Origin of the sequence: Burkholderia anthina (genome assembly GCF_902498995.1) — a bacterium.
Taxonomy (GTDB): Bacteria; Pseudomonadota; Gammaproteobacteria; order Burkholderiales; family Burkholderiaceae; genus Burkholderia; species Burkholderia anthina.
Map to the genome: position 1 here is coordinate 1 of NZ_CABVLY010000015.1, position 57,671 is coordinate 57,671.

Consider the following 57,671-nt stretch of genomic DNA (forward strand, 5'->3'; position numbering starts at 1 on the left):
GGCGTCGCCGCTTCGGGACCCGCCCGCCGCCTTCGATGCGTCCGCGCCCGTGTCCGCGCCGGCCGCACCGGCCGCGCCGCCGGTGCGCGGCGCGCGGCTCGCGCTGCTGACGTTCGCGCTGTCGCTCGCGACCTTCATCGAAGTGCTCGACTCGACCGTGACGAACGTCGCGGTGCCGGCGATCTCCGGCAGCCTCGGCGTCTCGAACAGCCAGGGCACATGGGTGATCAGCTCGTATTCGGTCGCGGCCGCGATCGCGGTGCCGCTCACCGGCTGGCTGGCGCGCCGCGTCGGCGAGCTGCGGCTGTTCGTCGGCGCGGTGCTGCTGTTCACGCTGACGTCGCTGCTGTGCGGGTTGGCGCGCGACCTGCACGTGCTAGTGGTCTGCCGCGCGCTGCAGGGGTTGTGCTCGGGGCCGATGGTGCCGCTGTCGCAGACGATCCTGCTGCGCACGTTCCCGCCGGACAAGCGCACCGTCGCGCTCGCGCTATGGGCGATGACTGTTCTGCTCGCGCCGATCTTCGGGCCGGTGGTCGGCGGCTGGATCGTCGACAGCTTCTCGTGGCCGTGGATCTTCCTGATCAATTTGCCGATCGGGCTGTTCTCGTTCGCGGTCTGCACGACGATGCTGCGCCCCGACGCGCAGCGCGGCGCGGCCGGCCCGATCGACGTGCCGGGCATCGTGCTGCTGGTGATCGGCGTCGGTTCGCTGCAGGCGATGCTCGACCTCGGCCACGACAAGGGCTGGTTCGGCTCGCCGCTGATCGTCACGCTCGCGGTGGTCGCGGGGCTCGCGATCGTGTCGCTGCTGATCTGGGAGGCGGGCGAGGCGCATCCCGTGGTCGACCTGAGCCTGTTTCGCGACCGAACGTTCTCGTTCTGCGTGTTGATCATCTCGCTCGGGATGATGAGCTTCTCGGTGGTCGGCGTCGTGTTTCCGCTGTGGATGCAGGCGGTGATGGGCTACAACGCGTTCCATGCGGGCCTGGCCACCGCGTCACTCGGCGTGCTCGCGCTCGTGTTCTCGATTCTGGTCGGGCTGCACGCGCACCGCTTCGACGCACGCGTGCTCGCGACGTTCGGCTTCCTGGTGTTCGCGGCCGTGCTCGCGTGGGACGCGCATTTCACGCTGAAGATGACGTTCGCGCAGATCGCCGCGCCGGGGCTGATCCAGGGGATCGGGCTGCCGTGCTTCTTCATTCCGCTGACCGCCGCGACGCTGTCGCGCATTCCCGACGACCGGCTCGCGGCCGCGTCGAGCCTGTCGAACTTCCTGCGCACGCTGTCGGCCGCGTTCGGCACCGCGATGAGCGTGACGTTGTGGGACAACCGCGCGACTTACCACTACGACGTCGTGTCGCAATCGGTCACGCACGCATCGGCGAACACGCAGCGCTTCGTGCACACGCTGAACGGGATGGGCGTGGACGGCGTGCGCGAGCTGACGACGCTGCATCAGGTGGTGATGCAGCAGGCCTACATGATGGCGACGGGCGACATGTTCTGGATGGCGAGCATGACCTGCCTCGTGCTCGCCGCGATGATGTGGCTGACGCGGCCCAGGCGCGGCGCGGCCGCTTCGTTCGGACATTGAGGAAACCCGCATGACGACACTCGGCGCACTCGTGATCCTGTATCACCCGACCGACGCGCAACTCGCGGCGCTCGGCGCATGGCGGCATGCGTGCGACGCGCTGCTCGTCGTCGACAACACGCCGCAGCCCGATGCCCGCGCAAGCGCGCTGTGCGCGCGCGACGGCATCGCGCTGCTGCATCACGGCAACCGCGGCGGGATCGCCGGCGCGTACAACGCGGGGCTTGCCGCGCTGTTTCGCGGGAACGTCGATGCGGTCGCGCTGTTCGATCAGGATTCGTCGGTGCCGGCCGGCTACTTCTCGACGATGCGCGACGTCTGCGCGGGGCGCGCGGGCCGTGCGTTCCTGGCCGGCCCGCGCATCTTCGACGAGAACGCGCGCAGCTTCCTGCCCGAGCTCGCGACCGACGGGATCGCGTTGCGCCGGCTGCGGGTCGAAGCCGACGGGCCGCTGCAGCGCTGCGCGTTCCTGATCTCGTCCGGCTGCGTCGTGTCGCGTGCCGGGTTCGACGCGCTCGGCCGCTTCGACGAGACGCTGTTCATCGATCACGTCGACACCGAGTACAGCTTCCGCGCGCTCGCGCGCAACGTGCCGCTCTATGTCGTGCCGTCGCTGGTGCTGTCGCACCGGATCGGCGCGAAGCAGCGCCACGCGTTCGGCCCTTTCGAAATGACGTCGATGAATCACTCGTGGCAACGGCGCTACTACAGCGCACGCAATGCGGTGCAGCTCGGGATGCAGTACGGGCTGCGCTTTCCGGTGGCGATCGTGCCGAACCTGCTGACCGTGTGGCAGGTCGTGCAGATCGCGCTCGTCGAGCGCGACAAGCGCGACAAGCTCGCCGGCATCCTGTTGGGCATCGCGGACGGCCTGTTCGGCCGGCTCGGCCCGCTCGAGCGGACGCGGCCGCGTCTGGCCGCGCGCGCGCAGCGCATCCAGCAGGGGTGAGGCGCGCGATGGAACGCATCACGAAAGCGGCCGCGCCCGCACGCGGCGGGCAGGGCGGCTGGACGATGCTGGCGGCGGCCGCGCTGCTCGCACTCGGCGGCTGCGTGCCGTCGGGATTCCTGCCGTCGCTGTCGCTGCGCGCGCCGGCCGCCGATGCGCTGGCACACACGGCGGGCCCCGGCGCGAACGGCGCATGGCCCGCGCCCGACTGGGTGACGCAACTGCAGGATCCGCAGCTCGACGATCTGGTGGCGGAAGCGTCGCAGAACAATCCCGATCTGCAGGTTGCGCAGGCACGGCTGCGCGTGGCGCAGGCACAGCTGCGGCAGTTCGATTCGCTGACCGGGCTGACGGGCACCGCGGGCGCGACGGTCAGCCGCGCGCGGATGCCCAAGCCGGGCGACATCGCCGACGTGACGGCGGGCGGCTATCGCGTGCCGGTGGAGATCTTCGGCGATCCGGTCGTGTCGCCGGCGTCGGTGTTCGTCGGGTTGAACTACCAGCTCGACCTGTGGGGCAGGAACCGCGCGGCGACGAAGAGCCTGATGTCGCTGCGCGACGCGGCGGGCGTCGAGGCCGAGCAGGTGCGGCTCACGCTCGCGGTCGCGATCGTCACCGTGTATTGCCAGCTCGACCAGGCGTACGCGGTGCGCGACCTGCTGCAGCAGAAGCTGAAGATCAGCCAGCGCGTGACGGCCGTGCTGCGCGAGCGCACCGCGCGCGGTCTCGACAACGCGTACGACGCGAGCGACGCATCGATCAAGCGCAGCCGCCTGCTCGAACAGATCGCGATGAACGACGAGCAGATCAAGCTCGCGCAACTGCAGCTCGGCGTGCTGTCGGGCCGCGGCCCCGAGCGCGGGCTCGCGCTGCAGCGGCCGCGCGTCGGCGCGTTTCCGGGCGGCGCGCTGCCCGCGCGGCTGCCGGCCGATCTGCTCGGCCGCCGGCCGGACATCGTCGCCGCGCGGCTGCGTGTGGAGGCCGCGTTCGCGAATGCCGATTCGACGCGCGCGCAGTTCTATCCGGACGTGAACCTCGTCGCGCTCGGCGGCGTGTTCGCGCTGACGCCCGCGTCGATGTTCTCGCGCGACGCGCTCGCGGGTTCCGTCGGCCCCGCGATCTCGCTGCCGGTGTTCGATCGCGGCCGGCTGAAGGCGAAGCTCGGCGCGGACGTCGCGCAGGCCGACGTCGCGATCGGGCTGTACAACAAGACCGTCGACGACGCGCTCGGGCAAGTCGCGCAGATCGTCACGTCGCTGCAGACGTCGCGTACGCTCGTCGCGCAGCAGCAGGATGCGGTCGCGGCCGCGCTGAAGATCGTGCAGATCGCGGCCGACCGGCATCGGCGCGGCGTGTTGATGCAGAAGGACGTCGATGTCGCCGATCTGACGCTGATCGACGAGCGCGCGCAGCTGATCGCGTTGCAGGGGCGGCAGCGGACGTTGCACGTCGGCCTCGTCGGCGCGCTCGGCGGCGGGTTCGATGCGCGCGCAACGATGGCGGATGCAGCGGCGGTGGCGCTTGCGCCTGCGGCGCGTGCCGCGCACGGTGCGCGGATCAAGCGCGCCGTGGCGGCGAATGCCGCTGCGCGCAACGCGCCGGGTACGGCGGCGGAACCGGTGCGCACGGCGGCTATCGGTAACAGCACCGCACTGCCTGTTGCACGGCTCGACCCGCCGCCAGTCGTTCGAACGCCGCGCGCTGCGGTTGCCGAGACCGCGCGTGCGAATTCCGCGGCGCGCGGTACGTTCCCCGCCGTTTCCACCGACGCACCCGCGATCCCCCTGTTCCAGCATGACCGCCTGATCGTTACGCAAAGCGACTGATGCACCACGACAACCTTCATACCGCCGTACCGCCGGCGGCCAAGAACGATCCGGCACTCGACGCGCGCCGCGCGACACGCCGCAAGCGTTTCACGTTGTTCTTCGCGGTGGTGCTGCTGGCCGCGCTCGTCTGGATCGCGTTCTGGCTGTTGCGCGACCGCTATGACGAGGACACCGACGACGCGTACGTCGCCGGCAGCATCGTGCAGGTCGCCGCGCAGACGCCCGGCGCCGTGACCGACGTGCTGGTCGCCGATACGCAGGCCGTGCGCGCCGGGCAGACGCTCGTGCGGCTCGACGACACGGAAGCCGCCGTCGCGTTCGCGCAGGCGAAGGCGCAGCTCGTGCAGGCCGTGCGGCAGGTCGCGAACGCGAAGATCTCGAACACGATGTACGTGGAGGCCGTGAACGCGCGCCAGGCCGATCTGTCGCTCGCGCAGCGCGCGCTGGCCGCGCGCTCGGGCGCATCGGTCGAGATCGTCGCGCCGGAGGAACTGGCGCGCGCCCGCGCGGCGGTCGCCGGTGCGCAGGCGAACCTCGCGGCCGCGCAGGCGCAGCTCGAAGCCGCGCGCGCGCTCGGCAGCAAGCTGCCCGTCGACGAGAGCCCGGCCGTCGTGCAGGCGGCCGCGCAGTTCAGGCTCGCGTACCGGAACCTGAAGCGCACGACGATCGTCGCGCCGGTCGACGGCACGATCGGCCAGCGTTCGGTGCAGGTCGGCCAGCAGGTCGGGCCCGGCGTGCCGCTGATGTCGATCGTGCAGTTGAACCGGCTGTGGGTCGAGGCGAACTTCAAGGAAGGGCAGATCCGGCACATGCGCGTCGGCCAGCCGGTCGACGTGGTGTCCGACCTGTACGGGTCGCGCATCGTCTATCGCGGCCGCGTACAGGGCTTCTCGGCCGGCACCGGCAGCGCGTTCTCGATGCTGCCGTCGCAGAACGCGGCCGGCAACTGGATCAAGGTCGTGCAGCGCGTGCCGGTCGTGATCGCGCTCGATCCCCGCGATCTGGCCGCGCATCCGCTGCGCGTCGGGCTGTCGATGCGCGCGACGGTCGACACGCGCAACCGCGACGGGCACGCGCTCGACAGCGAGCCGCCGACGCCGGCCGTCAGCACGCGGGTGCACGACGGCGTCGCGAGCGACGCGGACGCGGCGGCGGCCGTCATCATCCGCGAAAATCAGGGCGGGTAACGCGGGCCGAACCTGCGGGCCGAACCCGCGCGGCGGGCCGATCGCGTCGATCGGCCGGGCGGCGGGCGGGGCGTGCCGCGTTGCGGGCCTTCGTCCGTTTCCCGACCCGACTTTCGTCTTTCCGCCATCGATGTCGGCGCCGATCAAACGCATGTCGCGTTTGAGACATCGACGCCCCTGCCTCCGGGACTACTCTCGAACAGCACGTTGCGTGCGCGCCGCATCGGCGCGCAGCGGCGCCATCCAACGAGACATGGAGACAATACGATGAGCAGCAATCGAGGTGTCGTCTATCTTGGGCCGGGCAAGGTCGAAGTCCAGAAAATCGACTATCCGAAGATGGTCGATCCGACCGGCCGCGCGATCGGTCACGGCGTGATCCTGAAGGTCGTCAGCACGAACATCTGCGGTTCCGACCAGCACATGGTGCGCGGCCGCACGACCGCACCGGTCGGTCTCGTGCTCGGTCACGAGATCACGGGCGAAGTGGTCGAGGTGGGCCCCGACGTCGAGACGCTGAGGATCGGCGATCTGGTGTCGGTGCCGTTCAACGTCGCGTGCGGCCGCTGCGCGATGTGCAAGGACACGCATACGGGCGTGTGCCTGAACGTGAACCCGTCGCGTGCCGGTGGCGCTTACGGCTACGTCGACATGGGCGGCTGGATCGGCGGCCAGGCCGAGTACGTGCTCGTGCCGTACGCCGACTTCAACCTGCTGAAATTCCCGGACCGCGACCAGGCGATGGCGAAGATTCGCGATCTGACCTGCCTGTCCGACATTCTGCCGACCGGTTATCACGGCGCGGTGAGCGCGGGCGTGAAGCCGGGCTCGACGGTCTACATCGCGGGCGCGGGCCCGGTCGGGATGGCGGCGGCCGCGTCGGCACGCCTGCTCGGCGCGGCGGTGACGATCGTCGGCGACATGAACGAGGAGCGCCTCGCGCATGCACGTGCGATGGGCTTCGAGACGGTCGACCTGTCGAAGGACGCGTCGCTCGGCGAGCAGATCGAGCAGATCCTCGGCGTGCCGGAGATCGACTGCGCGGTCGACTGCGTCGGCTTCGAGGCGCACGGCCACGGTTCGTCGGGCCACTCGGAGGAAGCGCCCGCGACGGTGCTGAACTCGCTGATGGAAATCACGCGTCCGGCCGGCGCGATCGGCATCCCGGGCCTGTACGTGACGGACGATCCGGGCGCGAAGGACAAGGCCGCGCAGCACGGCAGCCTCAGCATCCGCTTCGGCCTCGGCTGGGCGAAGTCGCACTCGTTCTTCACGGGTCAGACGCCGGTGCTGAAGTACAACCGCAACCTGATGCAGGCCATCCTGTTCGACCGTCTGCCGATTGCGAAGATCGTCAACGTCGAAGTGATCTCGCTCGATCAGGCGCCGGAAGGCTACAAGAAGTTCGACGGCGGCGCGCCGCGCAAATTCGTGATCGATCCGCACGGTTTGCTGGCAGCCTGACGTACGGGCAGGGGGCGTGAAGCGGGCGGTGCCGGAGACGGCGCCGCCCGTTTTTTGCTGTGGGGCGACGCGCATCGTCATCGCAGCAGCCGTGGACGACGGCGGCGAACACCGTTCGCTGCGGCCGGGCGTTTGCTGCGATAATCATCGCCCGATCCCGACCCTCTGTCGCCGTCCGGCGGCGACCATACGGATGGCCAAGTCACTCCCTCTCGCCGCGCTGCACACGTTCGTCGAAGTGGCGCGATGCGGCAGCATGAAGCAGGCGGCCGACCTGCTGTGCCTTTCGCCGGGCGCGGTCAGCCAGCACGTTCGCAATCTCGAGGACCGGCTCGCGGTACGGCTGTTCGAGCGCACCGGCCGCGAGCTCGAGCTGACCGGCACGGGCCGCGCGCTGTTCGACCAGTTGGCCGGCGGGTTCAACGAGATCGAAGCCGCGTGGGCGAACGTTCATGGCGCGAACCGGCGCGTCGTGCGGCTCGCCGTGACGACCACCGCGTCGTTCGCGAACACGTGGCTCGTGCAGCGCCTCGGCTCGTTCAACGCCGAATACCCCGAAATCGAAATCACCGTCGAGACCCGCGCGCAACTGGTCGACCTGCGGCGCGACTACGTCGACGTCGCGATCCGCCACGGGCTGGGCCGTTATCCGGGGCACGCGGCGTTTCGCATCTGGACGCCCGAGATGTGGCCCGTCTGCAGCCCGCACCTGCTCGATGCGGGCCGCCCGATCCACACGCCGGCCGATTGCCTGGCGTATCCGCTGCTGCAGGATGCCGATCGCGCCGACTGGTCGCTGTGGCTGCGCACGCAGGGGATCGAGGATGCGCGGACGCCGCGCGGCGCGAGCTTCAGCGAGGACGCGTTACTGATCAAGGCGGCCGTTGCCGGGCAGGGCATCGCGCTGGTCCGCGACATCTATGCACGCGACGAAGTCGCGGCGGGGCGGCTGGTGCGCGTGCTGGCGCAGCCCTGGCCGACCGAGCTGTCCTATTACGTCGTCTGCAGCGAAGCGCGTCGGCACGAGTGGAAGATCGCCGCGTTCCGCGACTGGCTCGTGCGCGAGATCGGCGAGCCCGACGACGAGTCGCGCGGCCTGTTGGCGTGATCTATTGACGTGACCCGCGCACGACGCCTGTCGTGAGCCCCTTGATCTTGCCGGTCGCGAGCGCCGTGCCGAGCAGGATGATCGCGCAGCCGACGATCGTCTGCACGGTAATCGTCTCGTGCAGGAAGATCGCGCCCCACACGACGCCGAAGATCGGGATCAGGAACGTGACCGACGCCGCGTATTGCGCGCCGGCGTTGCGGATCAACCCGAAATACAGCAGGTAGGCGACGGCCGTGCAGATCGCGCCGAGCAGCACCACGGCGATCCATGCGGATGCGGGAACCGGCGCGTGCGGCCAGATCGGCACCGCCAGCGGCACGAGCACGATCGCCGCGAACAGCTGGCTGCCGAACGCCGACACGAACGGCCTGACGTTCGCCAGTTTGCGCTTCGAGTAATGCGCGGCGAAGCCGTACGACAGCGTCGCGAGCATCGCGGCCGCGATCGCGCGCGGGGCGCCGGGCGTGCCGGCGCCGATCGCGGAGCCGGCCAGCACGACGACGCCGGCGAAGCCGACCGCGAGGCCGATCGCCTGCGGCTTCGTCAGCGGCGCGCGCAGCCACGCGTACGCGACGAGCGCGGTCCACAACGGGGTCGTGGCGTTCAGGATCGAATCGGTGCCGGCGGAGACGAACAGTGCCGCATAGGTCAGCAGGCAGAACGGCAGCGCCGAGTTGGCGATGCCGACGACGAACAGCGCCGCTGCGTGCGCGCGGAATTCGCGTCGTGCATCCGCGCTGCGCAGCACCGGCAGCAGCAGTACGGCGGCGATCGCCACACGCAGTGCGATCAGCGGGACGGCGCCGAACGACGGCGCGCCCATGCGCATGAACAGAAACGACGCGCCCCAGATGGCAGCCAGGGTCACGAGCTGTAGTGCATTCATCGACGAACTCCGTTCAATGGGTCGGGCAAACCCATTGAACGTCACGCGTGCGTCGCGATGCAAACCCGGTTTTGTGAGGGCCGGTTTAGAAAAATGAATCGGCTCGGATGGGCGCCGCGGCGCGCCGTCGACGACGCGTATGCGCACTCGCGCGGCGTGCGGTCACGTGACGCTGCCGAACCTGAACGCGCCGGGGCGTTACGTGCGGGATGCCCGGCGCGAAGCGCGCGACGCAGCGGGGGATTCGTTCGACGAAATGCAGGTGTGGGGATCGTAAGCACAATTGAAAAGCGGCCTTCATGAAGGCCGCTTTCCGTTATCGCACCACCGACACTTCACGCATGAATCACATGCGCCGGAAACGCCGCCCCCGTGCCGGACGCACCCGATGCGAGCGGGGCGACCTGCTTGCGACGTTCGCGCGTCGGCGCAACGCCGAACGCATCGCGATAGCTCTTGCTGAAGTGGCACGCCGACTGGAACCCGCATGCCATCGTGATGTGCATGATCGACATGTCGGTCTGCAGCAGCAGTTCGCGCGCGCGGCGCAGCCGCAGCGTCAGGTAATAGTGCGTGGGCGTCATCCCGAGATGCTCGCGGAACAGCCGCTGCAACTGACGTTGCGACATGTTCGCCAGCCGCGCGAGTTCCTCGCGCGACAGCGGCTCCTCGATGTTGTTCTCCATCAGCGAGATCACTTCGAACAGCGACTTGTTCGCCGAGCCCAGACGCGCGACGAGCGGCATCCGTTGTTGCGCGCTCGTGTCGCGCACGTGTTCGACGATGAACTGCTCGGCGATCTGCGTGACGCGCGCGGTGCCCACGCGCGCGGCGATCAGGTTCAGCATCATGTCGAGCGGCGCGACGCCGCCCGTGCACGTGATGCGGTCGCGATCGACCACGAACAACTCCTTCAGGAAGCGCGTGTCCGGAAACTCTTCCTTCAGCGCCGACATGTTTTCCCAGTGGATCGCGCACGCGTAGCCCGCGAGCAGCCCCGACTTCGCAAGCGCGTAGGTGCCCGTGCACAGGCTGCCGAGCGGCAGGCCCTGGCGCGCGAAACGGCGCAGGGTCGACAGATGGGCGGGCGTCGTCGCGCGCTGCACGTCCACGCCGCCGCACACGAAGACGATATCAGGCTGCCCCGCGCATTCGGCTGGTCCCGTGTCGACCGTGAGACCGTTGCTCGCCGTCACCGGGCCGCCGTCCGGGCTGATCACGGACCAGCGGTAGAGCGGCTGTCCGCTCAGGTAGTTCGCCATCCGAAGCACTTCGATCGCATTGGTGAACGCGATCATCGTGAAGTTCGGTAAGGGCATGAACGCGAAGTGAGACAGCGACGCTGTGCGGTCGGGGGACATGGGGAGCGTTCCTTGAATCTCTAATAGCTTTTGGCCCGAGGCACGGATCGGGCTGCCGTATTGTGTGAGCGAGCGCAACAAGCGTGCCATACGGCTAAACCCTAGCTCCATACGTTGTATGGGCGTAAGCCCGATGCTGCGCTGCACCGTAACCGGGCTGCACTGCACCCGGGACGAGCGGGGCAGGCACCGACGAAGTGCCTGTCCATAGGTGAACCGCGAGGGTCGGTTCACCGGGTCATCCGGAAAAGCACGAGCGGTCACTTGTACAAAACGGACGTGCATGGCGGAAAAGGCAAAGAACGCGTCTAAATTCATCAATCCGCCGAAAATCCGAACGACAAGAATAGAGCCGTCGGCAGCCTTGCTCTGGAAGCGCTGGAAACCCAGGTACGGCGGGCCTCGAGCTTCGGTTTTCCGCCCTTTATTCTTGTCACGGACGCACTATGTCGAACACCCAGCCTTTCTTCTCGCAGCCCCTTGCCGAGCGTGACGCGCCGGTGCGCAGCGCCATCCTCAAGGAGCTCGAGCGCCAGCAGTCGCAAGTCGAGCTGATCGCGTCGGAAAACATCGTGTCGCGCGCGGTGCTGGAAGCGCAGGGTTCGGTGCTGACCAACAAGTATGCGGAAGGCTATCCGGGCAAGCGTTACTACGGCGGCTGCGAATTCGCGGACGAAGTCGAGGCGCTGGCGATCGAGCGCGTGAAGCAGATCTTCAACGCCGGCTACGCGAACGTGCAGCCGCACTCGGGCGCGCAGGCGAACGGCTCGGTGATGCTCGCGCTGGCCAAGCCGGGCGACACGGTGCTGGGCATGTCGCTGGACGCCGGCGGCCACCTGACGCACGGCGCGAAGCCGGCGCTGTCGGGCAAGTGGTTCAACGCGGTTCAGTACGGCGTGAACCGCGACACGATGCGCATCGACTACGACCAGGTTGAAGCGCTGGCGCACGAGCACAAGCCGAATCTGATCATTGCCGGTTTCTCGGCGTATCCGCGCGCACTGGACTTCGCTCGCTTTCGCGCGATCGCCGACAGCGTCGGCGCGAAGCTGATGGTCGACATGGCGCACATCGCGGGCGTGATCGCCGCCGGCCGCCATGCGAACCCGGTCGAGCACGCGCACGTCGTCACGTCCACCACGCACAAGACGCTGCGCGGCCCGCGCGGCGGCTTCGTGCTGACCAACGACGAAGAGATCGCGAAGAAGATCAACTCGGCCGTGTTCCCCGGCCTGCAGGGCGGCCCGCTGATGCACGTGATCGCCGGCAAGGCCGTCGCGTTCGGCGAAGTGCTGCATGCGGACTTCAAGACCTACATCGACAGCGTGCTCGCGAACGCGCAGGCGCTCGGCGAAGTGCTGAAGGCGGGCGGCGTGGATCTCGTCACCGGCGGCACCGACAACCACCTGCTGCTGGTCGACCTGCGCCCGAAGGGCCTGAAGGGCGCGCCGGTCGAGCAGGCGCTGGAGCGTGCGGGCATCACCTGCAACAAGAACGGCATTCCGTTCGACACCGAGAAGCCGACCGTCACGTCGGGCATCCGCCTCGGCACGCCGGCCGGTACGACGCGCGGCTTCGGCGTCGCGGAGTTCCGCGAGATCGGCCGCCTGATTCTCGACGTGTTCGACGCGCTGCGCGCGAACCCGGAAGGCGACCACGCGACCGAACAGCGCGTGCGCCGAGAGATTTTCGCGCTTTGCGAGCGCTTCCCGATTTACTGATCGACGACCCCCACAAATACAGCGACTGGAGCGAGAGGCAGATATGAGCACGCTGCATCAGGACAGCATCATCATCGACGGACTGAACATTTCGAAGTTCGAGAAGCCGGTGTTCGAAGACATGCGCAAGGGTGGCATCACGGCCGCGAACTGCACGGTGTCGGTGTGGGAGAACTTCACCAAGACCGTCGACAACATCGGCGTGATGAAGAAGAAGATCCGCGACAACGGCGAACTGCTGACGCTGGTGCGCACGACGGACGACATCTTCCGCGCGAAGAAGGAAGGCAAGACCGGCGTCATCCTCGGCTTCCAGAACGCGCATGCGTTCGAGGACAACCTCGGCTACATCGAGGCGTTCGCCGACATGGGCGTGCGCGTCGTGCAGCTTTGCTACAACACGCAGAACCTGGTCGGCACGGGCTGCTACGAGCGCGACGGCGGCCTGTCGGATTTCGGCCGCGAAGTGATCACCGAGATGAACCGCGTCGGCATCATGGTCGACCTGTCGCACGTGGGCGGCAACACGTCGTCGGAGGCGATCGCGTTCTCGAAGAAGCCGGTGTGCTACTCGCACTGTTTGCCGTCGGGCCTGAAGGAACATCCGCGCAACAAGAGCGACGCCCAGCTGAAGGAAATCGCCGACGCCGGCGGCTTCGTCGGCGTGACGATGTTCGCGCCGTTCCTGAAGCGCGGGATCGAAGCGAACATCGACGACTACATCGAGGCGATCGACTACGTCGTGAACCTGATCGGCGAAGACGCGGTCGGCATCGGCACGGACTTCACGCAGGATTTCGCGAAGGAATTCTTCGACATGCTGACGCATGACAAGGGCCGCTATCGCCAGCTGACGAACTTCGGCAAGGTGATCAACCCGGAAGGCATCCGCACGATCGGCGATTTTCCGAACCTGACCGCGGCGATGGAACGCCACGGCTGGAAGGCGTCGCGTATCCGCAAGATCATGGGCGATAACTGGGTGCGCGTGTTCAAGGACGTGTGGGGCGCCTAAGCGCCCGCCGAGCCGAACCGCCGCCCGCATTCAACACGAGAAAAATCGGGACGTGCCCGCGCTTGCCGCGCGGGCACGCGGACGATGTCGCGCCTGCGCCCGAGCCGCGCGGCCACTTTCCTCACGGAGCTACAACGATGCAACCGCAACTGCCGATCAACGTCGATCCCGATACCGGCGTCTGGACCACCGACGCGCTGCCGATGCTGTACGTGCCGCGTCACTTCTTCACGAACAACCACGTGGCCGTCGAGGAAGCGCTCGGCGTCGAAGCGTATGCCGAGATCCTCTACAAGGCCGGCTACAAGTCCGCGTATCACTGGTGCGACAAGGAAGCGAAGCAGCACGGCCTGACCGGCATGGCCGTGTTCGAGCACTACCTGAAGCGCCTGTCGCAACGCGGCTGGGGCCTGTTCTCGATCATCGAAGCCGATCCGGCCAGCGCGCATGCCCGGATCGAGCTGCGCCACTCGTCGTTCGTGCTCCAGCAGCCGGGCAAGGAAGGCAAGCTCTGCTACATGTTCGCGGGCTGGTTCGCCGGCGCGATGGACTGGGTCAACGACACGACGCCGGAAGGCAAGGGCGCGCCGCGCTCGCAATCGAAGGAAGTGCAGTGTGCGGCCGAGCACCACGATCACTGCGTCTTCGAAGTGTCGCCGATCGCGCACTGATGCGCTGACGCCACGACACAGCAACACAACAACACCCGCAACACGAGACATTCGAACGCCAGAGGTCGCCTGCGATGCGTTATCCCCACCTGTTCAAACCCATGCAGCTGAACCAGTTGACGCTGCGCAACCGGATCGTCAGCACCGCGCACGCGGAGGTGTATGCCGAGCCGGGCGGCCTGCCGGGCGACCGCTATATCCGCTACTACGAAGAGAAGGCGAAGGGTGGCGTCGGCCTGGCGATCTGCGGCGGCTCGAGCCCCGTGTCGATCGACAGCCCGCAGGGCTGGTGGAAATCGGTGAACCTGTCGAACGACAAGATCATCGATCCGCTCACGCGCCTGGCCGATGCGATGCACAAGCACGGCGCGAAGATCATGATCCAGGCCACGCACATGGGCCGCCGCTCGTCGTTCCACGGCGAGCACTGGCCGCACCTGATGTCGCCGTCGGGCGTGCGCGAGCCGGTGCACCGCGGCAACGCGAAGATCATCGAGATCGAGGAAATCCGCCGCATCATCGGCGACTTCGCGGCCGCCGCGAAGCGCGTGAAGGCGGCCGGCATGGACGGCATCGAAATCTCCGCCGCGCACCAGCACCTGATCGACCAGTTCTGGAGCAAGCGTTCGAACCACCGCACCGACGAATGGGGCGGCAGCCTCGAGAACCGTCTGCGCTTCGGCATCGAGGTGCTGACGGCCGTGCGCGAGGCAGTCGGCAAGGACTTCTGCGTCGGCCTGCGCATGTGCGGCGACGAATTCCACGAAGACGGCCTCGACCACGAAGCGCTGAAGGAAATCGCGCAGGCGATGTCGGAAACGGGCCTGATCGACTACCTGAGCGTGGTCGGCTCGGGCGGCGACACCCACAACACGATCGCCAACTGCATGCCGCCGATGGCGCTGCCGCCGGAGCCGTTCGTGCACCTCGCGGCCGGCATCAAGTCGGTGGTGAAGATTCCGGTGATGCACGCGCAGAGCATCCGCGATGCGGGCCAGGCCGAGCGTCTGCTCGCGAACGGCATGATCGACCTGGTCGGCATGACGCGCGCGCAGATCGCCGATCCGCACATGGTGATCAAGATCCGCGATGGCCGCGAAGACGAAATCAAGCAGTGCGTCGGCGCGAACTACTGCATCGACCGCCAGTACAACGGCCTCGACGTGCTGTGCATCCAGAACGCGGCCACGTCGCGCGAAGCGACGATGCCGCACATCATCGAGAAGTCGCGCGGTCCGAAGCGCAAGGTGGTGGTGGTCGGCGCGGGCCCCGCGGGGCTCGAGGCCGCACGCGTCGCGAAGCTGCGCGGCCACGACGTGGTGCTGTTCGAAAAGAACACCGAAGTGGGCGGCCAGGTGATGATCGCGGCGAAGGCGCCGCAGCGCGAACAGATGTCGGGGATCATCCGCTGGTTCGACATGGAAACCAAGCGCCTGGGCGTCGATCGCCGCCTCGGCGTCGCCGCCGACGAGAAGATGATCATGGCCGAGAAGCCGGACATCGTCGTGCTTGCCACCGGCGGGTCGAGCTTCACGTGGCAGGTGCCCGCCTGGGGCGTGGCCGAAGGGCTCGCCGTCAGCTCGTGGGACATCCTGACCGGCAAGGTCGAGCCGAAGCAGAACGTGCTGCTGTTCGACGGCGTGAGCACGCACGCGGGCGCCGGCGTGGCCGACTTCATGGCGAGCCGCGGCTCGAAGGTCGAGGTCGTGACGCCCGACGTGAAGGTGGCCGACGATTGCGGCGGCACGACGTTCCCGATCTTCTATCGCCGCCTGTACGCGCTCGGCGTGATCCCGACGCCGAACTATATGCTCGACCGCGTGTACGAAGAGGACGGCAAGAAGATCGCCGTGCTGCGCAACGAGTACACCGAAGAACTGGAAGAGCGCGCGGTCGACCAGGTGGTGATCGAGAACGGTTCGTCGCCGAACGACGAACTGTACTGGAAGCTCAAGCCCGAATCGGTGAACCGCGGCCAGATCGATCCGCACACGCTGTTCGCGGCGGAGCCGCAGCCGTGCCTGTCGGAAGAACTCGGCAACGGCCGCTTCCTGCTGTTCCGTGTCGGCGACTGCATCTCGATGCACAACGTCCACGGCGCGATCTACGACTCGCTGCGTCTCGTGAAGGATTTCTAAAGATGAATCCGGCTTTCCTCATTACCGCACTGCTGTGGCTGTCGGTGGCGGGGCTCGCGTTCGCGGTCGCGAAGCGCTCGTCCTACTGGCGTCTCGGGCGCGCCACCGCACCCGGCTCGTTCGGCGTCGCGAACCTGTTCGCGATTCCGAAACGCTACTTCGTCGACCTGCACCACGTGGTGGCCCGCGATCCGTACATCGCGAAGACCCACGTGGCGACCGCGGGCGGCGCGATCGCCGCGCTCGCGCTGGTGTTCGTCAACTACGGCCTCGCGATCTATTCGCCGTGGCTCGACAAGCTGATCTTCCTCGCGGCGCTCGCGATGCTCGTCGGCGCGGTGTTCGTGTGGCGCCGTCGTGCGGCGAAGGACGTGCCCGCACGCTTGTCGCGCGGCCCGTGGAATACGCTGCCGTGGATGCTCGGCTCGTTCGCGCTCGGCCTCGTGCTGTTCATGGTGGTGCCGACCGGCGCGATGTCCGGCGCGTTTGCGGTGCTCTGCGCGCTGCTGATCGGCGCCGGCGCCTTCACGATGACCGTCGGCGCCGCGAAGGGCGGCCCGATGAAGCACGCGATCGCCGGCCTGCTGCACCTCGCGTTCCACCCGCGCCAGGAGCGTTTCGCGGCCACCCGTGAATCGTTCACGGGCAACGGCACGGCCACGCCGCCGACGGCGCTCAAGCTGCCGGACATCGCGCACGAAGAGTACGGCGTCGCGAAGCCCGTCGAATTCCGCTGGAACCAGCTGCTGAGCTTCGACGCCTGCGTGCAGTGCGGCAAGTGCGAAGCCGCGTGCCCCGCGTTCGCGTCGGGCCAGCCGCTGAACCCGAAGAAACTGATCCAGGATCTTGTCGTCGGGATGGCGGGCGGCACCGATGCCGCGTACGCCGGCAGCCCGACGCCGGGCCTCGCGGTCGGCCAGCATCGCGGCGAGCCGAACGGCCCGATCGTGTCCGGCCTGATCGAAGAGCAGACGCTGTGGTCGTGCACGACCTGCCGTGCCTGCGTGCAGGAATGCCCGATGCTGATCGAGCACGTCGACGCGATCGTCGACATGCGCCGCAACCGCACGCTGGTGCACGGCACGGTGCCGGGCAAGGGCCAGGAAGTGCTGGCGAACCTGCGCGAGACCGGCACGATGGGCGGCTACGACACGGCCGCGCGCTACGACTGGTCGGTCGACCTGAACGCGCCCGTCGCGCAAGCCGGCAAGCCGGTCGACGTGCTGTTCGTCGCAGGCGAAGGCGCGTTCGACATGCGCTACCAGCGCACGCTGCGTGCGTTCGTCAAGGTGCTGAACAAGGCCGGCGTCGACTACGCGGTGCTCGGCGGGACCGAGACCGATACCGGCGACGTCGCGCGCCGCCTCGGCGACGAAGCGACGTTCCAGCAGATGGCGAAGCGCCTGATCGCGACGCTCGGCCCGCTGTCGTACAAGCAGATCGTGACGGCCGACCCGCACGTGATGCACAGCCTGCGCAACGAATACCGCGCGCTCGGGCTGCGCGTGACGGTCAAGCATCACACGACCTACCTCGCGGAGCTGGCCGATACCGGCAAGATCGCGCCGAAAGCCGTCGAAGCGCTGCGCGAAAAGCGCACCACGTATCACGACCCGTGCTACCTCGGCCGCTACAACGGCGAAACGGAATCGCCGCGCAAGCTGCTGAAGACGATCGGCATCCAGGTCGTCGAGATGGAGCGCAACGGCATGCGCGGCCGCTGCTGCGGCGGTGGCGGCGGTGCGCCGCTGACCGACATCCCGGGCAAGCAGCGTATTCCCGACATTCGTATCGCCGACGCGCGCGCGATCGGTGCGGACGTGGTCGCGGTCGGGTGCCCGAACTGCACGGCGATGCTCGAAGGCGTCGTGGGCTCGCGCCCCGACGTGCTCGACGTGGCCGAACTCGTTGCCGCTTCGCTGGAGTGAATCGATGAACACGATCAAACGAATCGATCCGCGCCGGCCGTTCATCATCACGGCCGAGGGCCTGAGGCGCATCACGCTCGGCGAGGAAGGCAGCGCCGATGCGAACGCGCAATGGTCCGCGCACGGTCACGGCGCGGCGGCTGCGAAGCCGCGCCGCGCGGTGCAGGACCCGAAGCACGTGATGCTGGTGGTGGCGCACACCGAACGCGGCGCGCTCGACGATCACACGCGGCAGGCGATCGCCGCCGCCGCAGTGCTCGCCGATGCGCAGACGGAAGTCGCGCTGCTGGCATTCGGCGAACTGAAGGACGACGCCGCGGAACTCGGCGTCGACAAGCTGATCGAGCTGGCCGACTTCGACCGTCGCGCGTTTGCGCCTGAAAGCGAATTGCAAGCGTTGCTGGCGTGCGCGGCGGCGCTCGCACCGAAGCACGTGTTCGTGCCCGACAACGCGACCGGCGACGGCGATCTCGGCCGGCGTTACGCGGCAGCCGCCGGCGCGAGCGTCGCGACCCACGTGGTCGAGATCGACGCGAAGCATGTCGGCGCGTATGCGCAGGCCGGGCGGGCGTTCGCGACGCGCGGATTGCCCGACGTGATCCTGCTCGCGCAGAACGCGGTCGAAGCGAAACTGCCGTTCGTCGGCGCGGGCGAGCGCCTGGCCGCCGACTTCATCCGCCCGGCCGGCGACGCGGCGCAGACGTACCGCGATCTCGGCCTCGAGGAAATCGATGCGGCGCAGGTCGCGCTGGAGGAAGCCGATTTCATCGTGTCGGCCGGCAACGGCGTGTCCGACATCGGCGCGTTCGAGCGGCTGGCCGGCGCGTTCGGCGCGGCGATTGGCGCGAGCCGCGTCGCGGTCGACAACGGTCATTTCACGCGGGACAAGCAGGTGGGGGCGACCGGCAAGACGGTCGAGGCGAGCGTGTACATCGCGTTCGGCATCTCCGGCGCGGTGCAGCATCTGCAGGGGATCAAGGACTGCCGCCACGTGATTGCCGTGAACCTCGACGGCAGCGCGCCGATCGCGAAGCGCGCGAACCTGACGGTGGTGGGCGACGCGCAGGCGACCATCGCCGCGCTGATCGAACAGGTGCAGGCCGCGCGCGCGTCGCGCGGACAATCGCCGGCCGCAGTCGGTAGCCGTGAAACGGAAGGAGTCGCAGCATGAACGCCCCCCGCCAGTTGCAACGCATCGCGGTGCTCGTGTCTGTGGGCCGGCACCCCGTCAGCGGCGCCGCGCGCTACAGCCGCAACGACGCGGCCGCGCTCGAAGCGGGCCGCCAGCTCGCGGAGAAGCATCGCGCGCAGCTCGACGTGATCCACGCGGGCGATCCCGCGAATGAAGCGCTTGCCGAATACCTCGCGCTCGGTGCGCGGCAGGTCGAAGTGCTGGCCTGCCGCGACAGCGACGATGCCGCGCAGGCGCTCGCCGCGCGCGTCGAAGGCTATGACCTCGTGCTGACCGGCACCCGCGCCGAGGGCGCGTACGACACCGGGATGCTGCCGTATCGCGTCGCCGCGACGCTCGGCTATCCGCTCGTCGGCTCGGCCGTGGACGTGACGGTCGAAGGCGGTCGCGCGACCGTGCGGCAATTCTTGCCGAAAGGGCTGCGGCGGCGCGTCGACGCGGCGCTGCCGGCCGTCGTCGCGGTTCATCCGCTCGCCAACGCGCAGCCGCGCTATGCGTATGCGCGGCTGCGGGCCGGCGCGATCCGTCCGGCGCTCACGACGACCGGTGCGGATGCCGACGCCGCCGCGTGGCGGGTCGGTCCGATCGAGCGTAAACCCGTAAAGCTCGTGGCTGCCGAAAAGCGCTCCGGGCATGCGCGGATGCTGTCCGCGACGACGACCGAAAGCCGCGGCGGCAACGTCGTAAATGAAGGGAGTTCAGTCGAAAAAGCACAAGTGATCCTCGCGTATTTGCGCGAGCATCAACTCATCGACTACTGAATTTTGATGCCTGTCGGCAACCACACTGGGATGCAAGGAATCCGGAGCAAACGATGAAAGTATCGGCAGACATTCGCGCACTGATCGAGCGACGCAAGGAAGGTTACAGCCTCGAGGCGCCGTTCTATACGAGCGAGGAAATTTTCGCCCTCGACATGGAGGCGATTTTCCGCCAGCACTGGATCCAGGTGGCGGTCGAACCGGACATTCCCGAGCCGGGCGACTACGTGACCGTGGAACTGGGCAGCGACTCGATCCTGATCGTGCGCGACGACGACATGGAAATCCGCGCGTTCCACAACGTGTGTCGCCACCGCGGCGCGCGTCTGTGCAACGAGGACAAAGGCTCGGTCGGCAACATCGTGTGCCCGTACCACAGCTGGACCTACAACCTGACGGGCCAGCTGATGTTCGCCGAGCACATGGGCGAGAAGTTCGACCGCTGCAAGCACAGCCTGAAGTCGGTGCACGTGCAGAATCTGGCGGGCCTGATCTTCGTGTGCCTCGCCGACGAGCCGCCCGTCGACTTCGCGCAGTTGCGCGCCGAGATGGAGCCGTACCTGCTGCCGCACGATCTGCCGAATACGAAGATCGCCGCACAGATCGACATCATCGAGGAAGGCAACTGGAAGCTCACGATGGAGAACAACCGCGAGTGCTATCACTGCGTCGCGAACCATCCGGAGCTGACGATCTCGCTGTACGAATACGGCTTCGGCTACCAGCGCTCCGACGCGAACGCCGAAGGCATGGACGCATTCGCGGAAACCTGCGTGCGTCGCGGCCAGGAGTGGGCCGAGATGGGCCTGCCGTCCGCCGAAATCGAAAAGCTGCTCGACGTGACGGGTTTCCGCACGCAGCGCCTGCCGCTCGACCGCCACGGCGAATCGCAGACGCTCGACGCGAAGGTCGCGTCGAAGAAGCTGCTCGGCCGGTTCGACCAGGCCGACCTCGGCGGCCTGTCGTTCTGGACGCAGCCGAACTCGTGGCACCACTTCATGAGCGATCACATCGTGACGTTCTCGGTGATTCCGCTGTCGGCCGGCAAGACGCTCGTGCGCACCAAGTGGCTCGTGCACAAGGACGCCAAGGAAGGCATCGACTACGACGTGAAGAACCTCACGGCCGTGTGGAATGCGACCAACGACCAGGATCGCGCGCTCGTCGAATTCTCGCAGCGCGGCGCGACCAGCAGCGCGTACGAGCCGGGCCCGTACTCGCCGTTCACGGAAGGTCTCGTCGAAAAATTTTCGGCCTGGTATATCGGCCGGCTCGCCGAAAAAACCGGCGCGTAGTCGTCAGCAGATAGCAAGCGGAGTTACACATGATGCGAGATGCGGCCAATTTCGAGCCGGCGGACAGCCGGGTCACGCACCCGGCTTTCTGGAGTGCCCTTCCCGAGCGCTGGACGAGCGACGTCGAGGAAACGCTGGTGTGCTGCCACGTACGGCAGGAAACCCACGACGTGAAGAGTTTCTTCTTCCGTTCGCCGCAAGGCCGTGCGTTCTCGTTCGAGCCCGGGCAGTTCATCACGCTCGAGCTCGACATCGAAGGCGAGACGATCAACCGGTGCTACACGATCTCGTCGTCGCCGGCGCGGCCGCACACGATCTCGATCACGGTCAAGCGCGTGCCGGGCGGCAAGGTGTCGAACTGGCTGCACGACAACCTGCAGCCGGGCGCATCGGTGCGCGTGCTCGGCCCGGCCGGCGAATTCACGTGCGCACGGCATCCGGCGCGCAAATACCTGTTCCTGTCGGCAGGCTCGGGCGTCACGCCGCTGATGTCGATGAGCCGCGCGCACCATGATCTCGCGGAGGATCGCGACATCCTGTTCGTGCACAGCGCGCGCACGCCGGACGACATCATCTTCGCGCGCGAACTCGACCTGATCGCCTCGAACCAGACGAACTTCCGCACGTCGTTCGTCGTCGAGCGCGTCGGTGCGCGCACCAACTGGCCGGGCGTCACGGGCTTCCTGACGCTGCCGCTGCTCAAGCTGATCGCACCGGACTTCATGGAGCGCGAGATCTTCACCTGCGGCCCCGCGCCGTACATGAAGGCCGTGCGCGACCTGCTCGACGAGGCCGGCTTCGATCGCAAGCAGTATCACGAGGAAAGCTTCTCGTTCGAAACGCTCGCGCAGACCGCGAGCGACGAAGTGCTCGCCGAACTCGTGCCGGCCGCCGACGGCGCCGACGCCGCGACCAAGCAGTTCACGGTCAGCTTCGCGAAGAGCCATCGCGAGATCTCGTGCGGCGCCGGGCAGCACGTGCTCGACGCGGCGCGCCAGTCGGGCGTGCGGCTTCCCGCTTCGTGCACGCAGGGCATGTGCGGCACCTGCAAGGTGAAGCTCGTGTCCGGGCAAGTCGAGATGAAGCACAACGGCGGCATCCGTCAGCGCGAGATCGACCAGGGGATGGTGCTGCTGTGCTGCAGCAAGCCGCTGTCGGATCTCGTGGTCGACAAGTAAAAAACAGACGCGCCATCGGTCGGCCCGGAGGCGTCGCCTCCGGACAAGCATCCGTCGCAAACCGGCCGGATCGCCGAATTGTGGTTGAAGAACCTAGAGAGACAACGCGCGATGGGCGCATATCAAGGAGATCGACCATGAAGCTGTTCGGAAAACTGTTGTGGACCGGCGCACTGTCGGCAATGGTGGCATTGAGCGCATCGGCGCTCGCCGACACGAAACCGACGCTGAAGATCGGCTACGTCGAAGGCTGGGACGACAGCGTCGCCACGTCGAACGTCGCGGCCCGCGTGATTGAGAAGAAGCTCGGCTACCAGGTCCAGCTCGTGCCGGTCGCTGCCGGGATCATGTGGCAGGGTGTGGCACGCGGCGACCTCGACGCGACGCTGTCCGCATGGCTGCCCGTCACGCACGGCTCGTACTGGGGCGAATACAAGACGAAGGTCGTCGATCTCGGCGCGAACTTCCCCGACGCGAAGATCGGCCTGATCGTTCCCGATTACGTGAAGGCGAAGAGCATCGACGATCTGAACGCGGAGAAGAGCGACTTCGGTGGCCGCATCGTCGGCATCGATGCGGGCGCGGGCGTGATGCGCAAGACGGACGATGCGATCAAGAGCTACGGCCTGAGCTACACGCTGATGCCGAGCTCGGGCGGCGCGATGACGGCCGAGCTGGCGCGCTCCGTCGGCGCGAACAAGCCGGTGATCGTGACCGGCTGGGCGCCGCACTGGATGTTCGCGAAGTGGAAACTGCGCTTCCTCGAGGATCCGAAGAAGGTGTTCGGCGGCGCGGAGCACGTCGACAGCGTCGTGAATCCGCAGCTCGAAACGAAGGCCAAGCCGGTCGTCGCGTTCCTGAAGAAATTCCAGTGGAAGCCGGGTGAAATCGATAGCGTGATGCTCGCGATCCAGAACGGTTCGAAGCCGGAAGCGGCCGCCGATGCATGGATTGCAGCGCATGCGGACCGCGTGAATTCGTGGACTGAAGGCGCGCAGTAAGTCCGCGGCGATTCGCCACACACAACATCATAACAACACGCCGGGAATGTCATGCAGGAATCCGAAATAATAGTGATTCGATGCGGCCATATCCCGGTTTTCTTTTACTGATTCTGCAAAAAAGCGCGTAAGTTGTTACACTACGCCCCTTGTGCGGAGTCATCACAGGAGGAATTGGATGAGTCAGGCAGGACTGCGTGCGAACCGCACCAGTGATGTTGGAACTACCATCTCACATGATTCGACGGGCCACACGCTGCATCGTGGCCTGACTTGGAAGGATGCATTTTGGGTGACGAGCGGCGTGCCGGCTGGCGTGCTGTTCACGATCGGCGGCGTATGTGCGACGATCGGCCAGCCTGCGTGGGCGATCTGGATCGCCGCGATCACGATGGGGCTGATCCAGAGCGCGACTTATGCGGAAATATCGGGGCTATTTCCCCATAAATCGGGCGGCGCGTCGGTGTATGGCGCGATCGGCTGGGTCCGTTACAGCAAGCTGATTGCCCCGGTTTCCGTGTGGTGCAACTGGCTCGCGTGGTCGCCGATGCTCGCGCTCGGTTGCGGCCTTGCCGCGAGCTATGCGCTCACGAGTCTCTTTCCCGCCAATGCGGCGGTGCTGCACTGGCAACTCAAGATCGCGGATCTCGGTTTCATCAAGCCGGGTCTGTCGCTGCGAATCAACGCGACGTTCATCATCGCGACGATTCTGCTTCTCATCACGTTCAAGCTTCAGCATAGCGGTGCGTCGAAGGCTGCGCGTACGCAGCGCATTCTCGGCATTGCATCGCTCACGCCGTTGCTGATCGTCGGCATCGTTCCGTTCATCACCGGCGACGTGCCGATGTCGAACCTGCTCCCGCTGCTGCCGCTCGGTCACGACGCGCACGGCAATCTCACGACCGCGACGTTCGGCTCGTGGAACGGGCAGGGCGTCACGATGGCGCTCGGCGCGATGTTCATGGCCGGCTGGGCGTCGTACGGCTTCGAGACGGCCGTCTGCTACACGCGCGAATTCCGCGATCCGCGCCGCGACACCGCGAAGGCGATCTTCTGGTCGGGCGCGCTGTGTCTCGTCGTGATGACGCTCGTGCCGATGGCGTTCCAGGGCGCGCTCGGCACGCAGGCGATGCTCGATCCGGCGATCGGCGACGGCACCGGTGTCGCGGCCGCGATGGCGAAGATCGTCGGCGGCGGCGCGTGGGTCGCGAATGCGGTCGTCGTGATGCTGATGCTGTCGATCCTGCTGATCGTGATGACGTCGATGATGGGCTCGTCGCGCACGCTGTACCAGGCATCGGTCGACGGCTGGCTGCCGAAGTACCTGTCGCACGTGAACGAGCACGGCTCGCCCACGCGTGCGATGTGGACCGATCTCGGCTTCAATCTCGTGTTGCTGATGATGTCGGACTACATGACGGTGCTGTCGATCTCGAACGTCTGCTACATGTTGTTCGTATTCCTGAACCTTCAGTCCGGCTGGATCCACCGGATGGATCGCGGCAACTGGGATCGGCCGTTCCGCTGCCCGACGTGGCTGCTCGTCGCGGGCTCGATCTGCGGCTATGCGAACCTCGTCTACGTCGGCGCGGGTGCGAACCTGCAGGGCGAAGGCACGCTGCGCAACGGGCTGATCGCGATGCTGCTGATCGTGCCGGTGTTCCTGTTCCGCCACTACTGGCAGGATCGCGGCCGTTTCCCCGCGCAGATGCAGCGCGACATGGAACTCGAAGTGCCGAAGCGCGCGATGTGGCTGAACCTGATGCCGTACGTGGCGCTGATCGGCGCGGGGCTCACGATCTGGTTGTCGCATTACCTGGCGTGGGTGAAGTGAGCACATAGCCGTTGCTCGTCGCGTGAGGACCCCGGAAACCGCACACGGGGTCGTTGCGCGGCGCGGCACTTCGGGTAAAGGCGATGCCGCCCTGGCATGCCGCCGCTGTTCCGGCGCCGTTGTCCTCGGCGCCATTTTCTTTTTGTCTCGCCGGTTTTCCCGGCATTGGCGCCCGGGCGGGCTCACCGGCGTCGAGAATTCGAAGACGGGCGAGTGGATCAGCAGCGGTGTCCGTGAGGTCGTGACGGAGGGCGGCAAGCCGGCGCCACCCGGATCGGTATGCTTCGAGAGGAACGCGGGCGGGAGCCGGACTCCCGTCAGGAGATGTTAATGTCGTGCCCCGAATGCCTGAAGTTTCCCGTGCCTACGTCGAACTATGCGGAGGTCGCGGTGAACGAAACCATGCAGTCCGAACTTCATCGATGCCGTACCTGTGGCCAGTTGATCAAGACGATTGCGCTCGATCACGGGGTGTACTACCTGTCGCCCGAAGACGCGCGCGAGCAGTTTCCCGGATTCGATCCGTCGAAATACTGACGCGTGTCCGTGTTTGACGGGCCGGGGCGCGACACGCGCGAACCCGTGCCCGGCAAGCGGCTGGATCTCTTTGCCACGCGTGGCGGAGCGTCTCGGCCGAGATCCCTCCGCCGGCGCCTCCCGCTTACGGAAACACCACCGTCCGGTCGCCGTTCAAAAACACCCGCCGCTCGATGAACGCCTTCACTGCCCGCGCGAGCGTGATGGATTCGACGTCACGCCCCACCGCGAGCAGTTGCTCCGGCCGCAGCGCGTGATCGACACGCTCGACCACCTGCTCGATGATCGGGCCTTCGTCGAGATCGTCGGTCACGAAGTGCGCGGTCGCGCCGATCAGCTTCACGCCGCGCGCATGCGCCTGGTGATACGGTTTCGCGCCCTTGAAGCCGGGCAGGAACGAGTGATGGATGTTGATCGCGCGGTTCGCGAGCTTCGCGCTCGTTTCCTGCGACAGCACCTGCATGTAGCGCGCGAGGATCACGAGTTCGGCGCCGCTCGACGCGAAGAAGTCGAGCCACTGCGCTTCCTGCTGCGCCTTGGTGTCGGCCGTGATCGGAAAGTGCCGGAACGGCAGCCCGTGCTGCGCGGCGAGCGGTTCGAAGTCCGGATGGTTCGACACGATGCCGACGATGTCCATCTTCAGCTCGCCCATCCGCCAGCGGAACAGCAGGTCCGCGAGGCAGTGCTCGAGCTTCGACACCATGATCAGCACCTTGGGGCGCGCGTTCACGTCGTGGATCGCCCACTGTGCATCGCCTTCGGCGTCGCCGCCGAGCGCGGCCGCGATCGGCCCGAACTCCTGGCGCAGCGCATCGATCTGCAGCGTCTCATCCGTCGGATGAAACACGCAGCGCACGAAGAAGTGATTGCTGAGATCGTCGTCGAACACGTTCAGCGCATCGACATAGCAGCGATGGCGCTCGAGAAAGCCGACGACGGCGGCGACCTGGCCGGCCGCGCTCGGGCACGACAGCGTCAGGACGAATTGATCGGGGCGTGAGTCGGCAGTCATGAGAATCCTCGGGTGTCATGGGGCGCGAACCCGCGCGGCGGCGCACCGGGGCGCCGCGCGACGCGGGTAGCGGGAGACTCAAGTAAATCAGGACGATTTTTGCGCGGATAGAACCAACGCGCCGTGTGGCTGGTATCGGTACGCCAGCACGGACGGACGGCGCGCAGCCGGTCATGCGGCGGTTTTCAGGCCGCCGGGCGGCCCGTCACGCCGGCGCGCACGCGTCGAGCAGCCAGCGCCGGAACACGTGGGTCGCGTCCGGCTCGGGCCGCTGCGGTGGCCGCACGAGGAAGTAGCCGCGCGACGTGACGACCGGCGCGTCGACGAGCTTCACCAGTTGCCCGGACGCGACGAGCTCGTCGACGAGCGGCGACCAGCCGAGCGCGACGCCCTCGCCGAGCAGCGCCGCGTGGATCACGAGCGCATAGCTGTTGAACGTCACGCCGCGCGCGGCGGCCGGCGCATCGAGGCCATGCGCGTCGAACCAGCCGGCCCACGACAGCCAGCGCTCGGGGCGCGTGGGCTGCACGTGCAGCAGCGGCAGCGCATGCAGGTGGTCGGGCCGCGCGACGTCCGCGTGCGCGGCGCGAAACGCCGGCGAGCAGACGGGCGTGACCGATTCCGGAAAGAGCCGCGCGGCCGTGCACGACGGCCAGTGGCCGTCGCCGAACAGGATCGCGATGTCGGCATGGTCGCGCTGCGCGTCGTAATCCTGCGACGTGACGACCCGCACGTCGACATCCGGCATCACGTGCTTCAGGCCGGCCAGGCGCGGCATCAGCCAGTAGGTGGCGAACCCGAAATCCGTGACGATCGTGAGCGCACCGTGCTCGCGGCGCGCGCGCAGCGTCGCCGTGGCGCCGCGCAGCGTATCGAGGCTTTGCCGCACCGCTTCGTACAGGCACTGGCCATCGGTCGTCAGCGTGACGCCGCGCGGGCTGCGCTCGAACAGCGGCACGCCGAGCTCCGCCTCCAGCTGGAACACCTGCTGGCTCACGGCCGGCTGCGTCGAGCCCAGCTCGCGCGCGGCGGCCGTGAAGCTCGCGAGACGGGCGGCCGATTCGAACGCGCGCAGCGCCTGCATCGACGGTAACGCTTCGGGTTTCGACATAAGTCTCTCTAATGGCCCCATAAGGGGAGGATGCCTTCCCGCACGAATTCGGGCGGGAGATAGTGCGTCGGACGGCACGGCGCCGCGCCAGGCCCTCCGCGATTCTAGCCAGTCGCGGCCGGTGCGCGCGGCACTTTCTTCACGCTGCTTCCGTCATGCCGGCTGCGTCGCTGTTCGGGCGTCGCGCCGTTCCGTTCGAACACCGATTTCACTGTGAGCGCCGATGACGAACCCGACTCCCAACATCCTGATCCTGATGGCCGACCAGCTCACGCCGTTCGCGTTGCCGGCATACGGCAACCGCGTCGCGCGCACGCCGACGCTCGACCGTCTGGCCGCGCAAGGCGTGGTGTTCGACGCCGCCTACTGCGCGAGCCCGCTGTGCGCGCCGTCGCGCTTCTCGCTGCTGACCGGCAAGCTGCCGTCGGGTATCGGCGCCTACGATAACGCCGCCGAATTGCCGGCGCAAACGCTGACGTTCGCGCACTACCTGCGCGCGGGCGGCTACCGGACGATGCTGTCCGGCAAGATGCACTTCTGCGGCCCCGACCAGCTGCACGGCTTCGAGGAGCGGCTCACGACCGACATCTATCCGGCCGACTTCGGCTGGGTGCCCGACTGGGATCAGCCGACCGAGCGGCCGAGCTGGTATCACAACATGAGCTCGGTGCTCGAAGCCGGCCCGTGCGTGCGCACGAACCAGCTCGACTTCGACGACGAAGTCACGTTCGCGGCGAAGCAGAAGCTGTACGACGTCGCGCGCGAGCGTGCGGCCGGGCACGACGCGCGGCCGTTCTGCATGGTCGTGTCGCTGACGCATCCGCACGATCCGTATGCGATCACGCGCGAATACTGGGATCTGTACCGCGACGAGGAAATCGACATGCCGGCCGTGCGGCTCGATGCGGCGGAAAGCGACCCGCATTCGCAGCGGTTGCGCTTCGTCTGCGAAAACGACCGCACGCCACCGACCGACGCGCAGATCCGTGCCGCGCGCCATGCGTACTACGGCGCGACGTCCTACGTCGACGCGCAGTTCGGCAGCGTGCTGGCCGCGCTCGAGCAATGCGGGTTCGCCGACGACACGATCGTGATCGTCACGTCCGACCATGGCGACATGCTTGGCGAGCGCGGGCTCTGGTACAAGATGACCTTCTTCGAAGGCGGCTGCCGCGTGCCGCTGATCGTCCATGCGCCGAACCGCTTCGACGCGGCGCGCGTGCGCGGGCCCGTGTCGCACGTCGACCTGCTGCCGACGCTCGTCGACCTGGCCGGCGTCGCACCGGCCGGCGGGCGGCCCGATGCCGGATGGCCGGACCCGGTCGACGGCGCGAGCCTCGTGCCGCATCTGCACGGCAAGCCCGCGCGCGACGTCGCCCTTGGCGAATACCTCGCGGAAGGGGCGGTCGCGCCGGTCGTGATGATCCGCCGCGGCGACTGGAAGTACGTGCATTGCCCGGCCGATCCCGACCAGCTCTACAACCTCGCCGACGATCCGCGCGAGCGCACCAACCTGGCCGGGACGCCCGAAGCGGCCGACCTGCTCGCCGCCTTCCGCGCCGAGGCCGCGCGGCGCTGGAACCTGCCGGAGCTCGATGCCCGGGTGCGCGCCAGCCAGCGGCGGCGCCGTTTCCATTACGCGGCGACGACGCAGGGCCGCATCCAGGCGTGGGACTGGCAGCCGTTCACCGATGCGACCCAGCGCTACATGCGCAATCACATCGAACTCGACACGCTCGAAGCGATGGCGCGCTTTCCGCGCGTCGGGCGCTGAACGGTCCGCATCGCGGACATTGACGAACGACGGAGGAAGCGAATCATGAAACGACAATGCAATGCAGCAATCCGGAGAATCGGCGCGGTATTCGCCGCGGCCGCGTGCGTGATGGCGACGCAGCCCGCGCACGCCGCCGACCCGCAGACATGCCGCGACGTGCGGATGGCGGCGCCCGGCTGGACCGACATCGACGCGACGAACGCGATGGCCGGCGTCGTGCTGAAGGCGCTCGGCTACCGGCAGGACGTCGCGAACCTGTCGGTGCCGATCACGTACCAGGGGTTGAAGAAAGGGCAGGTCGACGTCTTCCTCGGCAACTGGATGCCCGCGCAGGCGCCGCTCGTGAAGCCGTTCGTCGACGAGAAATCGATCGACGTGCTGCACGCGAACCTGAGCGGCGCGAAGTTCACGCTTGCGGTGCCCGACTACGTCGCGGCCGCCGGCGTGCGCACGTTCGCCGATCTCGCGCGCTACGCGGACCGCTTCGACGACAAGATCTACGGGATCGAGCCCGGCGCGCCCGCGAACCAGAACATCAAGCGGATGCTGTCCGACCATGCGCTCGGTTCGGCGAACTGGTCGCTGGTCGAATCGAGCGAGACGGGGATGCTCACGCAGGTCGAGCGCGCGGTACGCGACAAGCGCTGGATCGTGTTCCTCGCGTGGGAGCCGCACCTGATGAACACCAAGTTCCACCTGACCTACCTGTCGGGCGGCGACGCATACTTCGGGCCGAACTACGGCGGCGCGACGGTCAACACCGTGACCCGCTCCGGCTTTGCCGGCCAGTGCGCGAACCTCGCGCGGCTGTTCCGGCAGATGACGTTCTCCGTCGACGTCGAGAACAGGATGATCGCCGACATGCTCGACAACAAGTCGTCGCCCGCGGTCGCGGCGCAGCATGCGCTGAAGGCCGCCCCCGCGCTCGTCGAGGGCTGGCTGGACGGCGTGACCACGGCGTCCGGCACACCGGCGCTGCCGGCCGTGCGCGCGGCGCTCGACGGCCACTGACCTGCCTCCGGGCGGCCGGCTTTTTGCCCGGCCGCCCGTCTCCGTGTTTTCCCGACCGGTCGCATCGAGACCATTTGGTGTCGCCTTCAGACGGGTGACCCGAAATATGGGTTTGTATTTTTCGCCAATGGCTGCGTTATTGCGAAAAAAGAAATGCCGAAGCCATCGGACGTACTGAATTCGAATCAGCCGGCGTATTGCAGCGCGCGCCAGGCCACGGTTCTTTCCATTGAACGGTTCAGGGAGGGTGGGCGAGAATGAAGCAAAAGAAAGTTGCCGTAGCCGCCGCGCTGGCATGCGCGGCCTGTATTCCCGCCATCGGCCACGCGCAGAGCAGCGTGACGCTGTACGGGATTCTCGATGCGGGCATCACGTACGCGAACAACACGGGCGGTTCGCACGTGGTCAAGTTCGACGACGGCATCGCGTACGGGAACCGCTTCGGCCTGAAGGGCACGGAAGATCTCGGCGGCGGACTGAAGGCGGTCTTCGCGCTCGAGAGCGGTTTCCGCCTCGGCAACGGGCAGCTCGGCTTCGGCGGTTCGGAGTTCGGCCGCCAGGCTTATGTCGGTCTGCAGAACAACTGGGGCACGCTGTCGTTCGGCAACCAGCTCGACATCACCAACGAGCTCGTGTCGATCTACAACATCTCGGCATGGGGCAGCGGCTATGCGATCCACCAGGGCGACTTCGACCGCTTCAACGGCGACCGCCTGCCGAACTCGGTGAAATTCCTGTCGAACGACCTGAGCGGCTTCAAGTTCGGCGCGATGTACTCGTTCGGCAACGTCGCCGGCAACTTCCACCGCAACAGCGCATGGAGCGCGGGCGCGAGCTTCACGCACGGCGACTTCTCGGTCGGCGCCGCGTACACGCGCCTGAACAACCCGAACGGCATCTACGGCTTCGACCCGTACGCGATGATCGGCACGCATACGTTCCTCGGCCAGCAGACCGTCACCGTCGACCCGGCGACCGGCGCGCGCACCGACCTGTTCGCGGATACGGCGATGAACGTCGACAGCCAGGGCACCTTCGGCATCGGCACGAGCTACACGATCGGCAAGCTGTCGCTCGATGCGAACTTCTCGTACACGACGATCAAGGGCTTCGGCCAGTCGTCGCACATGCAGGTGTATGAAGGCGGCGGCCTGTACCAGTTCACGCCGGCGCTGAGCTTCATCGCGGGCTACCAGCACACGCGCTTCGAAGGCCACCACTGGAACCAGGGCACGGCCGGCCTGCACTACCTGCTGTCGAAGCGCACCGACGTGTACATCTCCGGCGATTACCTGCGCGCGTCGCAGGGCGTCGATGCGGTCATCGGCTACAGCTTCACGCCGTCGACGACGCAGACGCAGGCCGACGTGCGGATCGGCATGCGGCATTCGTTCTGAGCGGGGTGCGGTAGATTTTTCGACGTCTTCAGCGAGGTCTCTCTTTGGCGCGAACCGCGGTTCGCGCCTTTTTTTTCGTGCAACCCGGCGCGATGACGTGCGGCGCCGCGTGACGCGGGCTGTCGTCGTCCGCATCGGGCGCGTGCCCGACGGGGTTCCGGCGGTTGGCGATATCATCGCGGTTTGGCCGCGTCGCGTATCGCCGACCGCCGGCCTTCCTTCGATGACGCCTCCCCGATGACCGCCCCGTTACCCGAATCCAGTTCGCCGTCTCCGTTACCCGCCAACCTGTTCCGCCACGCACCGTTCCAGCGTTTCTGGGGCACGCGCGTGATGTCGTCGCTGGCGTTCCAGATCCTGTCGGTTGCGATCGGCTGGTACGTGTATGCACTCACGCACAGTGCGTTCGCGCTCGGCCTCGTCGGCCTCGCGCAGTTCGTGCCGATGTTCGCGCTGACGCTCGTCGTCGGACAGGTGGCCGACCGTTACGACCGGCGGCGTATCGCGACGATCTGCCAGGGCGTCGAGGCGCTGGCCGCCGGCGTGTTCCTGCTCGGCGCGGCACAAGGGTGGCTGGCGGCACCGGGTGTCTATGCGCTCGCGGCGATCGTCGGCACCGCGCGTGCGTTCGAATCGCCGTCGGTGTCGTCGCTGCTGCCGGCCGTCGTGCCGCGGAGCGACCTGCCGCGCGCGACCGCGTTGTCGACGTCCGCGAACCAGGCCGCGCAGATTCTCGGGCCCGCGTTCGGCGGGCTGCTGTACGGCCTCGGTGCGCCGGTTGCCTTCGGCACGAGCGTCGTCGCGTTCGCGATCGCGGCGATGCTGAGCGGCACGATTCCACTGCGTAGCGCACCGCCCGTGCGCGAGCCCGTCACGCTGCGCTCGGTGTTCTCGGGCATTGCATTCATCCGGCGCGAACCGGCGATTCTCGGCGCGCTGTCGCTCGACCTGTTCGCGGTGCTGTTCGGCGGCGCGACCGCGCTGCTGCCGATTTACGCGCGCGACATCCTGCAGGTGGGGCCGTGGGGGCTCGGCGCGTTGCGCGCGGCGCCCGCGGTCGGCGCGCTCGCGGGCACGCTGTGGCTCACGCGCTTTCCGTTGACGGGGCGGCCCGGCCGCGCGATGTTCGGCGGCGTGATCGCCTTCGGCATCGCGACGATCGTGTTCGGGCTGTCGCGGCACTTCGCGCTGTCGCTCGTCGCGCTGGCGGCGCTCGGCGCATCGGACGTGGTCAGCGTCGTCGTGCGCCTGTCGCTCGTGCAGCTGAGAACGCCGGACGACATGCTCGGGCGGGTGAGCGCGGTCAACTCGCTGTTCATCGGCACGTCGAACCAGCTCGGCGAATTCGAATCGGGCGTGACGGCCGCGTGGTGGGGCGCGCCGGCCGCGATCGTCGTCGGCGGTGCGGCGACGATCGCCGTCGCGCTCACGTGGATGCGGCTGTTTCCGACGTTGAGGAACATGACGTCGCTGGAACGCGATCGCTGAGCCGGCCCGACAGGCCGATGCATTCATATGAAGCCGGCCTCGTGCATTACAATAAATTTCAAATTGCTTTCTTGTTTCAATCAAATACCAAACGGTATTCGGCCTGATAATCGTCTGATTATTTGAATTCGGCCGCGCTCGTTTCGGCCGGATCGGCGGATGGATGCTGAAAACCGCAGGCGCAGCGCCGGGTTTCCGACGCGCGAAATCGAAAAGATGCTGATCCATCAAACCCTTGGCGTACAAAGGGCTGGCGGGTCATTCGTCGAATGAAAGCGCCGCCATAAATTACAAAAACCATTCTGATAATTACATTTATATTTCTGTAATTTTTAGAAACACAGCGCTTTTGTATGAGGAAGCGGTTATCAATTGAAACAAAAAGAAATACATGGAATGATATCGATTCTCATTTCAATGGCTGCCGCGGCAACTGCCGCCGGCCACTCGTCAACCGTAGCCAGCTAGTGTCGTTGTCGGCCTGATCGTCGGCGGCCAGCAAGCCAACGCATCCGTCTCGTGCGCGCGCATCGCCGCGTGTTCACGCGAGGCGGATTTACTCCGACTGGACTTCCATGCCGAACAGGACCCCGTTCGCGAGCGCGCTCGCGCTGGCCTTTGCTTTGCCTATCGCTTCGCCCGCATTCGCCCAGAGCACGGGCGCCGAATCGTCGCCGGCCGCCGCGGCGCCCGCCGCCGATACGCTGCCGACGATCAGCGTGTCGGGGCAGGCCGTGCAGCAGGACTTCCAGCCCGAACGTTCGACCGTCGGCGCGAAAACCCCGACCGCGCTGCGCGACATTCCGCAGTCGGTCACGGTGATCAACAAGGCGCTGATGGAGTCGCAGGGACTCACGTCGTTCCAGGATGCGCTGCGCAATGCGCCGGGCATCACGATCGGCGGCGCGGAAGGCGGGCAGATCGGCAACAACATCAACCTGCGCGGCTTCACGGCGCAGAACGACATCTATCTCGACGGCTTCCGCGATCGCAACCAGTACTATCGCGACACGTTCGACCTCGACGCGGTCGAGGTGCTGTACGGCCCGTCGTCGATGCTGTTCGGGCGCGGGTCGACGGGCGGCGTGATCAACCAGGTGTCGAAGAAGGCGAACCTGAAACCGTCGGCCGAGGTGTCGACGACGATCGGCACCGACGATCACTACCGCACGAGCGTCGACCTGAACCGGCCGCTCGGCGCGACGTCCGCGTTCCGGATCAACGCGTTCGGCCAGTCGCTCGGCTCGACGCGCGATGTGATGAAGAACAAGGACTACGGGATCGCGCCGGAACTGCGCTTCGGCATCGGCACGCCGACCGAGGTCACGTTGTCCGCGCTGATCCAGCACAACTACGACATGCCGGACTACGGCGTGCTCGCGGTCAACGGTCATCCTGCGCCGGTGTCGAAGAACACGTTCTACGGCTTCACCGACGACCGCACGATCCAGGACGTGCAGACGGTGTCCGCGCGGATCGATCATCGCGTCAACGATGCGCTGACGATCAGCAACCGCACGTCGTTCTCGCACTCGATGACCGATGCGCGCGAGACGGCGCCGAACGCGGTGCTCACGGGGCCGCTGTCGTCGAGCACGGCACTGACGAACGGCAACTACACGTCGCTGCCGATGTCCGCGCTGTACGTGAGGCTCGCGAGCCACGATCGCGTGATCGAAAACCATTCGGTCGACAACGACACGATGGCGCGCTTCAAGTTCGACACGGGCTTCGTGAAGCACGACCTGATCGCGGGCGTCGAGGTCGGGCACGACAGCTACACGAACCAGGCGTATTCGCGCAGCGGCCTGCCGATCCTGTCGCTGATCGATCCGGCGTACCAGTCGTCGACGGCAGCCAGCGCGACGCAGACGCCGGCCAACCATGCCGAGTCGGGCGCGACGACGCTCGCCGCGTACATGAACGACACGGTGTCGATCGGCCGCGACTGGAAAATCGTCGGCGGCCTGCGCTGGGATCGCTTCCAGGCGCATCTCGCGAACACGGTGAGCGCGCCGGGCTACGCGTCGCAGACGAACTATTTCACGAGCGTGCGGGCCGGCGTGATCTACCAGCCGACCGAATCGCAGTCGTACTACTTCTCGTACGGCACGTCGTTCAACCCGTCGCTCGAGTCGCTGACGGTCACGAACAACACGCAGAACCTGGCGCCGGAACACACCAAGTCGTATGAGCTGGGCGGCAAGTGGGATCTGCTGAACGACAACCTGTCGGTCACGTCGGCGCTGTTCCAGGAGGAGAAGAGCAACGCGCGAACGCAGACGTCGACGGGCGAATACCTGCTCGAAGGCGACATTCGCGTGCGCGGCTTCCAGGCGAGCGTGACGGGCCACATCACGCCGAAGTGGCAGGTGTTCGGCAGCTACACGTACATGAACGGCGTGATCCTGAGCGCGCTCGACGGCACGCAGGGCAAGACGCTCGCGAATACGCCGCGCAACACGTTCACGCTGTGGACCACGTATGCGTTCACGCCGCACTGGGAAATCGGCGGCGGCCCGACCTACATGTCGGGACGTTACGCGGCGAACACCGACTACGTGCAGGTGGGCGGCTACACGCGCTGGGATGCGACGGCCGCGTATCACGCGAAGCAGTGGGACCTGCGCCTGAACCTGCTGAACCTCACCAACAAGTTCTATTACGATTCGCTGATCCAGTCGGACGGCGGCCGCGCGGTGCCGGGCGTCGGGCGCACGTTCCTCGCGACGCTCGACTACCGGTTCTGAACGCGCGCATACTGCGGCGGCGCCATTCGACGAAAAAGGTGGAACGATGCTTGTACACATCCCGAACGTGTTGACGCCCGAGCAGGTGCGCATGGTGCGCGACCGGCTCGATCGCGCGGGCGACGCGTGGGTCGACGGGCGCGCGACGGCCGGTTATACGGGCGCGCCGGTCAAGCGCAACCAGCAGATTGCCGAGCATTCTCCGGTCGCGCGCGAGTTGGGCGACGTGGTTCTCGCCGCGGTCGAGCGCAATCCGCTGTTCATCAGTGCCGCGTTGCCGAACCAGGTCTATCCGCCGCTGTTCAACCGTTACGAAGGCGGGATGACGTTCGGCAGCCACGTCGACGGCGCGGTGCGCGTCCTGCCGAATGGCGTGAAGCTGCGCACGGACGTGTCCGTCACGCTGTTCCTGTCCGCGCCGGACGAATACGACGGCGGCGAACTCGTGATCGAGGATGCGTATGGCGTGCAGCAGGTCAAGCTGCCGGCCGGCGACATGATCGTCTATCCGGCGACGAGCCTGCATCAGGTCACGCCGGTCACGCGCGGCGCACGCGTCGCGAGCTTCTTCTGGGTGCAGAGCCTCGTGCGCAGCGATGCGCAGCGCGCGCTGCTGTTCGACATGGACACGGCGATCCAGCGGCTCAACGCCGGCGGCGCCGATGCGCAGGCATGTCGCAGCCTGGTCGGCTGTTACCACAACCTTCTGAGAATCTGGAGCGAGACGTGAGCGTTGTCGATCCTGTCGAACTCGACGCGGCGCCCGCGTCGCGCATCGCGCCGGCCGTGCGTCCGGCCGGCTCCGGCGGCACGCGCTCGCGCCGCGGCACCTTCATCAAGTGGCTGCGCAAGGTGCATGGCTGGATTGGCCTGTGGGGGGCCGCGCTCGGTCTGCTGTTCGGCACGACGGGCTTCCTGCTGAACCATCGTGCGCCGCCGCTGCGGATCCAGACCGGCGCGCCGCATGTCGGGACGTTGCGGCTCGAGGTACCCGATCCGGAACCCGCATCGCCGCGCGAGCTCGCGCAATGGTTGCGTACGCAGCCGGATCTGCACCTGCCGGAACGCATGGGCCGCGTGCAGAAGGAGCCCGAGCATCCGGTCGCATGGGGCGATCGCGAGACCGTGCAGCCGGAGCACTGGCAGCTCGTGTTCGCGTCGCCGCACGAGAACGTCGCGGTCGACTACTGGGTCGGCAGCGATACGATGACGCTCAAGCGCAGCGAAAATGGCACGCTCGCCTGGCTGACGAACCTGCACAAGGGCGTCGGGATGAGCATCGGCTGGGTGCTGCTCGTCGATACGCTCGCGGGCGCGCTGATCCTGCTGTCGCTGACCGGCGTGCTGCTGTGGACGGAGCTGAACAAGCGCAAGACGGTCGGCGCGGTGCTTGTGGTCGGCTCGATCGTCGCGATCGTGTGTGCGGCCAGCGCGTAGCGGCTGATGGTCAGACGCCGGTGTCGCGCGCGACCTGCACGGCCGTGCCGTAGCAGATGACTTCGGTCACGCCCGTCCCGATCTCGGTCGAGTCGTAGCGCATCGCGACGATCGCGTTCGCGCCGAGCTTGCGCGCATCGGCGAGCATCTTGTCGAAGGCCTGCTGGCGCGCTTTCTCGCACAGCGACGTATACAGCGTGATGTTCCCGCCGAACAGCGTTTGCAGCGCCGCGCCGAACGAGCCGACGATCGAGCGCGAACGCACGATGATGCCCTGCGCGACGCCGAGCGAGCGGACGGTCGTGTGGCCGGGAAGATCGAACGCGGTCGTGACGCGTTCGGGCGAGAGGTCGTCGACGGAGCGGGAGAAGTCGGTCATGGCGGAGTCTGGCGGTTTCAGTGGTGGCGAGCCGGGATTCTAGCGGCATGCGAGCGGGAACCTCGCCGGGCGGGCCCGCGCGGCGAGCGCGGCGCGTACCGTTCCCGCTGCGCGGACCGGCCTTGCGACGCGAATTCCCGGTTGCGGAACGCGCGGCGGTGACGACTTCGACAGCACCGGCCGGAGCGATGGCGCCGCGTTCATGAGGCGTCGTGGGTCAGCCTTTCCTTGAGCATCGAGACAAATTCGGTGACCAGGCGCGATCTCGGGCGATACGCGGGGTACATGAGTGCAATGTTGAACGGAATCGGCGGCTCGAACGGGCGCGCAACGATGCCGCGACCGGCGTGCGCCCTCGCTGTGATGGGGTCGACGAGCGAAACGCCGACGCCCTCGGCCACCAATACGCAAGCCGGCGAAAACAGGCCGGCTTCGACCCGGATGGTCAGTTTCGCGCCGGCCGCATCGAATGCGTTGCTGATACGGGCGAACGTCATATGGTCCTGGTTGAGCGAGATGAACGGAACGCCGTCCAGATCCACAGGGGTGACGACCTTCTTCTTCGCCAGCGGATGTGCCTTCGGAAGCACGCACACACACTGCATCTCCAGCGGTTCCCATTCGATCATCGGATCGTCGGCGGGCAACTCGGCAATGCCGACGTCCACGTATTGCGAGGCCACCCACTCGCGGACTTTCGTCGACGACTGAATCTGCAGCGACGACGATATCTTCGGCCGGTCGGCAAGAAACGACGAAAGCACGCGCGGCAGAAAATCGAGCGCGAGACTCGGGAGGCATGCGACGCGCAGATTGCCCGCCTTGTTTTCACGAAGATCGCGAGCCATTTCCGAGATTCGATTGAAGCTGGAGATCGTTTTTTCCGCTTCATCGGCAAGGCGAAGGGCTTCCGGGGTGGGGGTCAAGCGCCCCTTGGTCCGCTCGAAAAGCGCGAAGCCGAGCTCACGTTCGAAATTGGAAATCACGCTGCTGACGGCGGGCTGCGTGATATTCAGGATTTCGGCCGCCTGCGTGGTGGTCCCCGTCGTGATGACCGTCCGCAGCACTTTCAGTTGGCGTATCTGCACGCTGTCTCCTTCATCGAGCCTGGTTGGTTACGGCATGCACGCGTGTTGCCGGGCGGTGGCTCGCGACACACGCACGCCGGGGAAATATCGGACGCGCCCGGTGCGTTCTCCATGCGGGGCGATCATAGCGTATAAGGCCGACTTATACGCCAACAAAAATAATTGATTTGTGCTTCTAGTTTTGACATCGAATACTTCGTTTGCCAGGCCAGCCACCCAAGATGGTTCGGCATTGACGCTACCGGCATTCGGGAGAGCGGGGTATGGGAATGGAGACAATTTCGATGTGCGAACAAAAGGCGTCAAACAGGATCGACAGGCAGCGCCGTCATGTCATGAAGGGTGCGCTCGCGCTTTCCGGCGCGGCCGTACTCGGGGCGCCGGCGATCGTGCTGGGCCAGAACCGGAAAATCGTGACGCGCGATCCTGGCGGACCTTTTACCCAGGCATTCAGCGAGGCGTTCTACAAGCCGTTCAAGCAGGCTACCGGCATTACCGTTGTCGGACTGCCTGCCGAGGCCGAGCCGAGCGGCATGATCAAGGCGATGGTGGACGCGAAGAATTATCAGTGGGACATGGCGCACATCAGCAAGTCGACTCACCTCGCGCTTGCCGAGCAGGGCTACCTGGCCCCGATCGCCGGAAAAAACGGACTCGGCGCGAATGCAAGGAAGATTCCGCAGGAGATGCGGACCGATTTCATCCTTGGCGTCGACATCTTTGCGACGGTGATTGCCTATCGCACCGATACCGTCAAACGTCCGCCGAGCGGATGGAAGGATTTCTTCGACATCAAGGGCTATCCTGGTCTGAGAGGACTGCGCAAGAATCCGTTCGACACGCTCGAGGAAGCGTTGATGGCGGACGGTGTGGCGCCGGGCCAGCTGTATCCGCTGGATGTGGACCGCGCGTTCCGGAAGCTGAATCAGATCAAGCGCGATGTCGGTGTCTGGTGGGATAACGGCGCCCAGTCCGCACAGATGCTGAAGACCGGCGAGGTCGACATGCTGCCGATCTGGAACGGCAGGGCGCAGGTGGTCATCGACGGCGGCGCACCGGTCAAGCTGGTCTGGAACCAGGCAATCTGGACCTACGAAGGGTTCTCGATCCTGAAGGGCGGGCCGAACGTGGACATGTGCCGGGAATTCATCGAGTTTTGCGCGCAGCCTCGGCAACAGGCGATCTTTACCGATTACGTTTGCTATGGCCCGACCTCGCCGGAAGCGTTCCAGTACGTGAAGCCGAATCGAGCGCCGATGCTGCCGAATCATGGCGGCAGGCTCGCGCACATGTTGCAGGCCAATTCGGAGTATTGGGGGAAAAACAAGGATGCGGCGACCGACCGCTTCAACGCGTGGCTGCTGGCCTGATGCCCGTCAAACGCACGTCGGAAGGTCTTTCGATGAATGATGCGGACGCATCGAAATACGCCGCACACTGGGGAAACACGTGAATCAGGTTTACAAGCTCAAGGCAAGCAAGGTCCGGAAGTCGTACGGCCAGGTAACGGCCCTCGAGGAAACGAGCCTCGAAATGAAGGAGGGCGAATTCCTGACGCTGCTCGGGCCGTCGGGATCGGGGAAGACGACCCTGCTCATGGCCATCGCGGGCCTCAACCCTCCCGATAGCGGAGAGATCTGGATCGACGGCAAGCTGGCCACGTACTTGCCGCCCTTTCAGCGGGATCTGGGCATGGTGTTTCAGAGCTATGCGCTGTTTCCGCATATGACGATCTTCGACAACGTCGCCTTCCCGCTCCGGATGAGAAAGGTTGCGGAAAACGCGATTCGGCAGCGGGTGGAGCAGGTATTGGAAACCGTGCAGTTGCCGCACGTGGCCGGACGTCTTCCGCGCGAGCTGTCGGGAGGGCAGCAGCAGCGCATCGCATTGGCGCGATGTTTCGTCTACGGCCCGTCGATCATTCTGATGGACGAGCCGTTGGGTGCGCTGGACAAGAAGATGCGGGATGCGCTGCAACTGGAGATCAAGCACCTCCACGAGAACATGGGAACCACCGTGCTTTATGTGACGCACGACCAGGAAGAAGCGATGGTCATGTCCGATCGAATCTGCCTGATGAACAACGCGCGGATCGAACAGATCGGCACGCCCGACGAGATCTATTTCCGGCCGCGAACCGTTTTCGCCGCAAACTTTCTCGGCGAGTCCAATCTGCTCGATGCGGTCGTCGCGGAATCCGGCGGGAACGGTTCGGGCCTGTTCCTGGCAGGAGGAGACGAAATCAGGGTGGCGACGCGTATCGATGCACGACGGGGAACGCGCATGACGGCGATCGTGCGGCCGGAATGCATGAGAGTGATGGCCGACGGCGAGCACGAGGACAACGTCCTGAGAGGCATCGTGGTCGACAGCGTGTTGACGGGCAGCGTGACGAAGCTCTATATCGAGCTGGATAACGGCACGGCGGTGAAAGCGACGCAGCTGACGACCGAACGGAAGCAGGCTTTCGATAGAGGGCAGCCGGTGCGCGTGGGCTGGCGGCGCGATCAGACGGTTGCCATTCCGGCCGATGACGCGGAGGGCGTATGAGTTCGTTGCTCGATTCGGGCAAGTCGGTGCGGAAGAACGGCGGGGTCCCGGTGCCGCTTCGCATCCGCTTTCCATTCCTGAACGCATGGCCGATCGTTCCCGCGCTCGTATTGCTGGGCGTATTCTTCGCGATGCCGATAGGCGCGTTGCTGGGCGTGAGTTTCATGGACGCGCAGGGGCGCCTGTCTCTCGAAAATTATGCGCGGCTCTGGCAGGGGGACGTCTATTTCCGCGTGCTCTGGATCACGCTGAAAACGGCAGGCTGGGTCACGCTGTTCACGGTGCTGTTTGCCTATCCGGTCGCGTTTCTGCTGGCAACGGTCAGGAATTCCACGAGGAACTCGCTGATCGTCTGGATATTGATGCCGTTGTGGACGAGCTTTCTGGTTCGTACCTTTGCCTGGATGGTATTGCTCGGGCGTCATGGCGTCATCAATCAATTCCTGCTTGCGATCGGTGTCGTCGACATGCCGGTCAAGATGATCTACAACTTCACCGGCGTGTTGATCGGCATGATGCATGCCGTCCTGCCGTTGTGCATCATGACGATGCTGCCGACCATGGAAAGCATCGACCCCAACCTGACGAGAGCAGCCGGGACGTTGGGCGCAAGACCCGGCCAGTCGTTCTGGCGGATCTATTTCCCGCTCTCGATGCCGGGCGTGGCGTCCGGCGGGCTGATCACGTTCATCACCGCGATCGGATTCTTTGTCATGCCTGCGCTGCTGGGTGGGCCCAACGACACGATGATCGCGCAACTGATCATCTTCCAGATCAACCAGATGCTGAACTGGGGATTTGCCGGCGCGATCAGTCTGCTGTTCATTCTGTCCGCGCTGGTCATTTTCTTCATCTACGAAAAGATGTTCGGACTGTCCACGCTGTCGGGCGGGGCGCGGCATGCGGACGGCGTATTGGCGCGCGCGGGCAACCGGCTCGGCGGTTGCTTCGTCGCGGGGATGGCGTTTCTGGCCGAAAAGATCGATCTGCTCGGTGAAAAGGTGAGGCCGGTGAAACCGGATGCGCCGATGCGCAATGGCAGCCGCCGTGTCCTGTGGGCCGTCGTGCTGATCATGATCGTCTTTCTGTGCGGGCCGGCGCTGTTCGTGATTCCGGTGTCCTTTACCCGCGACAACTTCATCAACTGGCCGCCGTCCGGATTTTCGCTGCAGTGGTACGAGGCGGTCCTGGGGTCGCGCCAATGGCTCGCGGCGGCGGGAAGATCGGGGCTGATTGCACTGCTGGCGGCCGGATGCAGCATGACGCTGGGCGTGCCCGTCGCGTTCTTCATCATGCGCCAGCGCTTCAAGGGGAAAGCCGTCGCGCTGGCGTTCGTGCTGTCGCCGATGATCGTGCCGCACGTCATTATCGCAATAGCGTTGTTTTATATTTTCTCGAGAATGAATCTGGTCGGAACGATCACGGGGATGGTGATCGGGCATTCGATCATCAATATCCCCTATGTCGTGATCACCGTGATGTCGCTGCTGAAATACTACGACGTCCGGCTGGACCAGGCGGCTTCGTTGCTGGGCGCGACAAAGCTCAAGACGTTTCGACATGTGACGCTGCCGATCCTGCGGTCCGGCCTGATTGCCGCGGCGATGTTCGCTTTCGTGATGTCGTTCGACGAACTGACGGTTGCACTCTTCGTCACCGGCGGGCAATTCGAGACATTGCCGAAACTGATGTGGGACGACGCGTTGCTGAACGTGAATCCGTCGCTGACGGCGGCTGCTTCGCTGCTGCTGGGGTTCATGACGATCGTCATCCTGGTTTCCAATCAATTGGAGCGGCGCGGGCGGCGCTGATTGCACGGCATTGCCGGATGGTCGCCTTCGAGCACAGTTTCAGCAGGGCATTCAATAAGGAAGGATTCCTATGTTATATGCGTGAACCGTCTGCTTCGAATCAACCCCGGGCTTCCGCATGCAGGCGTCGAAAAACGAGACTGTTGGGCCGTACGGCGGCCGGCGGCGCGCGTTCTTGAGCCTGGTCGGGAATCTGGGCGACGCGGACAGGCCGCGCGTGGGCGCCAGCCCGGGAATCGTGCTTGTGGAAGATTAAAGGATCAATGAAGAACTCCAGTTCAAATTCGGTCGCCGTCGTCGGTGCCGGAATCGTCGGGCTCTGTATTGCCTATTCCCTTCAAAAGGCCGGCTTGAGGGTGGTTTTGATCGATCGCTCGCTCCCCGGTACCGGATGTTCCTTTGGGAACTCGGGCGCGTTGTCCGAGAATTCGGTCACGCCGATCGGCATGCCGGGCATTGCGTGGAAGGCGCCGAGGATGCTCATGGATCCGCGCAGTCCGCTGAAGATCCGGCCCGGCTATGCGCTGCAGGCCGCGCCGTGGCTGCGGTCTTTCGTGCGATCCGCGAACGAGCGGCGCGTGATCGAGATCGCGGATTCGCTGGCGGGCCTGCTGCATGGATCGTCGCACGCGCACCACGCGATACTGGCGGATATCGGTGCAATCGATCTGCTTAGCGACGGCGGGCAACTGCACGCGTATCCGGACGAAGAGAGCCTGGCCAAGGATGCGTTGTCGTGGCGGTTGCGCGAGGAGCGCGGATTGATCGGCAAGCGGATCGACCGCCAGGAAATGCGGGAACTCGAGCCGGCCCTGAGCGATAGATACCGGGCGGGGATGTTCCTGCCGACCCAGAAATGGGTGAAGGATCCGTACCAGTACTGCCGGCGCCTGTTCGCCACGCTGAGCGAACGAGGCGGCCAGTTCGTTCATGGCACCGTCATGGGCCTCGACCGAAGCGGGGAGGGATGGACGGTGCGCGTCGACGGCCACACCGATGTCGGTTGCGCGAACGTGATCGTGGCGACCGGCGTGAACGCGCGGAGCCTGCTCGAGCCATGGCTGACCCGTTTGCCGTTGATCAGCCAGCGCGGCTACCACGTGCATCTGCTCAGTCCGAATGTCAAGGTCAACCGGATTATTGCGTTGGCCGACCGGAAGGCGTTCGTGACGCCGATGGGAGACGGGCTTCGCATCGGCGGAACCGTGGAAATCGACGATCCCGACGTGTCGCCGACCGATCGGCGCGCGACGTTCCTGGCCGAAGATGCGGCGTCGGCCGTGACGGGCGTGAATGTCCGCCATGCAACGCGGTGGATGGGGAATCGGCCTTGCAGCCCCGATTCGATGCCTTTCATTGGCACGTCCGATCGCCATCCCGGGCTCTGGTATGCGGCCGGGCATGGTCATCTCGGGCTGACGGGGTCCGCAAACACCGGCGCGTTGATCGCCGAATCGCTGCTATCCGGACGGATCGATCCGCGCCTCGTTCCGTTTTCGGCCGACCGGCCGATCTGATCCGGCTTCATCGATCCTGTCCGGACGGAGCGTTTCCGCGGGCGGCCGTTCGGGATCGAACCACCTCGGCAATATCCATACAGGAGGACACGCATGATTGTTCGTCACGAAGTCACCAAACGTCTCAGCAAGGTTGTCGTGGCCAATGGCTTCGCCTTTCTCTCCGGCGTGACGGCAAGAGACCGTAGCGGCGGGGTCGGCGCACAGACCAGGGACATTCTCGAACAGATCGACGGTTATCTGGAGATGGCCGGCACCGACAAGGCGAGCATCGTGGTCGCCAACATCTGGCTGACGGAAATCGACGGCTTTGCAGCCATGAACGATGCGTGGGAGGCGTGGGTCGACAGGGAAAATCCGCCGGCGCGTGCCACGGTCGAATCCCGGTTGGCCGCCGCCGACATTCTCGTCGAGATTCAGGTTCAGGCCGTCGTTTGAGCGGAGCAAGCCGATCCGATCCGATCGCTGTATCGGGGAGGCCAATCGATTCACCCGTCCGAAATGGTGAAATGGCGGCGAGAGCGGGTTGGCGTGCGGAAGAAGAAGTTTTCAGGAAACGATAAACACGTGTGGAGGTACCGAAGATGATTGGGGAAAGCGGATTGTCGAAGATCACATCGAGCGTCGCAGGGGCGCGGACGTACAGCGCCGAGCGGCGTGTCGCGGCAGCACCGGCGTGGACCGGCCGGCGGGCGCGCGTCGGCCCGTTCGCCTTTTGCGGCCATGTCGTGAAGCATCTCGTGCTCGGCGCCGTGCTGGCGGGCGTCGCGTTGGGCGCGCAGGCCAAGGATTGGTCGACGATCCGGTTCGGCGTCGACGCGAGTTACCCGCCGTTCGAATCGAAGGACGTCAGCGGCAAGGTCGTCGGTTTCGACGTCGATCTCGGTAACGAGATTTGCCGCCGCCTGAGCGCGAAGTGCGTGTGGATCGAAAGCGATTTCGACTCGATGATTCCGGCGTTGAAGGCGCGCAAATTCGACGGCGTGCTGTCGTCGATGTCGATGACACAGCAGCGCGCCGAACAGATCGCGTTCTCCGCGAAACTGTTCAGGACACCGACGCGCCTGGTCGCGAAGAAGGGTTCCGGGCTGTTGCCGACGGGGGAATCGCTGCGGGGCAAGTCGGTTGGCGTCGAGCAGGGCACGATCCAGGAAGCCTATGCGAAGACCCACTGGGCGTCGAAGGGCGTGCGGATCGTGTCGTACCAGAACCAGGACGCCGTGTACCAGGACCTGATCTCCGGCCGGCTCGACGCCGCGCTGCAGGACGCGGTACACGCCGACCTGGGCTTTCTGGCGTTGCCGCGTGGCGCGAACTTCCAGTTCGTTGGCGGCGAGATCGACGATCCGAAGATCTTCGGCCGGGGCACGGGCATCGGGATGCGCAAGGAAGATGCGGACTTGAAGGCGAAGATCGACCAGGCGATTGCGGACATGCTGAAGGACGGCACGTACAAGACGCTCGAGAAGAAGTACTTCGGGTTCGACGTGTACGGCGGTTGAAGCAGGGGCGGTGCACGCGATGCATGTCGTGCGCGCCGCAGTGCCGCGAAATGCGCGACGCTCGCGGCTCGCCTGCCACGCTCAATGCGTCGCGCGCCGGTCGCTGCGCGGGCTCACGCCGAACCGCGCACGATAGGTGCGCGAGAAATGCGACGGTGACTCGAAACCGCACGCGACGCACACCGACGTGATGCTCATGTCGGTCTGCTGCAGCAGCTCGCGCGCGCGGTCCAGACGCAGGTTCAGGTAGAAGCGCGTCGGCGTGTCGTTCAGCGTCGCGCTGAACAGCCGTTCGAGCTGGCGCCGCGTGATCGATACGTCCTGCGCGAGCGCATCGGAGCCGAGCGGATTCTCCATGTGCCGCTGCATCGTGCCGATCACCTGGATCAGCTTGCGGTTGTGCACGCCGTAGCGCGCGGCGATCTCGAGCCGCTGGCTGTCCGAACGCTGCCGGATGCGACTCACGACGAACTGCTCGGAGATCGCGGCCGCGAGATCGGCGCCGTGCCGCCGGCCGATCAGGTCGAGCATCATGTCGATCGACGCGGTGCCGCCCGCGCACGTGATGCGCCGGTCGTCGATTTCGAACAGCTCCTGCGTCGCGTTCAGCTCCGGGTAGCGTTCGCGGAACGCGGCGAGCGCTTCCCAGTGCAGCGTGAGCGTTTGCGACGCGTCGAACAGCCCGGCTTCCGCGAGCACGAAGCTGCCGGTGTCGATCCCGCCGAGCGTCGCGCCGTGCCGGTTCTGGCGGCGCAGCCAGTCGGCGAGCGCGCGGTCGTAGCACACCAGCGGATCGAAGCCGGCGACGACGAACACCGTCTCGACTTGCGCGACGTCCGCGCACGCGGCTTCGGCCGCGACCGGGATCCCGTTGCTCGCGGCTACGGGCGCGCCGTCCGCGCTGATCACATGCCAGCGGTACAGCTCGGCGCGAAAGCGGTTCGCGACGCGCAACGGCTCGACTGCGGACATGAAGCCGAGCGCGGAGAAGCCGGGCAGCAACAGGAAGTGGAAATCCTCTGGCATCGGGGCGTGGGGTGAAATCGGGTGGTCGTCGCGCCTTGCGCGCCGCGGCGCCGCGACCGGGCAGGCACGCGCACGCCGCGCCCGGCTCGCACGAGCCGAACGTTCAACACGGCATTATCGCGGGTTTTGCCGACGCTCAGCGCGTTTTCGAGCCGCGCACCGACCGGCGCGCGGTCGTCGAAGGCAGTTCGCCGAACTGCGCCTTGTACGCGTTCGCGAAATGCCCGAGGTGGATGAAGCCCCAGCGCGCGGCCGCTTCGCTGATCGGCAGATCGGCTTGCCGCGTGTCGAGCAGCACGCGGCGCACCTGCGCGAGACGCAGCGAGCGCGTGTAGTTCAGCGGGCTCGTCTGTGCGACCGACTGAAAGCTGTTCTGCATCGTGCGCCGGCTCACGCGCAGTTGCGTGCACAGGCTGAGGATGTCGACGGGGGCTTCCGGGTGCTCGATCACGTAGTCGTGCACGCGGCGCACGATGTCGGCGTGGCATGCATGCGTGAGGCGGTTCGACGGCTCGGGCATCCGGTATGTGAGGAGATCGACGAGCACGTTGGCGACTTTGCCGCGCAGCTCGCACTGCGCCCGCGCCGCATCGAACGTAGCGGGGTTCGCCAGCACGCGTTCGAGCAGCGTCGCGAGCTGCACGCTCGCGCGTTCGCGCGCGGCGACCGGCACGTCGACGACGCCGCGCCGCAGCGTGCGTTCGTCCACCCGGACATCGGCCGCATCCTCGATCTGCTGCATCAGCCCGGGATCGACGACCACGCCGATCAGCGACATGTCGTCGGGAGAATGGAGTTCGAACGGCGAGCCGCCGCGCGCCATCACGAGCGTGCCGCGCTCGATGCGCGCATCGCCGAACGCGAAGGTGCCCGAGCCGGTGAGCGGCATCCCGAACACCGTATGGCCGGGCGGCAATTGTCCGCGCTGGATGATGCGCACGTTCGCCGCTTCCTGGAACAGCTGCACGCCGTCGAGTTCCACGTGCTTGACCGCGCTGCGATACGAGCCGGAGCCGATCTGGTCGTAACGCTGATCCCAGCCGCGCAACGCCTCGGCATGCCGGTCTGCGTCGTCGAACATCTGGTGAAACACGAGCACGGCGCCTCCGGCGATCGTTCGGACGGCGCAAGAATAAACCGACCGAGCGGTCGGCGCAATACGGGCGAGCGCTATTCGGCATGGGGTTTTTCAGGGGGCGGAAGGGGAGCGTCCCACGTTGCTTTCAAGCGGTTTTCCAATATCCCGAATCGGCACGCACGCGTTGCCGGTCCTGGTGTCGAGCGGATTTATTGTCGAACTACAGTCGCCCCACATAACGTGATTTCCAACTGGAGGCGACATGAGAACAAGGCGACGAACCGCGGCATGCGCGGCGACGCTGGCGTTCGCGGCGGCGTGGGCCGGCAGCGCATACGCGACGGAAAAGCCCGAGGAGCTGGTCGTACAGAAGATGCCGCCGTGGCATCCGCACGAGGTCTACGTCGTCGATATCGCGATGCCGACGATGACCGACGGGCGCATCTACGTGTACGACGCCGACGCGAGGAAGCTGCTCGGCCAGATCGACGGCGGCTTCGCGCCCGGCCTCGCGATCTCGCCGGACCACAAGACCAGTTTCATCGCGACGACCTATTTCTCGCGCGGCTCGCACGGCACGCGCACCGACGTCGTCGAGATGACGGACAACACAACGCTCGATCACACGGGCGAGATCGTGATTCCGGCGAAGCACGGGCAGCACGTGCCATCGCCGTACAACACCGCGTTCAGCGCGGACGGCAAGCGGCTGTACGTCGCGAACATCACGCCGGCCGCGTCGGTGACGGTGATCGATGCGGTGTCGAAGAAGGTGTTGTCGGAAATCGACACCGCGGCGTGCGTGCTCGCGTATCCGTCGGGCAACGACCGCTTCACCGCGCTGTGTGAAAGCGGCAAGGCGCTGACCGTCACGCTCGACGCGAACGGCAAGGAAGTGAAGCGCACGATGTCGGATGCGTTCATCGACGTTGACCGGGATCCGGCCTTCGTGAACGCGTCGCGCTACGACGGCGGCTATCTGTTCGCGACGTACCACGGCAACGTGCGCAGCGCCGATTTCAGCGGCGACAAGCCGGTATTCGGCAAGTCGTGGTCGCTCGTGACCGATGCCGAGCGCGCGGAAGGCTGGCGGCCGGGCGGCATGCAGCAGACCGCCGTGCAGGCGAAGCAGCACCGCTACTACGTGCTGATGCACAAGGGCGGCGACGGTTCGCATAAGGACCCCGGCACGCAGGTGTGGGTGTACGACCTGAAGACGAAACAGCGCGTCGCGCGCTGGGATCTCGCGCAGCAGAAGGTCGATCCGCTCGTGTCGATCCAGGTCAGCGACGACGACAAGCCGCTGTTTTACGGGCTGACCGGCACGTCCGATCTCGTCGTGATGGACGCGCGCACCGGCAAGCTGCAGCACGTCGAGAAGCAGATCGGCAGTACGCCGTCGCTGCTCGTGAACCCGTGAGGTCGCGATGACGCTCGATCCCGTACTCGCCACCAGCGCGCAGGCCGGCGCGGCCGTCGTCGTGCTGCTCGGCGCCTTCGCGAAGATGCGCCGGCCCGCCGCGTTCCGGCAGGCGCTCGCCGGCTATCGCCTGCTGCCCGATGCGCTCACCGCGCCGGCTGCGTTCGCCATTCCGCTCGCGGAAGCCCTCTGCGCGGCCGCGCTGCTGTTTCCCGATACGCGCACGGCCGGTGCGCTCGGCCTGATCGCGTTGCTGCTCGTGTTCGCTGCCGGCATGACGATCAACATCCTGCGCGGCCATACCGACATCGACTGCGGCTGTTCCGGTTTCGCCGCGACGCGCGCGGATGCGCCGCGCGGCATCGGCTGGCCGCATGTCGCGCGCGTGCTGCTGCTCGTCGCGCTGGCCGCGACCGCGCTCGTCGAACCGGGCGGCCGCGCGGTCGTGTGGTTCGACTACCTGACGCTGTTTTATTCCGTATTGCTGATCGTCTGCGCGCTGCTCACCGTCGACGTGCTGCTCGCCAACGTACCGCGCCTTTCCCACCTGAGGAATTCATGATGCAAACCGCTCTCACCGTTTCCACCGCCTTGCTGTGGGTTGCCGTTCTCGCGCTCGGCGCGATCTGTCTCGCGCTCGTCCGGCAGATCGGCATCCTGTACGAACGCATCATGCCGGCCGGCGCGCTGATGATCGACAAGGGGCCGGCAGTCGGCGCGATCGCGCCGATGTTCGAGCTGACCGACATTCGCGGCGCGCAGGTGAAGGTCGGCGGCATCGATGCGGCGGGCAAGGCCACGCTGCTGTTCTTCCTGTCGCCGACGTGCCCGGTCTGCAAGAAGCTGCTGCCGCTGTTGCCGTCGCTGCAGGCGAGCGAATCGACGCCGGTGAACATCGTGCTCGCGAGCGACGGCGATCTCGACGAACACATGCGCTTCGCGCAGAAGCACAACCTCGCGCGCTTCCCGTACGTGCTGTCGCAGGAGCTTGGTCTTGCGTACCAGATCGGCAAGCTGCCGTATGCGGTGCTGCTCGACGATGCCGGCACCGTGCGCGCGAAGGGCCTCGTCAATACCCGCGAGCATCTCGAGAGCCTGTTCGAAGCGAAGGAGCGTGGCGTCGCGTCGCTGCAGCAGTTCGTGCACGGCGATCACGACCACGGCGGCCACGAAAAGCACGCGCAGCACGCGTGATCGGCCGACTCTCTTTCAACGTCAACGGAGAACAACGACATGGGCCTGTTTGATTCATGGTTCGAACGGTCGGCGCGCGGCGTCGCGCAGCACAGTTCGCGGCGCAGCGCGATGGCGAAGCTCGGCAAGGTGCTGGTGGGGTCGGCGATGCTGCCGCTCCTGCCCGTCGATCGCACCGCGTATGCGGCCGATGCGGCGTCTGCCGCATCGGCGGCTTCCGGCGCCGCCGCATCGGGCGCGAGCGACGATCCGATGAGCTGCGATTACTGGAAATACTGCGCGATCGACGGCTGGCTGTGCAGCTGCTGCGGCGGCACGTCGAGCAGTTGCCCGCCGGGCACGACACCGTCGCCGATCACGTGGATCGGCACCTGCCGCAATCCGCATGACGGTTCGGACTACATCGTGTCGTACAACGACTGCTGCGGCAAGACGTCGTGCGGCAAGTGCTTCTGCAATCGCAACGAGCGCGAGAAGCCGCTGTACAAGCTGTCGCTGAACAACGACATCAACTGGTGCATGGCGAACGGCAATTCGAATTACCACTGTTCGGTTTCGGTCCTGCTTGGAGCAGCAAAACAATGAAAGTGAAGCAAGCTGGAAAGATCGTCGTGGCATGCGTGGCGGCCGCGGCCGGTTTTGCGTTACCGGGTTTCGCCGGCGCGCAGCAGACTGTCCATTACCCGGCGGGCAAGAGCATGTTCGACGCGCAGTGCGCGGTGTGTCACCAGGCGGGCGGCAAGGGGCAGGACGGCCTTGCGCCGCCGCTGACCGAGTATCCGGGCAAGTACGCGACGGCCGACGCAGGGCGTGCGCAACTGACGGCGACGCTGTTGCACGGGATGTTCGGCGAGATCAAGGTGCACGACAAGAGTTACAACTTCAAGATGCCGTCGTTTGCGAGCGCGAGCGACGACGATATCGCGAACGTGCTCAACTACGTCGTGTTCGATCTCAACGAACAGCACGGCGGCGCGAAGCCGTTCACCGCCGCAGACATTCGCGCGGCGCGGGCGAAGGAGATGGACGGAACGGCCGTGCACGCGCAGCGTGCGATCGTGACGAAGGAGCTGGGGCTGTGACTGCGTCGCGCATGCGGCGCCGTCTGTCGTCGTGGCTGGTGGCGGTCGCGGGTGTCGCAGGTGCGATGGCGGTACCCGCGCATGCCGACGGCGTGACCGACGCCACGCTCGCGCGACAGCACTGGGTGCTCAACTGCATGGGGTGCCATACGGCGACGGGCGGCGGCATCCCGGGCAAGGTGCCGCCGCTCGCGAATTCGCTCGGCTATTTCACGCATCTGCCGGCGGGGCGCGAGTACGTGATGCGCGTGCCCGGCGCGTCGAACTCGGCGCTGTCCGACCAGGATCTCGCCGACGTGCTCAACTGGGTGCTCACGACGATGAACCGCGATGCGCTGCCGCGCGATTTCAAGCCTTATACGGCGGCCGAAGTTGCCGCACATCGACGGCCGGCGTTTTCGGACGTTGCGACCGTGCGTGCCGGGCTGGTCCGCGCGCTGCACGAGCGCGGGATAGACGGGGTGTCCGACCGGTATTGAGGCGGGCCTTGAACGGCGGCACGGTCTCCCCGCGCCGTCACGCGCGGCTGCGGCGGCAGGAACACGACCGCCGGCATCGCGGCCAGCCCGGCTCGAGGCCCCGATGGCAAGCCATGATCAGAGATCTCCGCGCACTTCGCCGGTTCCCAGCGCGCTCCGCTGCCGGTTGACTTCCGCCCAAAGCGCATCGCTGTCGTCATTGCGCAGCACGACCATCCAGTCCAGTTGATCGTCGGTCACGCCGAAGTATTCCAGGATTTCCCGGCGAACCGCATCGACGAACTGCGCGTATTCCGGGGTAGCCTGGGCCTGTGCGTGCAACGTGTCGTATGCTGCATCGTCCTCGCCGCCGCCGTGCTCGTCGATATAGCGCGAGATCCACTGGTCTCGTTCGTGGTCATAATCGGCCTCGGCGCGCATCGCTTGCACCGCCGTGTAGAAATCCAATTGGGCAAACGCGGCGATCGCCGCCGTCGTCGCCTCGTCGAATGTAGTCGTCATTCCATCTCTCATGTCAGTCATGGCGCATCATCGCACGGGCCGCACCCGGGCAACAGGACACGCATTTTGCTGCACTGCAAGCGCGGCGATGAAAGCAACCGGGCACGGCAGATCGCGGAACACGTTTCGGGCGTATCGACGCCCGCGTCACGTCGGCACTTGAGCGCCCATGCGGGCGCCGGTCGTGAATGGCGCGGCTCACCGAAACCGTGTGCCTGCGAGTCGATCAGTCATATCGACGGAGAAGCGCGCCGCCAGGTCGTCGCGCGGTTGCTTCACGGTCGGTGCGCCACCGCCGCTCTACACACGCGATCGCCCCAAAGCACCCCAAAGCGCCCCTTCACGCACCGCACAAAACCCCCAGCCCCCCGCCTTCCGTCGCTTTCGTTAGAATCGGTCGTCGTCCAAGCAAAAACGCAGCTTTGCATGGGCGCAGCGGTATCCACCCATGAATACCGCGCGCTCTCATCACATGGTTCATCCTTTACCGGAGGCGAACGTGCCAGGATTACTTCCCGATGTCGACCGCGACGGGCTCCTCGAATATTCGGTGGTGTACACCGACCGGTCGATCAATCATATGTCGCAGCGCTTTCAGGGCGTCATGCGCGACATTTCCGCCGCCCTGAAAAAGGTTTACAACGCGAAGGCGGTCGCCATCGTCCCGGGCAGCGGGACGTTCGGCATGGAAGCCGTCGCGCGCCAGTTCGCGACGAACAAGAAGTGTGTGGTCATCCGCAACGGCTGGTTCAGCTTCCGCTGGTCGCAGATTTTCGACATGGGCAGCATTCCGTCCGAATCGATCGTGCTGAAGGCGCGTCCGGTCGAATCGGGAAGGCAGGCCGCGTTTGCGCCGGCCCCGATCGACGAAGTCGTTGCTGCGATCCGCGAGCACAAGCCGGATCTCGTTTTTGCACCGCACGTCGAAACCGCATCCGGGATGATGCTGCCCGACGGCTATATGCGCGCGGTGGCCGATGCCGTGCATGCGGTTGGCGGCATGTTCGTGCTGGACTGCATCGCGTCCGGCACGATCTGGGTCGATATGGAGGCAAGCGGCGTCGATGTGCTGATCAGCGCGCCGCAAAAGGGCTGGAGCGCATCGCCCGGCTGCGCGCTGGTGATGCTCAGCCCGCTCGCCCGCGAGCGAATCGATGCGACGACCAGCACCAGCTTCGCGTGCGATCTGCGCAAGTGGCTGCAGATCATGGAAGCGTACGAGAACGGCGGCTTCGCGTATCACGCGACGATGCCCACGGACAGCCTCGCGACGCTGCGCGACGTCATCAAGGAAACGGAAGCGTACGGCTTCGACAAGGTGAGGGCGGAGCAGCTCGAACTCGGCACGCGCATCCGCGCGCTGCTGGCGGAAAAGGGGTTCAGGAGCGTGGCGGCGAAGGGCTTCGAGGCGCCGGGCGTCGTAGTCAGCTACACGGACGACGACGACATTCGCTCCGGCAAGAAATTCGTCGACGTCGGCATGCAGATCGCGGCCGGCGTGCCGCTGCAATGCGACGAGCCGGCGGATTTCAAGACGTTCCGGATCGGCTTGTTCGGTCTCGACAAACTGCATGATGTCGATGCCGCGGTTGCGCGGTTCGCGAGCGCGCTGGAGCGCGTTCTGTAGCGCATTTCTCTGCGAACGAGCGCATGGCGGCGCATGAAGCGGCGAGATCGGGTTGGTCGAAGCCGCTTCATGCGCCGCCTGCATCGTGTGACTCGGCGGCTTCCCGAAAAGCGGCCCACGCCTCGAAGGTCGGGCAGCAACCCCGGAAGTGCCGAACGATCTTCGATGATGTAAGCGGCTTGCGCAAACTGTCCGGAGCGAGACCGGATGAGCGCCCACGGGCCGCGCCGCGAGAACACGGCCCCTTTCTGCCGTACCGGCACGACATCATTGCCGAGCCGATCGCCCACCTGGGCTATCCGCGCCGGATCGACTCCGCCAGTCTCGGCCCGTTCGGGCTTCTCACGCGTTGACCCAGGCGCGCGCCTGTTCCAGCTCGTTCACGTGGAACGCCTTGATTTCGGCCTTCGTAAAGAACCGGGCCAGATGCATCGACGCGTGAATCCAGCTCGCGTCGGCCACCACGGCAGCCCGCGTGATCTTGCGGGCGAGCGGCACGCCGAGCGTCATGTCGGTCCACAACGCCTTCGGTTCGATACCGCTGAAATGTTCGATGCGTTCGAGCACGCGGGTTTTGCCGTTCAGTTCGAGATCGCTGCGCATGCGCTCGATGGTTTCGCGCAGTTCGTGGTCGGTGATTTTTCCTTCGACGGATATTTCGACGACCGGCGAATCGGGAGTGGAGTGGTACAGGATCATGGCGGGACTCCGAGTCAGGAAGACGTGGTGCGCCCGGGCACGAACGCAAGCCCGGCGCTCGATGGCTTCTTCATGGTACGCGCTTCCCGCGCGAGCGGTTTGCCTGCGGGCACCGGGCTTTGCTTTGCTTCAATGCCCGACGCGACAGATGCGGCCGCCATGCACGCCTGCCGGAACGGCACCGGTACGAAAAAGCGGCGGATCGCCGAACCCTTCCGGATCCGGCTATCCGCCGCCTGACGAACGACTGTGCCGCGAAGAATCGATCAGCCGGCCACGTTGCGATTCGCCTGGATCACCGTCAATGCGGTCATGTTCACGATCCGTCGCACGGTGGAGCTCGCGGTCAGGATATTCACCGGCGCATTCACGCCGAGCAGGAACGGTCCGACCGCAACGTTGCTGCCGGCTTCGGTCTTCAGCAGGTTGTAGGCGATGTTCCCCGCATCGACGTTCGGGCACACGAGCAGGTTCGCCGCGCCCTTCAGCGGCGACATCGGCAGCAGTCGCGACCGCAGGGCTTCGTCGAGCGCGCAGTCGCCGTGCATTTCGCCGTCCGCCTCGATATCCGGCGCCTGCACGCGAATGATGTCCAGCGCCTTGCGCATCTTCACGCCCGACGCCGCGCTGCCCGACCCGAAGTTCGACCGCGACAGCAACGCCACCTTCGGCGTCAGATTCAGCCACTCCATCTGGCGCGCCGCGGCGATCGTGTATTCCGCGATCTGTTCCGCATCGGGGTTGTCGTTGATGTGCGTATCGACCAGCGCCACCGTGCGCTGATTGAGCAACAGGATGTTCATCGCCGCGTAGGTCGACGCATCGGGCTTCTTGCCGATCACTTCGTCGACGAAGCGCAGGTGATTGTGATATTCGCCGACGGCCCCGCAGATCATCCCGTCCGCGTCGCCGAGCCGCACCATCATCGCGCCGATCAGCGTCAGGCGGCGGCGCATTTCGACGCGCGCCATCTCCTTCGAAATACCGTCGCGGCAGCGCAGTTCCCAGTACGTCGTCCAGTATTGCGGGAAACGTTCGTCGTATTCCGGGTTGGTGACTTCGACGTCCTCGCCGAGCCGCAGGCGCAGGCCGAAGCGCTCGATACGGGCCAGCAGCACTTCCGGACGGCCGACCAGGATTGGACGCGCGAGCTTCTCGTCGACGATGACCTGCACCGCGCGCAGCACGCGCTCGTCTTCGCCTTCGGTGAACACGATGCGCGCCTTGCCGCCGTCACGCACGAGCTGGCGCGCGGCCGCGAACAGCGGCTTCATGAACGCGCCCGAGTGGTAGACGAACTGCTGCAGCTGCTCGACGTACGCGTCGAGATCCGTGAGCGGGCGCGTCGCCACGCCGCCTTCGATCGCCGCCTTCGCCACCGCCGGCGCGATACGCACGATCAGGCGCGGGTCGAACGGCTTCGGGATCAGGTATTGCGGGCCGAAGGACACTTCGTCGCCGCCATAGGCCGCCGCGACGATGTCGTTCTGCTCTTCCTGCGCGAGGCCGGCGATCGCGTGAACCGCGGCGATTTCCATTTCGCGGGTGATCGTCGTGGCGCCCACATCCAGCGCGCCGCGGAAAATGTACGGGAAGCACAGGACGTTGTTGACCTGGTTCGGGAAGTCCGAGCGGCCGGTCGCGATCACGACGTCGTCGCGCGTCGCATGGGCGAGCTCCGGGAAGATTTCCGGCGTGGGGTTGGCCAGCGCGAGAATCAGCGGACGCGGGCCCATCGACTTCAGCATCTCGGCGCTCAGGATGCCGCCGACCGACAGGCCGAGGAACACGTCGGCGCCACCGATCACGTCGGAGAGCTTGCGCGCATCGGTTTCCTGCGCGAAGCGTTCCTTGGCCGGGTCCATCAGCGTGGTCCGGCCGCGATAGACGACGCCTTCGATATCGGTCGCCCACACGTTTTCGATCGGCAGCCCCAGGTCGACCAGCAGGTCCAGGCAGGCCAGCGCGGCCGCACCGGCGCCCGACGTCACGACCTTCACTTCCTTGATCGACTTCCCGACGACCTTCAGCCCGTTGATGAACGCGGCGGCGACGGTGATGGCGGTGCCGTGCTGGTCGTCGT

Annotated in this window: 51 protein-coding genes (1 of these 51 running past the window's edge); 40 read left to right on the plus strand and 11 right to left on the minus strand. The window is 66.1% G+C overall.

Annotated features, from left to right (window positions below; translation table 11 throughout):
* Positions 1–49: 49 nt before the first annotated feature.
* The 6 genes from BME24068_RS19315 to BME24068_RS19340 all read left to right on the plus strand — a co-directional run bounded on the left by BME24068_RS19315 (position 50) and on the right by BME24068_RS19340 (position 8,131).
* Entirely contained in the window at positions 50–1,594 is a 1,545-nt protein-coding gene (locus BME24068_RS19315; RefSeq protein WP_174927148.1) for a DHA2 family efflux MFS transporter permease subunit, read from the plus strand.
* A gap of 10 nt (positions 1,595–1,604) precedes the next feature.
* The gene (locus BME24068_RS19320; protein WP_174927055.1) at positions 1,605–2,543 is read left to right on the plus strand and encodes a glycosyltransferase family 2 protein; all 939 of its coding nucleotides are present in this window, start codon (positions 1,605–1,607) and stop codon (positions 2,541–2,543) included.
* A gap of 8 nt (positions 2,544–2,551) precedes the next feature.
* Positions 2,552–4,369 (plus strand): efflux transporter outer membrane subunit, encoded by a 1,818-nt coding sequence (locus BME24068_RS19325; protein WP_174927056.1) that lies wholly within the window; start codon positions 2,552–2,554, stop codon positions 4,367–4,369.
* Positions 4,369–5,559, plus strand: coding sequence for an HlyD/EmrA/EmrK family protein (locus BME24068_RS19330; RefSeq protein WP_174927057.1), 1,191 nt, complete (start codon positions 4,369–4,371; stop codon positions 5,557–5,559). The genes BME24068_RS19325 and BME24068_RS19330 overlap by 1 nt, the downstream gene beginning before the upstream one ends.
* A 267-nt stretch (positions 5,560–5,826) precedes the next feature.
* On the plus strand, positions 5,827–7,023 hold the full coding sequence (gene fdhA / locus BME24068_RS19335) for a formaldehyde dehydrogenase, glutathione-independent (RefSeq protein WP_057927550.1): 1,197 nt from the start codon (positions 5,827–5,829) through the stop codon (positions 7,021–7,023).
* Positions 7,024–7,216: 193 nt separating this feature from the next.
* Entirely contained in the window at positions 7,217–8,131 is a 915-nt protein-coding gene (locus BME24068_RS19340; RefSeq protein WP_174927058.1) for a LysR substrate-binding domain-containing protein, read from the plus strand.
* 1 nt (position 8,132) lies between these two features.
* On the opposite strand, the gene BME24068_RS19345 is transcribed toward BME24068_RS19340, so the two are convergent.
* Positions 8,133–9,020: a DMT family transporter gene (locus BME24068_RS19345; RefSeq protein WP_174927059.1), complete on the minus strand. Its 888-nt coding sequence runs from the start codon at positions 9,018–9,020 to the stop codon at positions 8,133–8,135.
* A 139-nt stretch (positions 9,021–9,159) separates the two neighbouring features.
* On the opposite strand from BME24068_RS19345, the gene BME24068_RS19350 reads away from it, so the two are divergent.
* Entirely contained in the window at positions 9,160–9,297 is a 138-nt protein-coding gene (locus BME24068_RS19350; protein WP_174927060.1) for a hypothetical protein, read from the plus strand.
* Positions 9,298–9,355: 58 nt separating this feature from the next.
* Here BME24068_RS19350 and BME24068_RS19355 read toward each other — a convergent pair whose 3' ends face one another.
* A complete protein-coding gene (locus tag BME24068_RS19355; protein WP_174927061.1) occupies positions 9,356–10,471 on the minus strand; it encodes a GlxA family transcriptional regulator in 1,116 nt (371 codons plus the stop codon).
* A 356-nt stretch (positions 10,472–10,827) separates the two neighbouring features.
* On the opposite strand from BME24068_RS19355, the gene BME24068_RS19360 reads away from it, so the two are divergent.
* From BME24068_RS19360 to BME24068_RS19415, 12 genes are all read left to right on the plus strand, one after another.
* Positions 10,828–12,102: a serine hydroxymethyltransferase gene (locus tag BME24068_RS19360; RefSeq protein ID WP_174927062.1), complete on the plus strand. Its 1,275-nt coding sequence runs from the start codon at positions 10,828–10,830 to the stop codon at positions 12,100–12,102.
* A 43-nt stretch (positions 12,103–12,145) separates the two neighbouring features.
* A complete protein-coding gene (locus BME24068_RS19365; protein WP_096501842.1) occupies positions 12,146–13,117 on the plus strand; it encodes a dipeptidase in 972 nt (323 codons plus the stop codon).
* A gap of 137 nt (positions 13,118–13,254) precedes the next feature.
* Positions 13,255–13,788, plus strand: a complete 534-nt coding sequence (locus BME24068_RS19370; RefSeq protein WP_096501840.1) for a DUF5943 domain-containing protein — start codon at positions 13,255–13,257, stop codon at positions 13,786–13,788.
* A 74-nt stretch (positions 13,789–13,862) separates the two neighbouring features.
* Positions 13,863–15,926 carry an NADH:flavin oxidoreductase gene (locus tag BME24068_RS19375; RefSeq protein ID WP_096501838.1) on the plus strand — a complete coding sequence of 688 codons (2,064 nt, stop codon included), beginning with the start codon at positions 13,863–13,865 and terminating at the stop codon, positions 15,924–15,926.
* 2 nt (positions 15,927–15,928) lie between these two features.
* Positions 15,929–17,854: a (Fe-S)-binding protein gene (locus BME24068_RS19380; protein WP_174927063.1), complete on the plus strand. Its 1,926-nt coding sequence runs from the start codon at positions 15,929–15,931 to the stop codon at positions 17,852–17,854.
* A gap of 4 nt (positions 17,855–17,858) precedes the next feature.
* Positions 17,859–19,025: an electron transfer flavoprotein subunit alpha/FixB family protein gene (locus BME24068_RS19385; RefSeq protein WP_174927064.1), complete on the plus strand. Its 1,167-nt coding sequence runs from the start codon at positions 17,859–17,861 to the stop codon at positions 19,023–19,025.
* Entirely contained in the window at positions 19,022–19,807 is a 786-nt protein-coding gene (locus BME24068_RS19390) for an electron transfer flavoprotein subunit beta/FixA family protein (RefSeq protein ID WP_174927065.1), read from the plus strand. Before BME24068_RS19385 ends, BME24068_RS19390 begins: the two co-directional genes overlap by 4 nt.
* 53 nt (positions 19,808–19,860) lie before the next feature.
* On the plus strand, positions 19,861–21,102 hold the full coding sequence (locus BME24068_RS19395; RefSeq protein WP_096501830.1) for an aromatic ring-hydroxylating oxygenase subunit alpha: 1,242 nt from the start codon (positions 19,861–19,863) through the stop codon (positions 21,100–21,102).
* A gap of 29 nt (positions 21,103–21,131) precedes the next feature.
* Complete coding sequence (locus BME24068_RS19400; RefSeq protein ID WP_174927066.1) at positions 21,132–22,280, plus strand: FAD-binding oxidoreductase; 1,149 nt, start codon at positions 21,132–21,134, stop codon at positions 22,278–22,280.
* Between the two features lie 137 nt (positions 22,281–22,417).
* The gene (locus BME24068_RS19405; RefSeq protein ID WP_096501826.1) at positions 22,418–23,281 is read left to right on the plus strand and encodes a glycine betaine ABC transporter substrate-binding protein; all 864 of its coding nucleotides are present in this window, start codon (positions 22,418–22,420) and stop codon (positions 23,279–23,281) included.
* Between the two features lie 178 nt (positions 23,282–23,459).
* The gene (locus BME24068_RS19410) at positions 23,460–25,115 is read left to right on the plus strand and encodes a trimethylamine N-oxide permease (protein ID WP_174927067.1); all 1,656 of its coding nucleotides are present in this window, start codon (positions 23,460–23,462) and stop codon (positions 25,113–25,115) included.
* A 330-nt stretch (positions 25,116–25,445) separates the two neighbouring features.
* Positions 25,446–25,652: a hypothetical protein gene (locus BME24068_RS19415; RefSeq protein WP_174927068.1), complete on the plus strand. Its 207-nt coding sequence runs from the start codon at positions 25,446–25,448 to the stop codon at positions 25,650–25,652.
* Positions 25,653–25,776: 124 nt separating this feature from the next.
* On the opposite strand, the gene purU is transcribed toward BME24068_RS19415, so the two are convergent.
* Positions 25,777–26,664 carry a formyltetrahydrofolate deformylase gene (gene purU, locus BME24068_RS19420; RefSeq protein WP_096501822.1) on the minus strand — a complete coding sequence of 296 codons (888 nt, stop codon included), beginning with the start codon at positions 26,662–26,664 and terminating at the stop codon, positions 25,777–25,779.
* Positions 26,665–26,869: 205 nt separating this feature from the next.
* On the minus strand, positions 26,870–27,796 hold the full coding sequence (locus BME24068_RS19425; RefSeq protein WP_096501820.1) for a choline sulfate utilization transcriptional regulator: 927 nt from the start codon (positions 27,794–27,796) through the stop codon (positions 26,870–26,872).
* A gap of 202 nt (positions 27,797–27,998) precedes the next feature.
* On the opposite strand from BME24068_RS19425, the gene betC reads away from it, so the two are divergent.
* The 7 genes from betC (at position 27,999) to BME24068_RS19460 (ending at position 37,635) form a co-directional block, all read left to right on the plus strand.
* Entirely contained in the window at positions 27,999–29,549 is a 1,551-nt protein-coding gene (gene betC, locus BME24068_RS19430; RefSeq protein ID WP_174927069.1) for a choline-sulfatase, read from the plus strand.
* A 45-nt stretch (positions 29,550–29,594) separates the two neighbouring features.
* Positions 29,595–30,563 (plus strand): choline ABC transporter substrate-binding protein, encoded by a 969-nt coding sequence (gene choX / locus BME24068_RS19435; RefSeq protein ID WP_096501816.1) that lies wholly within the window; start codon positions 29,595–29,597, stop codon positions 30,561–30,563.
* Positions 30,564–30,820: 257 nt separating this feature from the next.
* The gene (locus BME24068_RS19440) at positions 30,821–31,960 is read left to right on the plus strand and encodes a porin (protein WP_096501814.1); all 1,140 of its coding nucleotides are present in this window, start codon (positions 30,821–30,823) and stop codon (positions 31,958–31,960) included.
* A gap of 237 nt (positions 31,961–32,197) precedes the next feature.
* Positions 32,198–33,448 carry an MFS transporter gene (locus BME24068_RS19445; protein ID WP_096501812.1) on the plus strand — a complete coding sequence of 417 codons (1,251 nt, stop codon included), beginning with the start codon at positions 32,198–32,200 and terminating at the stop codon, positions 33,446–33,448.
* A gap of 575 nt (positions 33,449–34,023) precedes the next feature.
* Positions 34,024–36,198: a TonB-dependent receptor gene (locus BME24068_RS19450; RefSeq protein WP_096501810.1), complete on the plus strand. Its 2,175-nt coding sequence runs from the start codon at positions 34,024–34,026 to the stop codon at positions 36,196–36,198.
* Between the two features lie 46 nt (positions 36,199–36,244).
* On the plus strand, positions 36,245–36,928 hold the full coding sequence (locus tag BME24068_RS19455; RefSeq protein ID WP_174927070.1) for a Fe2+-dependent dioxygenase: 684 nt from the start codon (positions 36,245–36,247) through the stop codon (positions 36,926–36,928).
* The gene (locus tag BME24068_RS19460) at positions 36,925–37,635 is read left to right on the plus strand and encodes a PepSY-associated TM helix domain-containing protein (protein ID WP_096501806.1); all 711 of its coding nucleotides are present in this window, start codon (positions 36,925–36,927) and stop codon (positions 37,633–37,635) included. Before BME24068_RS19455 ends, BME24068_RS19460 begins: the two co-directional genes overlap by 4 nt.
* A gap of 10 nt (positions 37,636–37,645) precedes the next feature.
* Here the strand turns inward: BME24068_RS19460 and BME24068_RS19465 are convergent, their stop codons facing one another.
* Positions 37,646–38,014, minus strand: a complete 369-nt coding sequence (locus BME24068_RS19465; protein ID WP_174927071.1) for a YbjQ family protein — start codon at positions 38,012–38,014, stop codon at positions 37,646–37,648.
* Positions 38,015–38,214: 200 nt separating this feature from the next.
* Entirely contained in the window at positions 38,215–39,102 is an 888-nt protein-coding gene (locus BME24068_RS19470; protein ID WP_096501802.1) for a LysR family transcriptional regulator, read from the minus strand.
* 284 nt (positions 39,103–39,386) lie between these two features.
* Here BME24068_RS19470 and BME24068_RS19475 point away from each other — a divergent pair, with 284 nt between their 5' ends.
* From BME24068_RS19475 to BME24068_RS19500, 6 genes are all read left to right on the plus strand, one after another.
* Entirely contained in the window at positions 39,387–40,472 is a 1,086-nt protein-coding gene (locus tag BME24068_RS19475) for an ABC transporter substrate-binding protein (RefSeq protein ID WP_174927072.1), read from the plus strand.
* A gap of 79 nt (positions 40,473–40,551) precedes the next feature.
* Positions 40,552–41,652 carry an ABC transporter ATP-binding protein gene (locus BME24068_RS19480; protein WP_244110700.1) on the plus strand — a complete coding sequence of 367 codons (1,101 nt, stop codon included), beginning with the start codon at positions 40,552–40,554 and terminating at the stop codon, positions 41,650–41,652.
* Complete coding sequence (locus BME24068_RS19485; RefSeq protein WP_096501798.1) at positions 41,649–43,463, plus strand: ABC transporter permease subunit; 1,815 nt, start codon at positions 41,649–41,651, stop codon at positions 43,461–43,463. The genes BME24068_RS19480 and BME24068_RS19485 overlap by 4 nt, the downstream gene beginning before the upstream one ends.
* Before the next feature lie 263 nt (positions 43,464–43,726).
* Positions 43,727–44,980, plus strand: a complete 1,254-nt coding sequence (locus BME24068_RS19490; protein ID WP_174927073.1) for an NAD(P)/FAD-dependent oxidoreductase — start codon at positions 43,727–43,729, stop codon at positions 44,978–44,980.
* 93 nt (positions 44,981–45,073) lie between these two features.
* Positions 45,074–45,418, plus strand: coding sequence for a RidA family protein (locus BME24068_RS19495; RefSeq protein ID WP_096501794.1), 345 nt, complete (start codon positions 45,074–45,076; stop codon positions 45,416–45,418).
* Positions 45,419–45,708: 290 nt separating this feature from the next.
* On the plus strand, positions 45,709–46,482 hold the full coding sequence (locus BME24068_RS19500) for an ABC transporter substrate-binding protein (RefSeq protein ID WP_143331647.1): 774 nt from the start codon (positions 45,709–45,711) through the stop codon (positions 46,480–46,482).
* A gap of 81 nt (positions 46,483–46,563) precedes the next feature.
* Here the strand turns inward: BME24068_RS19500 and BME24068_RS19505 are convergent, their stop codons facing one another.
* A complete protein-coding gene (locus tag BME24068_RS19505) occupies positions 46,564–47,508 on the minus strand; it encodes a GlxA family transcriptional regulator (protein WP_174927074.1) in 945 nt (314 codons plus the stop codon).
* 136 nt (positions 47,509–47,644) lie between these two features.
* A complete protein-coding gene (locus BME24068_RS19510; RefSeq protein WP_174927075.1) occupies positions 47,645–48,607 on the minus strand; it encodes a helix-turn-helix domain-containing protein in 963 nt (320 codons plus the stop codon).
* A gap of 241 nt (positions 48,608–48,848) precedes the next feature.
* On the opposite strand from BME24068_RS19510, the gene BME24068_RS19515 reads away from it, so the two are divergent.
* Genes BME24068_RS19515 through BME24068_RS19540 form a run of 6 tightly spaced genes read left to right on the plus strand, consistent with a single transcriptional unit; the run spans position 48,849 to position 52,761 of the window.
* Positions 48,849–50,006, plus strand: a complete 1,158-nt coding sequence (locus tag BME24068_RS19515) for an amine dehydrogenase large subunit (RefSeq protein WP_174927076.1) — start codon at positions 48,849–48,851, stop codon at positions 50,004–50,006.
* A 7-nt stretch (positions 50,007–50,013) separates the two neighbouring features.
* On the plus strand, positions 50,014–50,568 hold the full coding sequence (locus tag BME24068_RS19520; protein ID WP_174927077.1) for a MauE/DoxX family redox-associated membrane protein: 555 nt from the start codon (positions 50,014–50,016) through the stop codon (positions 50,566–50,568).
* On the plus strand, positions 50,565–51,200 hold the full coding sequence (mauD, locus tag BME24068_RS19525; RefSeq protein ID WP_174927078.1) for a methylamine dehydrogenase accessory protein MauD: 636 nt from the start codon (positions 50,565–50,567) through the stop codon (positions 51,198–51,200). The genes BME24068_RS19520 and mauD overlap by 4 nt, the downstream gene beginning before the upstream one ends.
* 39 nt (positions 51,201–51,239) lie before the next feature.
* A complete protein-coding gene (locus tag BME24068_RS19530; RefSeq protein ID WP_174927079.1) occupies positions 51,240–51,785 on the plus strand; it encodes a methylamine dehydrogenase light chain in 546 nt (181 codons plus the stop codon).
* On the plus strand, positions 51,782–52,282 hold the full coding sequence (locus BME24068_RS19535) for a c-type cytochrome (protein ID WP_174927080.1): 501 nt from the start codon (positions 51,782–51,784) through the stop codon (positions 52,280–52,282). Before BME24068_RS19530 ends, BME24068_RS19535 begins: the two co-directional genes overlap by 4 nt.
* A gap of 11 nt (positions 52,283–52,293) precedes the next feature.
* Positions 52,294–52,761, plus strand: coding sequence for a c-type cytochrome (locus BME24068_RS19540; protein WP_174927150.1), 468 nt, complete (start codon positions 52,294–52,296; stop codon positions 52,759–52,761).
* A gap of 117 nt (positions 52,762–52,878) precedes the next feature.
* Here the strand turns inward: BME24068_RS19540 and BME24068_RS19545 are convergent, their stop codons facing one another.
* A complete protein-coding gene (locus BME24068_RS19545; RefSeq protein ID WP_174927081.1) occupies positions 52,879–53,262 on the minus strand; it encodes an ATP-dependent protease in 384 nt (127 codons plus the stop codon).
* A gap of 499 nt (positions 53,263–53,761) precedes the next feature.
* On the opposite strand from BME24068_RS19545, the gene BME24068_RS19550 reads away from it, so the two are divergent.
* Positions 53,762–54,889, plus strand: coding sequence for an aminotransferase class V-fold PLP-dependent enzyme (locus tag BME24068_RS19550; protein WP_174927082.1), 1,128 nt, complete (start codon positions 53,762–53,764; stop codon positions 54,887–54,889).
* A gap of 342 nt (positions 54,890–55,231) precedes the next feature.
* Here BME24068_RS19550 and BME24068_RS19555 read toward each other — a convergent pair whose 3' ends face one another.
* Positions 55,232–55,546: a SpoIIAA family protein gene (locus BME24068_RS19555; RefSeq protein WP_244962175.1), complete on the minus strand. Its 315-nt coding sequence runs from the start codon at positions 55,544–55,546 to the stop codon at positions 55,232–55,234.
* Here BME24068_RS19555 and BME24068_RS35075 point away from each other — a divergent pair.
* Positions 55,436–55,828 (plus strand): hypothetical protein, encoded by a 393-nt coding sequence (locus BME24068_RS35075; protein ID WP_239007826.1) that lies wholly within the window; start codon positions 55,436–55,438, stop codon positions 55,826–55,828. The two genes, BME24068_RS19555 and BME24068_RS35075, sit on opposite strands and share 111 nt — an antisense overlap.
* A 26-nt stretch (positions 55,829–55,854) precedes the next feature.
* On the opposite strand, the gene BME24068_RS19560 is transcribed toward BME24068_RS35075, so the two are convergent.
* Positions 55,855–57,671: the 3' portion of an NADP-dependent malic enzyme gene (locus BME24068_RS19560; RefSeq protein WP_174927151.1), read on the minus strand. The gene runs 484 nt beyond the window's last position; the window shows 1,817 of its 2,301 coding nt (coding positions 485–2,301); its start codon lies off the right edge, out of view; its stop codon occupies positions 55,855–55,857.

What these genes read in the sequence shown, in the direction of transcription:
- BME24068_RS19320 (WP_174927055.1), top strand. Translation starts at nt 1,605, where the DNA reads ATGACGACACTCGGCGCACTCGTGATCCTGTATCACCCGACCGACGCG.
- BME24068_RS19325 (WP_174927056.1), top strand. Translation starts at nt 2,552, where the DNA reads ATGGAACGCATCACGAAAGCGGCCGCGCCCGCACGCGGCGGGCAGGGC.
- BME24068_RS19330 (WP_174927057.1), top strand. Translation starts at nt 4,369, where the DNA reads ATGCACCACGACAACCTTCATACCGCCGTACCGCCGGCGGCCAAGAAC.
- fdhA (WP_057927550.1), top strand. Translation starts at nt 5,827, where the DNA reads ATGAGCAGCAATCGAGGTGTCGTCTATCTTGGGCCGGGCAAGGTCGAA.
- BME24068_RS19340 (WP_174927058.1), top strand. Translation starts at nt 7,217, where the DNA reads ATGGCCAAGTCACTCCCTCTCGCCGCGCTGCACACGTTCGTCGAAGTG.
- BME24068_RS19345 (WP_174927059.1), bottom strand. Translation starts at nt 9,020, where the DNA reads ATGAATGCACTACAGCTCGTGACCCTGGCTGCCATCTGGGGCGCGTCG.
- BME24068_RS19350 (WP_174927060.1), top strand. Translation starts at nt 9,160, where the DNA reads ATGCGCACTCGCGCGGCGTGCGGTCACGTGACGCTGCCGAACCTGAAC.
- BME24068_RS19355 (WP_174927061.1), bottom strand. Translation starts at nt 10,471, where the DNA reads ATGGCACGCTTGTTGCGCTCGCTCACACAATACGGCAGCCCGATCCGT.
- BME24068_RS19360 (WP_174927062.1), top strand. Translation starts at nt 10,828, where the DNA reads ATGTCGAACACCCAGCCTTTCTTCTCGCAGCCCCTTGCCGAGCGTGAC.
- BME24068_RS19365 (WP_096501842.1), top strand. Translation starts at nt 12,146, where the DNA reads ATGAGCACGCTGCATCAGGACAGCATCATCATCGACGGACTGAACATT.
- BME24068_RS19370 (WP_096501840.1), top strand. Translation starts at nt 13,255, where the DNA reads ATGCAACCGCAACTGCCGATCAACGTCGATCCCGATACCGGCGTCTGG.
- BME24068_RS19375 (WP_096501838.1), top strand. Translation starts at nt 13,863, where the DNA reads ATGCGTTATCCCCACCTGTTCAAACCCATGCAGCTGAACCAGTTGACG.
- BME24068_RS19380 (WP_174927063.1), top strand. Translation starts at nt 15,929, where the DNA reads ATGAATCCGGCTTTCCTCATTACCGCACTGCTGTGGCTGTCGGTGGCG.
- BME24068_RS19385 (WP_174927064.1), top strand. Translation starts at nt 17,859, where the DNA reads ATGAACACGATCAAACGAATCGATCCGCGCCGGCCGTTCATCATCACG.
- BME24068_RS19390 (WP_174927065.1), top strand. Translation starts at nt 19,022, where the DNA reads ATGAACGCCCCCCGCCAGTTGCAACGCATCGCGGTGCTCGTGTCTGTG.
- BME24068_RS19395 (WP_096501830.1), top strand. Translation starts at nt 19,861, where the DNA reads ATGAAAGTATCGGCAGACATTCGCGCACTGATCGAGCGACGCAAGGAA.
- BME24068_RS19400 (WP_174927066.1), top strand. Translation starts at nt 21,132, where the DNA reads ATGATGCGAGATGCGGCCAATTTCGAGCCGGCGGACAGCCGGGTCACG.
- BME24068_RS19405 (WP_096501826.1), top strand. Translation starts at nt 22,418, where the DNA reads ATGAAGCTGTTCGGAAAACTGTTGTGGACCGGCGCACTGTCGGCAATG.
- BME24068_RS19410 (WP_174927067.1), top strand. Translation starts at nt 23,460, where the DNA reads ATGAGTCAGGCAGGACTGCGTGCGAACCGCACCAGTGATGTTGGAACT.
- BME24068_RS19415 (WP_174927068.1), top strand. Translation starts at nt 25,446, where the DNA reads ATGTCGTGCCCCGAATGCCTGAAGTTTCCCGTGCCTACGTCGAACTAT.
- purU (WP_096501822.1), bottom strand. Translation starts at nt 26,664, where the DNA reads ATGACTGCCGACTCACGCCCCGATCAATTCGTCCTGACGCTGTCGTGC.
- BME24068_RS19425 (WP_096501820.1), bottom strand. Translation starts at nt 27,796, where the DNA reads ATGGGGCCATTAGAGAGACTTATGTCGAAACCCGAAGCGTTACCGTCG.
- betC (WP_174927069.1), top strand. Translation starts at nt 27,999, where the DNA reads ATGACGAACCCGACTCCCAACATCCTGATCCTGATGGCCGACCAGCTC.
- choX (WP_096501816.1), top strand. Translation starts at nt 29,595, where the DNA reads ATGAAACGACAATGCAATGCAGCAATCCGGAGAATCGGCGCGGTATTC.
- BME24068_RS19440 (WP_096501814.1), top strand. Translation starts at nt 30,821, where the DNA reads ATGAAGCAAAAGAAAGTTGCCGTAGCCGCCGCGCTGGCATGCGCGGCC.
- BME24068_RS19445 (WP_096501812.1), top strand. Translation starts at nt 32,198, where the DNA reads ATGACCGCCCCGTTACCCGAATCCAGTTCGCCGTCTCCGTTACCCGCC.
- BME24068_RS19450 (WP_096501810.1), top strand. Translation starts at nt 34,024, where the DNA reads ATGCCGAACAGGACCCCGTTCGCGAGCGCGCTCGCGCTGGCCTTTGCT.
- BME24068_RS19455 (WP_174927070.1), top strand. Translation starts at nt 36,245, where the DNA reads ATGCTTGTACACATCCCGAACGTGTTGACGCCCGAGCAGGTGCGCATG.
- BME24068_RS19465 (WP_174927071.1), bottom strand. Translation starts at nt 38,014, where the DNA reads ATGACCGACTTCTCCCGCTCCGTCGACGACCTCTCGCCCGAACGCGTC.
- BME24068_RS19475 (WP_174927072.1), top strand. Translation starts at nt 39,387, where the DNA reads ATGTGCGAACAAAAGGCGTCAAACAGGATCGACAGGCAGCGCCGTCAT.
- BME24068_RS19485 (WP_096501798.1), top strand. Translation starts at nt 41,649, where the DNA reads ATGAGTTCGTTGCTCGATTCGGGCAAGTCGGTGCGGAAGAACGGCGGG.
- BME24068_RS19490 (WP_174927073.1), top strand. Translation starts at nt 43,727, where the DNA reads ATGAAGAACTCCAGTTCAAATTCGGTCGCCGTCGTCGGTGCCGGAATC.
- BME24068_RS19495 (WP_096501794.1), top strand. Translation starts at nt 45,074, where the DNA reads ATGATTGTTCGTCACGAAGTCACCAAACGTCTCAGCAAGGTTGTCGTG.
- BME24068_RS19505 (WP_174927074.1), bottom strand. Translation starts at nt 47,508, where the DNA reads ATGCCAGAGGATTTCCACTTCCTGTTGCTGCCCGGCTTCTCCGCGCTC.
- BME24068_RS19515 (WP_174927076.1), top strand. Translation starts at nt 48,849, where the DNA reads ATGAGAACAAGGCGACGAACCGCGGCATGCGCGGCGACGCTGGCGTTC.
- BME24068_RS19520 (WP_174927077.1), top strand. Translation starts at nt 50,014, where the DNA reads ATGACGCTCGATCCCGTACTCGCCACCAGCGCGCAGGCCGGCGCGGCC.
- mauD (WP_174927078.1), top strand. Translation starts at nt 50,565, where the DNA reads ATGATGCAAACCGCTCTCACCGTTTCCACCGCCTTGCTGTGGGTTGCC.
- BME24068_RS19530 (WP_174927079.1), top strand. Translation starts at nt 51,240, where the DNA reads ATGGGCCTGTTTGATTCATGGTTCGAACGGTCGGCGCGCGGCGTCGCG.
- BME24068_RS19535 (WP_174927080.1), top strand. Translation starts at nt 51,782, where the DNA reads ATGAAAGTGAAGCAAGCTGGAAAGATCGTCGTGGCATGCGTGGCGGCC.
- BME24068_RS19540 (WP_174927150.1), top strand. Translation starts at nt 52,294, where the DNA reads ATGCGGCGCCGTCTGTCGTCGTGGCTGGTGGCGGTCGCGGGTGTCGCA.
- BME24068_RS19545 (WP_174927081.1), bottom strand. Translation starts at nt 53,262, where the DNA reads ATGACGACTACATTCGACGAGGCGACGACGGCGGCGATCGCCGCGTTT.
- BME24068_RS35075 (WP_239007826.1), top strand. Translation starts at nt 55,436, where the DNA reads ATGTTCGATGCGTTCGAGCACGCGGGTTTTGCCGTTCAGTTCGAGATC.